54 protein-coding genes (2 of these 54 only partly in view) are annotated in these 57,671 nt (G+C 40.7%); 15 read left to right on the top strand and 39 right to left on the bottom strand.

Annotated elements, in window-relative coordinates; genetic code table 11:
- The 15 genes from ACH3Z1_RS06360 to ACH3Z1_RS06290 form a co-directional block, all read right to left on the bottom strand.
- Positions 1 to 1,012, bottom strand: the 5' portion of a protein-coding gene (locus ACH3Z1_RS06360) for a M20 family metallo-hydrolase (RefSeq protein ID WP_490821030.1). The gene continues 74 nt to the left of window position 1, outside the view; only the first 1,012 of its 1,086 coding nucleotides appear in the window; the start codon lies at positions 1,010 to 1,012; its stop codon lies beyond the left edge, outside the window.
- Entirely contained in the window at positions 1,013 to 1,795 is a 783-nt protein-coding gene (gene argB, locus ACH3Z1_RS06355; RefSeq protein ID WP_490821029.1) for an acetylglutamate kinase, read from the bottom strand. It lies immediately after the preceding gene.
- A 3-nt stretch (positions 1,796 to 1,798) separates the two neighbouring features.
- A complete protein-coding gene (locus ACH3Z1_RS06350; RefSeq protein WP_490821028.1) occupies positions 1,799 to 2,761 on the bottom strand; it encodes an N-acetylornithine carbamoyltransferase in 963 nt (320 codons plus the stop codon).
- A gap of 55 nt (positions 2,762 to 2,816) precedes the next feature.
- Positions 2,817 to 3,956 carry an aspartate aminotransferase family protein gene (locus ACH3Z1_RS06345; RefSeq protein ID WP_490821027.1) on the bottom strand — a complete coding sequence of 380 codons (1,140 nt, stop codon included), beginning with the start codon at positions 3,954 to 3,956 and terminating at the stop codon, positions 2,817 to 2,819.
- 30 nt (positions 3,957 to 3,986) lie between these two features.
- Positions 3,987 to 4,988, bottom strand: coding sequence for an N-acetyl-gamma-glutamyl-phosphate reductase (gene argC, locus ACH3Z1_RS06340; protein ID WP_490821026.1), 1,002 nt, complete (start codon positions 4,986 to 4,988; stop codon positions 3,987 to 3,989).
- Positions 4,985 to 6,208 carry an argininosuccinate synthase gene (argG, locus tag ACH3Z1_RS06335; protein WP_490821025.1) on the bottom strand — a complete coding sequence of 408 codons (1,224 nt, stop codon included), beginning with the start codon at positions 6,206 to 6,208 and terminating at the stop codon, positions 4,985 to 4,987. The genes argC and argG overlap by 4 nt, the downstream gene beginning before the upstream one ends.
- 38 nt (positions 6,209 to 6,246) lie before the next feature.
- On the bottom strand, positions 6,247 to 6,951 hold the full coding sequence (locus tag ACH3Z1_RS06330; protein ID WP_490821024.1) for a GNAT family N-acetyltransferase: 705 nt from the start codon (positions 6,949 to 6,951) through the stop codon (positions 6,247 to 6,249).
- Between the two features lie 826 nt (positions 6,952 to 7,777).
- Positions 7,778 to 10,474, bottom strand: coding sequence for a TonB-dependent receptor (locus ACH3Z1_RS06325; RefSeq protein ID WP_490821023.1), 2,697 nt, complete (start codon positions 10,472 to 10,474; stop codon positions 7,778 to 7,780).
- A 34-nt stretch (positions 10,475 to 10,508) separates the two neighbouring features.
- Positions 10,509 to 11,381 (bottom strand): GLPGLI family protein, encoded by an 873-nt coding sequence (locus ACH3Z1_RS06320; protein ID WP_490821022.1) that lies wholly within the window; start codon positions 11,379 to 11,381, stop codon positions 10,509 to 10,511.
- A 121-nt stretch (positions 11,382 to 11,502) separates the two neighbouring features.
- Positions 11,503 to 11,901 (bottom strand): hypothetical protein, encoded by a 399-nt coding sequence (locus tag ACH3Z1_RS06315; RefSeq protein ID WP_490821021.1) that lies wholly within the window; start codon positions 11,899 to 11,901, stop codon positions 11,503 to 11,505.
- 492 nt (positions 11,902 to 12,393) lie between these two features.
- Complete coding sequence (locus ACH3Z1_RS06310) at positions 12,394 to 13,029, bottom strand: response regulator (protein WP_490821019.1); 636 nt, start codon at positions 13,027 to 13,029, stop codon at positions 12,394 to 12,396.
- 234 nt (positions 13,030 to 13,263) lie between these two features.
- Positions 13,264 to 16,101, bottom strand: coding sequence for an outer membrane beta-barrel protein (locus ACH3Z1_RS06305; protein ID WP_490821018.1), 2,838 nt, complete (start codon positions 16,099 to 16,101; stop codon positions 13,264 to 13,266).
- Positions 16,102 to 16,289: 188 nt separating this feature from the next.
- Positions 16,290 to 20,051 (bottom strand): DEAD/DEAH box helicase, encoded by a 3,762-nt coding sequence (locus ACH3Z1_RS06300; RefSeq protein WP_490821017.1) that lies wholly within the window; start codon positions 20,049 to 20,051, stop codon positions 16,290 to 16,292.
- 305 nt (positions 20,052 to 20,356) lie between these two features.
- On the bottom strand, positions 20,357 to 21,079 hold the full coding sequence (locus ACH3Z1_RS06295; protein ID WP_490821016.1) for a 2-phosphosulfolactate phosphatase: 723 nt from the start codon (positions 21,077 to 21,079) through the stop codon (positions 20,357 to 20,359).
- 91 nt (positions 21,080 to 21,170) lie between these two features.
- Positions 21,171 to 21,500 carry a single-stranded DNA-binding protein gene (locus ACH3Z1_RS06290; protein ID WP_490821015.1) on the bottom strand — a complete coding sequence of 110 codons (330 nt, stop codon included), beginning with the start codon at positions 21,498 to 21,500 and terminating at the stop codon, positions 21,171 to 21,173.
- A 426-nt stretch (positions 21,501 to 21,926) separates the two neighbouring features.
- On the opposite strand from ACH3Z1_RS06290, the gene ACH3Z1_RS06285 reads away from it, so the two are divergent.
- Positions 21,927 to 22,184: a hypothetical protein gene (locus tag ACH3Z1_RS06285; protein WP_490821014.1), complete on the top strand. Its 258-nt coding sequence runs from the start codon at positions 21,927 to 21,929 to the stop codon at positions 22,182 to 22,184.
- On the opposite strand, the gene ACH3Z1_RS06280 is transcribed toward ACH3Z1_RS06285, so the two are convergent.
- The 7 genes from ACH3Z1_RS06280 to ACH3Z1_RS06250 all read right to left on the bottom strand — a co-directional run bounded on the left by ACH3Z1_RS06280 (position 22,153) and on the right by ACH3Z1_RS06250 (position 28,364).
- Positions 22,153 to 22,548, bottom strand: coding sequence for an RlpA-like double-psi beta-barrel domain-containing protein (locus tag ACH3Z1_RS06280; RefSeq protein ID WP_490821013.1), 396 nt, complete (start codon positions 22,546 to 22,548; stop codon positions 22,153 to 22,155). The genes ACH3Z1_RS06285 and ACH3Z1_RS06280 overlap by 32 nt on opposite strands.
- Positions 22,549 to 22,752: 204 nt before the next feature.
- A complete protein-coding gene (gene gcvT / locus ACH3Z1_RS06275) occupies positions 22,753 to 23,838 on the bottom strand; it encodes a glycine cleavage system aminomethyltransferase GcvT (protein WP_490821012.1) in 1,086 nt (361 codons plus the stop codon).
- A gap of 212 nt (positions 23,839 to 24,050) precedes the next feature.
- Positions 24,051 to 24,875, bottom strand: a complete 825-nt coding sequence (locus ACH3Z1_RS06270) for a hypothetical protein (protein ID WP_490821011.1) — start codon at positions 24,873 to 24,875, stop codon at positions 24,051 to 24,053.
- A 114-nt stretch (positions 24,876 to 24,989) separates the two neighbouring features.
- Positions 24,990 to 25,391 carry a hypothetical protein gene (locus ACH3Z1_RS06265; protein ID WP_490821010.1) on the bottom strand — a complete coding sequence of 134 codons (402 nt, stop codon included), beginning with the start codon at positions 25,389 to 25,391 and terminating at the stop codon, positions 24,990 to 24,992.
- Positions 25,392 to 25,478: 87 nt separating this feature from the next.
- Positions 25,479 to 27,704, bottom strand: a complete 2,226-nt coding sequence (locus ACH3Z1_RS06260) for a PspC domain-containing protein (protein ID WP_490821009.1) — start codon at positions 27,702 to 27,704, stop codon at positions 25,479 to 25,481.
- Between the two features lie 20 nt (positions 27,705 to 27,724).
- The gene (locus ACH3Z1_RS06255; protein ID WP_490821008.1) at positions 27,725 to 28,090 is read right to left on the bottom strand and encodes a PadR family transcriptional regulator; all 366 of its coding nucleotides are present in this window, start codon (positions 28,088 to 28,090) and stop codon (positions 27,725 to 27,727) included.
- 82 nt (positions 28,091 to 28,172) lie between these two features.
- Entirely contained in the window at positions 28,173 to 28,364 is a 192-nt protein-coding gene (locus ACH3Z1_RS06250; protein ID WP_490821007.1) for a hypothetical protein, read from the bottom strand.
- A gap of 359 nt (positions 28,365 to 28,723) precedes the next feature.
- Between ACH3Z1_RS06250 and ACH3Z1_RS06245 the strand changes: the two genes are divergently transcribed.
- From ACH3Z1_RS06245 to ACH3Z1_RS06235, 3 genes are all read left to right on the top strand, one after another.
- On the top strand, positions 28,724 to 29,059 hold the full coding sequence (locus ACH3Z1_RS06245; protein ID WP_490821006.1) for an ArsR/SmtB family transcription factor: 336 nt from the start codon (positions 28,724 to 28,726) through the stop codon (positions 29,057 to 29,059).
- A 79-nt stretch (positions 29,060 to 29,138) separates the two neighbouring features.
- Positions 29,139 to 29,987 (top strand): arsenite methyltransferase, encoded by an 849-nt coding sequence (locus ACH3Z1_RS06240; RefSeq protein ID WP_490821005.1) that lies wholly within the window; start codon positions 29,139 to 29,141, stop codon positions 29,985 to 29,987.
- Positions 29,988 to 29,997: 10 nt separating this feature from the next.
- Entirely contained in the window at positions 29,998 to 30,390 is a 393-nt protein-coding gene (locus ACH3Z1_RS06235) for an arsenate reductase ArsC (RefSeq protein WP_490821004.1), read from the top strand.
- A gap of 128 nt (positions 30,391 to 30,518) precedes the next feature.
- Here the strand turns inward: ACH3Z1_RS06235 and ACH3Z1_RS06230 are convergent, their stop codons facing one another.
- The 4 genes from ACH3Z1_RS06230 to ACH3Z1_RS06215 form a co-directional block, all read right to left on the bottom strand.
- On the bottom strand, positions 30,519 to 30,881 hold the full coding sequence (locus tag ACH3Z1_RS06230; protein ID WP_490821003.1) for a phage holin family protein: 363 nt from the start codon (positions 30,879 to 30,881) through the stop codon (positions 30,519 to 30,521).
- 119 nt (positions 30,882 to 31,000) lie between these two features.
- Entirely contained in the window at positions 31,001 to 32,302 is a 1,302-nt protein-coding gene (locus ACH3Z1_RS06225; protein WP_490821002.1) for a M16 family metallopeptidase, read from the bottom strand.
- A gap of 28 nt (positions 32,303 to 32,330) precedes the next feature.
- Positions 32,331 to 33,566, bottom strand: a complete 1,236-nt coding sequence (locus ACH3Z1_RS06220; protein ID WP_490821001.1) for a M16 family metallopeptidase — start codon at positions 33,564 to 33,566, stop codon at positions 32,331 to 32,333.
- Positions 33,567 to 33,671: 105 nt separating this feature from the next.
- Complete coding sequence (locus ACH3Z1_RS06215; RefSeq protein WP_490821000.1) at positions 33,672 to 34,877, bottom strand: aspartyl protease family protein; 1,206 nt, start codon at positions 34,875 to 34,877, stop codon at positions 33,672 to 33,674.
- 162 nt (positions 34,878 to 35,039) lie between these two features.
- On the opposite strand from ACH3Z1_RS06215, the gene mqnC reads away from it, so the two are divergent.
- The 6 genes from mqnC to ACH3Z1_RS06185 all read left to right on the top strand — a co-directional run bounded on the left by mqnC (position 35,040) and on the right by ACH3Z1_RS06185 (position 39,960).
- Positions 35,040 to 36,164 (top strand): cyclic dehypoxanthinyl futalosine synthase, encoded by a 1,125-nt coding sequence (gene mqnC / locus ACH3Z1_RS06210; protein WP_490820999.1) that lies wholly within the window; start codon positions 35,040 to 35,042, stop codon positions 36,162 to 36,164.
- A 152-nt stretch (positions 36,165 to 36,316) separates the two neighbouring features.
- A complete protein-coding gene (locus ACH3Z1_RS06205) occupies positions 36,317 to 36,532 on the top strand; it encodes a hypothetical protein (RefSeq protein ID WP_490820998.1) in 216 nt (71 codons plus the stop codon).
- A 113-nt stretch (positions 36,533 to 36,645) separates the two neighbouring features.
- Positions 36,646 to 37,137 (top strand): RNA polymerase sigma factor, encoded by a 492-nt coding sequence (locus tag ACH3Z1_RS06200; RefSeq protein WP_490820997.1) that lies wholly within the window; start codon positions 36,646 to 36,648, stop codon positions 37,135 to 37,137.
- A 17-nt stretch (positions 37,138 to 37,154) separates the two neighbouring features.
- Positions 37,155 to 38,267 carry an anti-sigma factor family protein gene (locus ACH3Z1_RS06195; RefSeq protein WP_490820996.1) on the top strand — a complete coding sequence of 371 codons (1,113 nt, stop codon included), beginning with the start codon at positions 37,155 to 37,157 and terminating at the stop codon, positions 38,265 to 38,267.
- 19 nt (positions 38,268 to 38,286) lie between these two features.
- Entirely contained in the window at positions 38,287 to 39,168 is an 882-nt protein-coding gene (locus ACH3Z1_RS06190) for an outer membrane beta-barrel protein (RefSeq protein ID WP_490820995.1), read from the top strand.
- Positions 39,169 to 39,417: 249 nt separating this feature from the next.
- Complete coding sequence (locus tag ACH3Z1_RS06185) at positions 39,418 to 39,960, top strand: L,D-transpeptidase family protein (RefSeq protein WP_490820994.1); 543 nt, start codon at positions 39,418 to 39,420, stop codon at positions 39,958 to 39,960.
- Positions 39,961 to 40,030: 70 nt separating this feature from the next.
- On the opposite strand, the gene ACH3Z1_RS06180 is transcribed toward ACH3Z1_RS06185, so the two are convergent.
- On the bottom strand, positions 40,031 to 40,975 hold the full coding sequence (locus ACH3Z1_RS06180) for an alpha/beta hydrolase (protein ID WP_490820993.1): 945 nt from the start codon (positions 40,973 to 40,975) through the stop codon (positions 40,031 to 40,033).
- 20 nt (positions 40,976 to 40,995) lie between these two features.
- The gene (serS, locus tag ACH3Z1_RS06175; protein WP_490820992.1) at positions 40,996 to 42,267 is read right to left on the bottom strand and encodes a serine--tRNA ligase; all 1,272 of its coding nucleotides are present in this window, start codon (positions 42,265 to 42,267) and stop codon (positions 40,996 to 40,998) included.
- Between the two features lie 73 nt (positions 42,268 to 42,340).
- Here serS and ACH3Z1_RS06170 point away from each other — a divergent pair, with 73 nt between their 5' ends.
- The 4 genes from ACH3Z1_RS06170 to ACH3Z1_RS06155 all read left to right on the top strand — a co-directional run bounded on the left by ACH3Z1_RS06170 (position 42,341) and on the right by ACH3Z1_RS06155 (position 44,589).
- Positions 42,341 to 42,697 carry a hypothetical protein gene (locus tag ACH3Z1_RS06170; protein ID WP_490820991.1) on the top strand — a complete coding sequence of 119 codons (357 nt, stop codon included), beginning with the start codon at positions 42,341 to 42,343 and terminating at the stop codon, positions 42,695 to 42,697.
- 97 nt (positions 42,698 to 42,794) lie between these two features.
- A complete protein-coding gene (gene gcvH, locus ACH3Z1_RS06165) occupies positions 42,795 to 43,172 on the top strand; it encodes a glycine cleavage system protein GcvH (protein ID WP_490820990.1) in 378 nt (125 codons plus the stop codon).
- Between the two features lie 73 nt (positions 43,173 to 43,245).
- Entirely contained in the window at positions 43,246 to 43,788 is a 543-nt protein-coding gene (locus ACH3Z1_RS06160) for an RNA polymerase sigma factor (protein ID WP_490820989.1), read from the top strand.
- A gap of 54 nt (positions 43,789 to 43,842) precedes the next feature.
- Positions 43,843 to 44,589, top strand: a complete 747-nt coding sequence (locus ACH3Z1_RS06155; protein ID WP_490820988.1) for an anti-sigma factor — start codon at positions 43,843 to 43,845, stop codon at positions 44,587 to 44,589.
- A 1-nt stretch (position 44,590) separates the two neighbouring features.
- On the opposite strand, the gene ACH3Z1_RS06150 is transcribed toward ACH3Z1_RS06155, so the two are convergent.
- The 7 genes from ACH3Z1_RS06150 to ACH3Z1_RS06120 form a co-directional block, all read right to left on the bottom strand.
- Entirely contained in the window at positions 44,591 to 45,391 is an 801-nt protein-coding gene (locus tag ACH3Z1_RS06150) for a glycoside hydrolase family 16 protein (RefSeq protein WP_490820987.1), read from the bottom strand.
- A gap of 173 nt (positions 45,392 to 45,564) precedes the next feature.
- Positions 45,565 to 46,941 (bottom strand): RagB/SusD family nutrient uptake outer membrane protein, encoded by a 1,377-nt coding sequence (locus ACH3Z1_RS06145; protein WP_490820986.1) that lies wholly within the window; start codon positions 46,939 to 46,941, stop codon positions 45,565 to 45,567.
- Between the two features lie 17 nt (positions 46,942 to 46,958).
- Positions 46,959 to 49,964: a SusC/RagA family TonB-linked outer membrane protein gene (locus tag ACH3Z1_RS06140; protein WP_490820985.1), complete on the bottom strand. Its 3,006-nt coding sequence runs from the start codon at positions 49,962 to 49,964 to the stop codon at positions 46,959 to 46,961.
- A 309-nt stretch (positions 49,965 to 50,273) separates the two neighbouring features.
- A complete protein-coding gene (locus ACH3Z1_RS06135) occupies positions 50,274 to 50,978 on the bottom strand; it encodes a LytR/AlgR family response regulator transcription factor (RefSeq protein WP_490820984.1) in 705 nt (234 codons plus the stop codon).
- Positions 50,965 to 52,026, bottom strand: a complete 1,062-nt coding sequence (locus ACH3Z1_RS06130; protein ID WP_490820983.1) for a sensor histidine kinase — start codon at positions 52,024 to 52,026, stop codon at positions 50,965 to 50,967. The genes ACH3Z1_RS06135 and ACH3Z1_RS06130 overlap by 14 nt, the downstream gene beginning before the upstream one ends.
- 109 nt (positions 52,027 to 52,135) lie before the next feature.
- Positions 52,136 to 52,540 carry a DoxX family protein gene (locus tag ACH3Z1_RS06125; protein ID WP_490820982.1) on the bottom strand — a complete coding sequence of 135 codons (405 nt, stop codon included), beginning with the start codon at positions 52,538 to 52,540 and terminating at the stop codon, positions 52,136 to 52,138.
- Positions 52,541 to 52,704: 164 nt separating this feature from the next.
- Positions 52,705 to 53,412 (bottom strand): hypothetical protein, encoded by a 708-nt coding sequence (locus ACH3Z1_RS06120; RefSeq protein WP_490820980.1) that lies wholly within the window; start codon positions 53,410 to 53,412, stop codon positions 52,705 to 52,707.
- Positions 53,413 to 53,636: 224 nt separating this feature from the next.
- Here ACH3Z1_RS06120 and ACH3Z1_RS06115 point away from each other — a divergent pair, with 224 nt between their 5' ends.
- Positions 53,637 to 54,035, top strand: a complete 399-nt coding sequence (locus tag ACH3Z1_RS06115) for a VanZ family protein (RefSeq protein ID WP_490820979.1) — start codon at positions 53,637 to 53,639, stop codon at positions 54,033 to 54,035.
- A 275-nt stretch (positions 54,036 to 54,310) separates the two neighbouring features.
- On the opposite strand, the gene ACH3Z1_RS06110 is transcribed toward ACH3Z1_RS06115, so the two are convergent.
- The 4 genes in view from ACH3Z1_RS06110 to ACH3Z1_RS06095 are tightly spaced (at most 40 nt apart) and all read right to left on the bottom strand, a layout consistent with a single transcriptional unit that may run on beyond the window.
- Complete coding sequence (locus ACH3Z1_RS06110; protein ID WP_490820978.1) at positions 54,311 to 55,009, bottom strand: sulfite exporter TauE/SafE family protein; 699 nt, start codon at positions 55,007 to 55,009, stop codon at positions 54,311 to 54,313.
- On the bottom strand, positions 55,006 to 55,446 hold the full coding sequence (locus ACH3Z1_RS06105; protein WP_490820977.1) for a FixH family protein: 441 nt from the start codon (positions 55,444 to 55,446) through the stop codon (positions 55,006 to 55,008). The genes ACH3Z1_RS06110 and ACH3Z1_RS06105 overlap by 4 nt, the downstream gene beginning before the upstream one ends.
- A gap of 40 nt (positions 55,447 to 55,486) precedes the next feature.
- Complete coding sequence (gene ccoG / locus ACH3Z1_RS06100) at positions 55,487 to 56,899, bottom strand: cytochrome c oxidase accessory protein CcoG (protein WP_490820975.1); 1,413 nt, start codon at positions 56,897 to 56,899, stop codon at positions 55,487 to 55,489.
- 4 nt (positions 56,900 to 56,903) lie between these two features.
- On the bottom strand, positions 56,904 to 57,671 hold the 3' portion of the coding sequence (locus tag ACH3Z1_RS06095) for a cbb3-type cytochrome c oxidase N-terminal domain-containing protein (protein WP_490820974.1). It continues 396 nt past the right edge of the window; the window shows 768 of its 1,164 coding nt (coding positions 397-1,164); the start codon falls outside the window, past its right edge; it ends in the stop codon at positions 56,904 to 56,906.

The raw sequence follows: 57,671 nt of genomic DNA, 5'->3' as shown, positions 1-57,671 counted from the left end.
GGTAAATAAATTCATCTGCACTGTGGCTTCTGGCCGAATCTCCGGGTCCCATTTTCAACGTAAGAAAGGGCATCAACGCCTTATCGGAAGTGGTAGGTGATCCATACCAGCTTCTGCCAAGCTTCTTTCCTGCCAATACCAGTGGATGATCTAATGGTATAGCACTCGATTTCATCCGAAGGCTTCTTGGCCGAACAGCAGACTGAAGGTTTGACTGAATGGCATTAATGATTTCTTCAAATCCATAACATTCATTCACCCGAACATCGATCACAAAATTACAGGATGCCGGAACCACATTATGCGCTTTGTTCTCTGTTTCAATAACAGTAACTGTCATCTTTACCGGACCCAGCAGGTCGGATACTTTGTCGAACTGGTAATTTTCAATCCACTGGATATCATTCAGGGCTTTGTATAAAGCATTATCACCTTCATTACGTGCGGCATGACCAGGCTTACCGGTTGCAACGGCATCAAGTACCAGGAGTCCGCGTTCGGCTACTGCCATCTGCATTTGTGTAGGTTCACCTACAATACCATACTCAATAGCGGGTAATTGAGGTAATAGTGCTTCTATTCCATTCTTTCCGGATACTTCTTCTTCTGCTGTTGCTGCATAAACAATATTGTAAGCCAGATTTTCCTGCGGATAATAATGCAGGAACACAGCCAGCAATGACACCAGTGAACCGCCTGCATCATTACTCCCCAAACCAAAAAGCTTTTCTTCTTTTTCTATTGCTGCAAACGGATCGAGTGTATATGCTTTATTGGGTTTTACTGTATCGTGATGTGAGTTTAATAATACAGTAGGTTTTGTTTCATCAAAATACTGATTAGTGACCCATACATTGTTCAGGTAACGGTTAGATTGAATTTTCCTTGCCCGTAAAAACTGTTCAATACAATCAGCCGTTGCCGATTCTTCCCTGCTGAATGAAGGAATAGTAATCAGTTTTTTGAGTAAACTGATGCTGTCGTTGTATAATATATCTGTTGAATATGCCATTTATTGTATCGTAGTACCGCTTGATGCATTTACAAGTAAAGCAAGTTCTTCTGCCTGTCCAATAATGACTTTACCTACACCGGCATCAATAGCAGCAAATGCATTATCGAGTTTAGGAATCATGCCAGCAAATATTTTTCCTTCTGCTTTCAATATCAAGTACTTGTCTTTGTTCATTAAAGCAATTACCGATGCCTCGTCATTCACATCCAGCAGCACACCCTTCTTCTCAAAGGAATAAATTAATATAGTCTGGTATAAACTGCTCAAGGCTTTTGCTATTTCCTGTGCAATGGTATCGGCGTTGGTATTGAGTAATTGCCCCTTTCCGTCGTGGGTAATGGGTGCCACTACCAATGCAGTATTTTGTTGTAACAGTTGATGTAACAATATGGCGTTTACAGTATCTACATCTCCTACATAACCGTAATCAATGGACGCATGTTGTCTTTTGTGTGCCAGAATGCAGTTGCCATCAGCACCTGTTAAACCAATAGCACTTGTGCCATTTGAATGAAGTTTGGCAACAATATTTTTATTGATATAACCGGCATATACCATGGTTACAATGCGTAATGTATCTGCATCGGTAACCCTTCGCCCATCAATCATCTGTTGTGGAATATTCAACTGATCCGCCATTTTGGTAGCCAGTTTACCTCCGCCATGTACCAATATCTTCTTTCCCTGCAACTGCGAGAACTGTTGCAGAAAAGCATCCAGCCGCTGCTCATCATCGATGATATTGCCACTGATTTTTATGATATAGAGGGTTTCCAACATCAATTATTTTGTAGTAAGAATTTCATGCAATACTGCCTGTGCTGCCCATACACGGTTACCCGCCTGCCTGGTTACGAGACTGTGTGTGCTATCCAGAATTTCATCGCTCAATTCTACATTTCTTCTCACCGGTAAACAATGCATCACTTTTGCCTGATTGGTTGTTTTCATTTTCTCTTCTGTCAACATCCAGGCAGGGTCGTTCTCATATACTTTACCATAATCCGTAAACGTACTCCAGTTTTTTACATATACAAAATCCGCCCCTGCCAGTGCAGCATCCTGATCCTGTGTAATGGTAGCTGCTTTTGTAAACTGTTCAGACAATTCATAATCCTGCGGGTGTGTAATCACAAAATCAGCTTCACCCCAGGCATTTACCCATTCTGCAAAACTATTGGCCACACATTGTGGTAAAGGTTTGATATGCGGCGCCCATGTTAAAACAATCTTTGGTTTTCTGTTCAATGGTTTTGCAGTGAGTTCTTCCGAAATAGTAACCAGGTCTGTTAATGACTGTAAGGGATGCAATGTGGCACTTTCAAGACTTACAACCGGAACACCTGCATATTTAATAAACTGGTGGATAAACATCTCACTGTAATCATCATCTCTGTTTTTCAATGAAGGGAAAGTACGGATACAAAGAATATCGAAATATTGTCCCAATACCGGTGCCGCATCTTTGATATGCTCTACCGTATTACCACTCATGATGGCCCCTTCTTCAAATTCAAGTGCCCAACCCTCTTTGTCTACATTGAATACAATGGCTTCCATACCCAGGTTGCGTGCTGCTACCTGTGTGCTCAGTCTTGTTCTCAAACTTGGATTGAGAAACAATAGGCCAATACGTTTTCCCGCACCCACCTGCTGATACTTCAGTGGTTCTGCTTTGCACGCTATTGCTTTTTTGATGAGTGCATTGATATCGACTACATCGGTTACGGAAATAAATTGCTTCATGGTTGATTTGTGGGTTGTCATGCCTTGCCCCGGATTTAAACCCGGGGCAAAGGTTTTATTTCAAAAAAATTATCGCCTGTTTCAGTGATTGCAGGAATTCATCGATCTGTTTTCTTTCCAATGCCAATGATGGCAAGAGTCTGATTACATTGGGCTTAGCTTCTCCGGTAAAAATTTTATACTCCTGCAACAATACTTTTTTCAGGTCCTTTATATTGTCAGGCACATCAAAACCAATCATTAAACCTCTTCCTCTTACGTTCTGCAGTTCAGGGATTGCTTTTAGCTGCTCAACGAGGTAAGCGCCATTTTCAGCTGTCAGCTTCATCAGTTTTTCATGCTCTATTACTTCCAATACAGCCAGTGCAGCGGCACAAGCCAGGTGATTGCCACCAAATGTGGTGCCCAGCATCCCGTGTTTGGGTTGAATATGTGGCGCAATTAAAATACCACCTATCGGGAATCCATTACCCATTCCTTTTGCCATGGAATAAATATCTGCGTCTACTCCGGCATGATCATGCGCAAAGAATTTACCTGTTCTGCCATAACCACACTGTACACTATCTGCTATATATAGAGCCCCATACTGATTACAAAGTGAACGAATGGTTTGCAGAAAGAGTTCTGATGCCACATTAATGCCACCTACTCCCTGTATACCTTCTGTTATTACAGCAGCGATACTATTGCCTTGCTCCACAAAACATTCATGTAAGGCATTTACATCGTTGAAGGGGAGAAAGATGATATTGTCTGTTTCATTTACAGGTGCTACAATTGATGGGTTATCGGTTGCTGCTACTGCCAATGAAGTACGGCCATGAAATGCTTTTTTAAACGCTACAATCTTTTTTCTGCCGGTATGAAAGGAAGCCAGTTTCAATGCATTTTCATTTGCTTCGGCACCACTGTTGCAAAGAAATAGCTGATAATCTGTTTTGCCACTTACTGCCGCCAGTTTATCGGCCAGTTCTTGCTGGATCTGTATGATTACCGAATTGGAGTAAAAAGCAATCTTATTCAACTGCTCCTCTATTCTTTTTACCCAATGCGGATGTGTATGTCCAATGCTGATAACCGCATGTCCACCATACATATCAAGATAGCGAGTTCCTTTGTCGTCCCATACATATGAACCACTTGCTTTTTCGATGCTGATATTGTTCAGTGGATATACATCAAATAGTTTCATAGATCGAAAGTTTATTCTACTACGCTTGATTTAAAAATAATTGGCCTTTAGTTGGAGGCCTGTTTTTTCGTCCATACCAAATAACAGATTCATATTCTGTACAGCTTGTCCGCTGGCACCTTTCAATAAATTATCGATGGCACTGTGCACAACCAGCTTGTTTCCCTGCTTCTCTAGATGTACCAGGCATTTATTGGTATTTACCACCTGTTTCAGATCGATCATCTGTTCACTATAGTGGGTGAATGCTGCATTTGCATAATATGCACGATAGATATTTTTCACTTCTTCCAATGGAAAACTGCAATCAATAACTGAGCTGGTATAAATACCTCTGGTAAAATCGCCCCTCCAGGGAACAAAATGTACACCCGGACCTTCCCCACTTTCAGAAAGCGGTGAATCGGTTTGTAACTGGTTTAATGAAGCCGTGATTTCTTTGATATGCTGATGGCTTAATGATTTATATGCCTGTATATTATTGGCACGCCAGCTAAAATGAGAGGTATTACTGAGCGATTGACCGGCTCCTGTTGACCCTGTGATGCCTGTTGTATAAACATCACTTAATACGCCTGCTTTGGCGAGTGGTAACAGAGCGAGTTGTATGGCCGTTGCAAAGCAACCTGGGTTGGCGATATTGTGAGCTTTAACAATTACTTCTTTATTCAACTCAGGTAAACCATATACAAAAGTTCTTTCACCATGAACAGCCGTTGCGGTTAAACGAAAATCCTGTGAGAGATCAATAATTTTTGTTGTGGATGGAATGGTATGTTGATCTAAAAAAATTCTTGCATCGCCATGCCCCACACAGAGAAATAATACATCAGCCTCGGTGAATGGTTTATCACTAAATAACAGATCGGTCTCTCCCAGAAGGTCTGCATGAACAGCATATACGGGTTTTCCTGCGTTACTGGTACTGTGTATGTTTACCAGTTCTGCCTGCGGATGATTCAATAAAAGTCTAATCAACTCTCCACCAGTATAACCTGCTGCACCAGTAATGGCTACTTTTATTTTTTTCATGGCTGATCGGCTTTAATGCTATGGTAAATAGCCGTCTGGTTACCAAATATTTTAGAGAAACCTCTTACATCTTCACCTGTCCATCCGCTGTTCATCTCACCATATTTTCCAAACTTGCTGCTCATGAGATCATTCGGCGACTCTATACCGATTACAGTGAAACGATATGGCATGAGTTGTACAAACACATCACCCGTTACCTGTTCTTGTGAATGCTGCAGGAAGGCTTCAATATCTCTCATCACCGGATCGAGTATCTGTCCTTCGTGTAACCAGTTACCATAGAATTGTGCCAACTGGTCTTTCCAGCTTAACTGCCATTTGGTGAGTACATGTTTTTCCAGTGCGTGGTGTGCTTTGAGAATGACCATCGGTGCTGCCGCTTCAAAACCTACACGGCCTTTGATACCGATAATGGTATCGCCCACATGTATATCTCTTCCAATTCCAAATGGACCAGCAATAGACTGCACATACTGAATGGCTTCGGAAGGATGTGCAAAATGCTGGTCATTGACACGCTTCAGTTCTCCTTTTTCAAAACCCAGTTTTATTTCTTCTGCCTGTGATTTGGTTACCTGTGTGGGCCATGCTTCTTCTGGTAACATGCCTTTTGAGTGCAATGTTTCTTTACCACCTACACTGGTTCCCCATAATCCTTTATTGATAGAGTAAGCCGCTTTTTCAAAGTTCATATCCACACCCTTCGATTTCAGGTAACTGATTTCTTCTTCGCGGCTTAGTTTCATGTCGCGGATAGGGGTGATGATTTCCACACCTGGTATCATGATATGAAATACCATATCGAAACGCACCTGGTCGTTACCTGCTCCTGTACTGCCATGTACCACTGCTTTTGCGCCCAGTTTTTTGGTATGTTCGGCTATATGCAATGCCTGGCTTAATCTTTCCGCACTTACGCTTAATGGATAAGTATTATTCTTCAGTACATTCCCATAAATGAGGAAACGAATGATGTTGTCGTAATAGGTTTTCACCGCATCAACAGTCGTATGCGATTTCACACCCAGTTTATACGCATGTGCTTCTATCTGCTCCAGTTCTGTTGCGGTAAAACCTCCGGTGTTTACAATGACACTGTGTACTTCATAGCCTCTTTCATCAGTCAGGTATTTTACACAATAAGAAGTGTCCAATCCGCCGCTAAAGCCCAATACTACTTTGGTGCCGGCAGGAAGTGATGTAGGTAAGTTGCTCATACGATTCTTTGCTTTGCTTATTACGATAACCCGAAAAATCAGAGATTAAACAGGTGATGAAAAAATGATTTTGGTTTGATGCTTGCTCCGCCGTTTTCTTTTTTACGAAACATCCGCAACAGCTTATGTTGCTTGAGTTTCATGAACCGCTCATATATTTTTGATTTCGTTTTGAAATCAGAGGATGTCTCCTCGGGCTCATAATGATCGGCAGGATCATATAACATAGCAGTACAGAAGCAGTTCTTTCTGTCTTTACTCATTAATACTTCATAGTTCACACAGCTTTTACAACCTGCCCAGAATTCTTCATCATCGGTGAGTTCACTATACGTTACCGGCTCATAACCCAGATCGCTGTTAATTTTCATAACAGCCAGTCCGGTAGTCAATCCGAAAATTTTTGAAGTAGGATATTTTACTCTCGACAGGTTAAAGATGGTTTGTTTGATAAGTTTGGCTACACCACTTTTTCTGAAAGGGGGCGATACAATCAATCCGCTATTGGCCACAAAAGAGTCATGACCCCATGCTTCAATATAGCAGAAGCCCACCCATGTTCCATCGGGCAATAAAGCGATGACGGCTTTGCCTTCTTCCATTTTTTTGGCCACATAGTCCGGACTGCGTTTGGCAATACCTGTACCACGTGCTTTGGCTGATGATTCCATTTCATCAGTGATGGTTTGTGCATATCGGGTGTCGCCACTATTGGCTACACGAACAATGATATTTTGTTCCAACTTGAAAAAATTAAATAAATGTAATGGGAACGACAGCTATCTGTCAGAAAAACAATTCCGGGGATTTTTCCACTGATAGGGGCAAGTGCCAGTTGCTCGTCCTATCAGCAACCACGTCGGGGTCGCGGGAGAAAGTTAAAAGCAGCTTCCATTGAAAACACCTGACGGGGTGTATTCAATAAGAGAGATAAATAATTGGTCAGTATCTGCTTCACTTTGATAGGTAATTATTCTTTGAGGATGTAAAAGTATAACAGTTTAAGATATCGGGGTCAAAAATTTCACGAAAGGAATATTAAATAAATTTTAAAAACTTACGGTTGTTAGTAAAAACTAACTTATTCTTTCTGATTTTGAGGGTAGATTAAATTTATTTTACCAGCTACTTATATCTGATAAGATTTGCTATAAAAACATCCACAGAAAGAAAATTTGATGCTCGCCCGCTCAAACCACCTGTTTTTTTAACAAACAAAGGAAGTTTTTAAACTTTACAGACAGCTCTACACTTATGTAAAAGGGTTCATTTTGCGCATGAAAATGTAAATGAGGGTCAGTATTATACCATGAATACTACCTATAGCGATCATATAACTTCGTTTTAGCTTTTCAGCTTTTTACTACAATTTATTTTGCTTCAAATGCCAAAGAACGCAATATTCTGCTTATCATGACTTATTACTACATAATTACCCATTATATCTTTAGTCAATGGCTGATCATAAATCCCACATAATGATTTTTATGTACTTGCTAACCGTTTGAAGCTTGTGAGAATCGCGAGACACTACATTCTATTAGGTTATTTTTCATTTCCAGATTGCTTTTAAAAACGAATCTGGGTACTAAACAGCAAAATCCGCGGTCTCAACGGATAAGTTGTTTGTTGAAGGTTATATCCGTTTACGGATGCAGTTGAAAAGATTTGCTGATTTGTTAAATTTTGACACTCGAAAACCAATTCTGCCCTGTATCGTGGTATGCTCCATCTTAGTTGCATATCACCAAAGAAGGCTTTATTGACCAGTTGACCGTTTTGTTTTAATCGATATTGCTCACAAGCTATCCGAAAGTGAAAATTGTTTCCCGGGAAAAAATTTAGTTCAGCTTGTTGCATCCATTGATTTGTGCCCTGTTTAGGAAGATCCGGCTGGGTCATATTGCTACTGTTGTTGTTGAGATAGGAAAAGTTCCATGCGATTGTAAAGGTCTTTGATATCTTAGACTGTATCTTTCCAGAGTAGTTTTCCTGAATATCCAATAACTTGGCCGGAATAGACTGCTGTACCTGATTATACCTGTTTTGGTGCACCTGTATTTTGCCAGATACCGTTGTGCGCAGACTGAACAAGTATTTAGATACGCCAGCAGTAAAGTAACGGTTATTGGTATGGTATATACCTTCTTTCATAATCTGTACCTGTAGGGTGTTAAAAAATAGGTACTGCGGTACAAAAGGTGTTGTGCCTGCTGAATACCCAACATTAACAAAAGCGCTTATCATCTTTGGTGTTTTAGCGCCCGTCCAACCAGCGTTCATGCTATGCATCCGGTTTGTTACAAGTGGTAGACTCCAACGGAGCAGATTAAGGTAATTTGTGAGGACAAACCCATCATAACTCTCTTGTATAGTAACAGGTATTTCGTTGTACTGGTAATTTATTTGTACTGTACTCTCTTTGCCGATGTAATACCTCCATCGCAACATAGGTGAGAAGATAAAACGATTTAATTGTTCCCTCTTCAGCGAGAACGTTTTCCCAATATAATAAAGGCTCAAGGGTAAGCTTAGTGAAACTTGGCTTCTGTCGCTTATATAATCGTATTCAGCTCGTACATAGATTTTAAGATGGTTCCAACCGATGCGATTGATAAATGAGTCATTAAGGGAATACTGGTTCATGTTCGGTTCAGTAATATTTATCTGGCTTTCCAATCGCTGCCACTGACCGATTACCCCAGACTTATAACGCTGTAGCAGGGGAGTTCCAACTTTTCTTACACTGAAACTCTGATGCTGGAAAAGGCCGGGAATATTTGTCTGCTGTTCAAGCTGTGTGTAAGGTTGGCCCTTATTGAAAAAACTATCATTAAGACCTGGATTGATCTGTAGCCTTTCTTGAAGGGATCGGTACTGTATGTAAGAATTTAGTTCCGTTATTGTAGCCGAGTTCCTCTTCTTTACCATGATCAATTCATTAGATATGTTTACCGGTTTAGCTTTGTATTGTTGTTGGAGTCCGGCACCATTGATCAAGATAGATTCTTGTATAGGCGATGATGTAAGTTCTGCCAATAATGTGTTTTTATAGTAGTGGTTTTTTTTGTTCTCTGTGATCGACATCTCCCCATGTAAGTATCTAAAACCAATTGACTGCATTTTTTGCTCGTTGTATGAAACTGAGCTAGTAGGGAGAATATACAAAGATTGGAGAGTTGCCAACCGACTTTGCTGATCATTCAAGTAGTTTATATTCAGCTTAACCTGCTGATCGCGCCGGTTACGAAAACTATTGTTAACCGATACAAGGGTAGATCTGTTGAACAACAATCTATGTTGACCAATGCCGGGTGTTACACTGCCTCCAATCGACAACATAGATTTAGGTTGATGATTTTCCAACATTTTAAGTATATCAGAAAGATTTTGCTGGCGTATTTCCATTGATAGGTCCACCCCAGCATTGTTTGTTTTAATGTAGTTGATTGCCTTGTACTGCTTTTTAAAGGTTAATAAATTTAGTAGACCTTTATAAGTTTGCAGCGTACCTGCTGCTGCACCGATATCACCCATCAATTTTATCCGGGCACTATCCTTTAAGTTTAAGTTGATGGCAACAGCGTCACTTACCATAGCAGACTCTAATACTTTCAAAGGATTATGGTTATTAATTATCTGTATCGACTGCACCATTTCAGGTCTCACCGATCGCGTAGCAATTCCGTACCTGTCGGTGACTAGGTCATCACCATCAATGTAGAAATTGGATACCGATTTACCGTTAAACGATATTTTACCCGAGGCATCAATATCGATACCAGGAATCCTTTTGATGACGTTCTCTATGGTGCGATCCTGCTGCTGAACCAGATCATCCGTTATATAACTCGTGGTATCCGGTTTCATATTCAGGAAAGTTTTCCTGCTCTTAACAGTAATATTGGGAAGGGTCGGCGACTGCCATTCTAAAATTATAGTCAACCCGGAACTTTTATCATCGATATTGACTGTTTTTGGATGAAAACCGATAGCTACTATAGAAAGCTGTAGTAAGCCAGTTGGTTTTTTGTCTAATTCGATGCGAAAGTCCCCGTTTTCAGTTGTAATATCATAGCCTATTATAATATTATTATCCTTCTTTAAAAGACTCAGGGTAGCGCCTGCAACAGGTTTACGCGTACTATCTATCAGCTTTCCCGAGACAATCAATTGCGTATAACCGCAAAACGAACAAATCAATAAAGCTATCAAAACTATACCCAAACGTAAACAAACGAGACTATCGCACCAATTTCGCATCATATCTTATTTTGATCGAGACAGGCAAATACTACTGCTAATCTTTTGTGAGCTCCAGTGCATTATTCATAGGAGATTTGGTTGATTTTTTCTTTTGGCTCCCCGGTCGACTGTCAATACCGTTTACGCTTACTGTAATACCGTTAGCTGCATTTCGGTTCGCTGTAAAGGCTGCAGGGTCATCGAGATAGGCATTTCGTAATTTTTCAAAATCCTTTGCACTAGTTTTAACATATTGCTGTGGTAGACTGATCGTAGTGTTAGGAGATTTATCTAATCGCTGTAGGCCGACGAAAGTAAATACAACCTCCTGAGTTTGATCAGCTGCCTGAAGTATGAGCCCCGGCAAGCCTCCCAATTTCCATGGTCCACCGCGAACCGGAATTGATGGAGCAAACCACACAACATAATTGCGACCGCGAAAAGATCCCCTTGCCTTCTGACAACGGATATCACCCAGCATTTTTACTTCGGCTTCAATAGTCCATTTAATTGGGTCAAGGTTGTCCTGAATCAGGTAATCTCTTCCCGCAAGCACTTCTTTTTTATAAATAGTATTTGTAAGTATGTTCCGGAAAACTTCCGTGGATGGAATTGTACTAGAAAACCCTGTGACATTTCCCCCACTATTTCCACTAACCAGTTTTTCCATTACCTGTCTCTTCAATTTTTCCATTTGCGCTTCATAAACTTCATACTGTGCATTTCTAAAGACGCTGTATTTTGTACCTGTATATAAAGACATTTCTTCAGTGTAATGCTTGCTGATATCAGTAGTATCAAATGCAAAAGAAAATTTGTAGGAAACTTTATAAGTGGCTAGTTCTGTAAATTTTTCCTGGCAAAAACTGTTAATTGTCCCTACTATGATAACCAACAACAAGAGCGTTACTTTACTTAGTTTATACATCGATTTGTTATTTATTAAAAAAGGGATTTGGCTACAATAAATGTACCCAAATCCCCCTACAATACATTGGTTTATACTAATGAATTCTTACGGCAATTACCGAAGGAACAGTAGCCCCATTTTACCAATACATGTGACCCATGGGGTTGCCAAAAGGATCCATGTCTTCAGGGGGGCAAGCGGCAGCCTCTGTCTCCATGGCAGCCCCCACAAGGGCCCAAAAAGTTTCCCATAAATTGGTAGCACCACAAACCGTGATTGAACCTGGCGTAGTTCTGCAACTTGGTGTAAATGAAAATGTTTCACAACCAGACAAAGGTTGAACTGTATTAGAGGATTTTTGTTCAGGAAATGCTGGACCCGTTTTGGCAGCAAATGAAATGGTTGTAATTAACATACAAACAATCAATAGTTGGAAGGTTTTTTTGAGCATATAAGTGGTTTTGGTGATGAAACTTAGCGTAAGTGCTTTGACTTGGAGATATAGCACATTTAAAAAATTAAATATAATAGCTACCATAGATTCTTTATTACAATAAAAAACTACCCGCGTTAGTAACTATTGAAATTCTTAAATGTGTTTATCTCTACTGAGTTTTTTGAGAACTGATTTTAACTCAAAGTAATTTCAAAATTTACCCAACCAATCAAACTTGGGGGAAAAACCCCATTGTTAATTATTTTGCTGGTTTTCGAAATGAAGTAAATAATAAAGTAAAATGTGCAGCTATACCTGCAAATACTATATAATTGATCAAGAGATCATTCAATGACCACGGTTATTGAGTTTTCTAAGTGATAGAATCTATTACAACCAAGAAATAAAATGTGTCAATTTGGAGTGGGTAAGATGGAGCAGTTTTAACCGGATGATGTAGGTCAGGCTACATCGGAATCAATTGGTCACTGGAATTTCATTTCGTGATTTAAAAATAAACTGCTTTTATTTGATCTTACGAAATTTAAATATGTCACTTTGCATGGTAATCATGAGTGAGAGAAAACCCCAATTTCACTGATTAACCTTACACAATCCCGTTTCAACCGCATACAATAGCAAGCCTGCTCTGCTATTCACGTTTAATTTTTTAAATAACTCATCCCTATATCTATCTGCTGTTTTAGGGCTAATGTTCATATAATCCGCTATTTCTTTATACGTAAGATCTGGCAAGGAACACAGTTTCAAAAATTCAATCTGCCGATGTGTAAGCGGAGAAAAATTTGATTGAAACTCATTTTTTTCTGTAATAGTCAGCGGCTGTAGTTTATTACCATTGGAAACTACAATTTTACCTTGTAGTACGTCATGGATAGCCTGAAAAATAGAATTCGACTTCATACTTTTTGTTAAAAAGCCGTAAGCACCCGATCTTATTACATCCTGTATCAGGTGCTCATGCTCAAATACAGACAACACAATGGTTTTAACAGAAGGGTATTCTACTTTTAGTTTTTCAACAACAGCTTTGCCATTCATTTTTGGCATCTGATAGTCGGTAATGACAATATCTGGTACAATTCCCTCTACAACCATTTTATTAAAAAAAACCTGACCGCTATCTGCTTCTACAGAAACAGAAAATTCGTGCTGGGCAGAAAGTAATGCACTTAATGAAGAACGAAACAAATCATGGTCATCAATCAACCCTATGGTAATCATACAATTAATATTTATATTAATTGTTGTACCGGAATAAGGGGGGGATATTTCGATAGCAACCTGGTTAGAAATACAGTATTCCCGGTTAGCTAAAACCTGCGTTAATATACATTAAATTATTAATATTGTTTGTTAAATAATTTTTGTTTACATAAAAGCATAAAAAAAGCCGTCTGTCTAAAACAAACGACTTTTTTTGATTTTATAGATTTTTTATTGCTACATACCTCCGCCTCTCATCCTCATCATCTGCTGCATGTTACCACCCGGCATCATCATATTTCCGCCGCGCTGTTGCTGCTGCTGGTTAGCACCAAAACGACGCAGGTTATAGGTAAAGCTCACCATGAAATAACGGGTCAATACCCTTGTTTGAACGTCCTGAATGGTATTACCGGTAATATTTCTTGTAATGCTCACGTTCTGGTTCAATAAGTCGAACATGTAAAACTTCAGTTCACCGGCTTTATTTTTCAGCATCTGTTTTGACAAGCTTGCATTCAACAAAGGAATGCTGGTATTATAACCACTGCTTCTTCCACCATTATAGATATAATCGAAATCAATAGAGAATACCCAGCCACTTTTTGAATAGGCTGTAGCTTCCGTAGACACCGTTTGTGTAAAGAAGTCGCCATTCTGTTGTGGCTGTAAAGTATAACGTGCCATACTGAATGACGAGTTGGATGAGAAGTTCATATCAAACCCTTCTTTCAGGTTGGTGGTCCATGAAACAGTTCCACCTAATGTAGTGTTTCTTGTATAGTTGCTGGCATTGTTGATCAATGTCTGCGACTGGTTACGTGATACATTCGCAATGAGGTTCAGGTTGCTCTTTGGTCTTTTCAACGGGAACCCATAGTTAAACACACCATTAATGCTGTAGGTACCACCCAGATTCACCGGCATGGTTAACTGCGCACCATTGGGTTGGAACGTAGTTGCATTCTGGATATCGTTCTGTATAAAGTTGGCATTGATGGTGGCAAAAATCAGTTTCTGTGTAAACACATCAAATGAATTATACAGGAAACGTACGCTGTGTGTAAACTGCTGTTTCAGGTTAGGGTTACCAGTTCTGATGTTCAGCGGATTACTGTTATCGGCTACAGGCTGTAACTGCTCTGCACTTGGCTGTGAAGTACGTCCATTGTAAAATATACGCAGGCTCTTTGTTTTCGTAAACTCATAGCGGAAATTAGCCGCAGGAAACAGGTTTACAAAATGTTGTTTGATCACTGTGTTTTTGGTCACATTGTTACTGGTAAGATCTCCTACCTGTACGCCTGATCCGATGCTGAAATTGTATTTCGCATTTTGCAGACGATAGTTCACCGTCATCCTGTTTGAACTGAATGTGTTTTCGAATGTGTTGGTCAGATTTACAACCGGTATATCATATTTTCCTGAACCTGAATTCATTTCCATTGTTTCGCGTCCTGAATTATTCAGGTTATAAGAATAGTTATAGTTGAATTCGAGCTGCTGGTTTTTGGCAATAGGCTCTGTATACGAAAGCGTAGTACTGATATTTCTTGTATCGCGATTGGTGGTGTACACCTGATCAATCGTATCAATATATGCAGGGCGACTATACTGGTTACGTGAATAGTTGGTGCCTGTTCCATCATTGGCACTTCCACCGGTATTGATATTGATGGAATAAGTACGCCCTCTTTTAGGGAAACGGTGACGGAATGTAGCGTCGATACTTCCATTAAAGCCATTGTTTTTACGGATTGATTCTGCATTCGAACTATTCAGTGCCGTAACTTTTCCTTTCGTAGAAGATGTTTGTTGTAATGACTGCGACCAGGTATCCTGGAAGCTGATATTAGGACGGATAATCAGTGAATTCGCCGAATCGAAATTGTGTTCAATATTAAAATTGATCCGATGATTTTTATTGTATGTTTTTGATGATTGTGTCTGGTCATTGAAAATAGATGAATCGGGTGCACCCGGAATCAGGTTCTGTACAAAACTTTTCTGATCACGGTACGTTTTCTGGTCGTTATAAAAATAACTTCCGGAGAACTGTGTTTTGGGGCTCCATGTGTCACGGTAGTTGATACCACCGGCCCATGTATTTACCAATCCACCGCCACTACCACTCCCAGTTAAACCCTGAATAGCAGCACCTCCTCTGTTTCCGCCACCACCGCCAAAGTTGCCACCACCCAGTGAACCCAACATGTCCTGCACAGAGAAATTCTGTTTGTTTACATTGTTGGCCTGACCGGTAAATGTAATCTGACGATCGCCATTAAAACGGCTGAGACTAAAACTGTTATCGTATAAACCTTCATCGGCATTGGCTCCAAAACCTAAAGTACCACGGCCAAAATATCCTTTACGTCTGTCTTTTCTGGTGGTGATGTTGATGGTACGCACACGGTTACCATCGTCGAAACCAGTGAATGCACTCTGATCGCTGGCCTGGTCGAATACCTGGATTTTGTCGATCACATCTGGAGGCAGGTTTCTGGTGGCCATACGTGGGTCATCACCGAAAAATCTTTTTCCATCCACCAATATTCTTTGTACCTGTTCGCCCTGTGCTGTGATATTACCATTCTTATCTACCTGAATACCTGGTACTTTTTTGAGCAGATCTTCTGCAACTGCATTGGGTTTTGTTTTAAATGCAGAAGCCGATACTTCCATTGTATCGTTTTTCATCCTAATCACCGACTGGGTTACGGTTACATTACCCAGATCATTGGCTGCTATTTTCAGGTAGATATTACCCAGGTCTACCGTACTATTTGTTTTTGAGAATACTATTTTTTGAGAAAAAGGTTCATAACCCTGAAACTTGATATCAACAATCATTTCCCCGAATGTGATGTTACTGATAAGGAAACTGCCATCTGCTTTGGTAAGACCGAAAACATCCAAAGTAGAGTCTTTGGCATCCAATATGGTTACAGAAGCGTCTTTTAATGATTGTTTACCGACTGAATCCACCAGTTTACCCTTTAGTGTAGCACTGGTTTGTGCCGTTGCCGTAAAGGCAATAAAAAGGAATACAATAGCGGTTAGAATTTTGGTCATGCTCAAGTTTATTATGAATTACGAATCTATTGCGTGTGTTTGACTGCCCACATCACAAAAAGATTAACGGAAAGCTATAATGATGATTGGAAAGCCTACTGTTAAAATCGGTGAAGCACAAGCCTGTATAGGTCGCTCGGCCAATACAACGATTTACCCGAACATATATGAGATTAAACAGATTAAAATTAGCTGAAAAGATATTCTACATCTTCCCTCGTGAGGTTCTTCACAAAGCCTTCATCGTCAGTAATCAGTTCACGGGCCAGACTTCTCTTTCTGTCCTGCAATTTCAAAATTTTATCTTCCACTGTATCTGTACAAATCATGCGGTAAGCAAAAATATTTTTTGTCTGACCAATACGATGTGTTCTGTCGATGGCCTGTTGTTCCACTGCCGGGTTCCACCAGGGATCTACGATGTATACATAATCTGCTGCAGTAAGATTCAAACCCACACCACCCGCTTTTAATGAAATCAGGAATACCCGACAGCTATCATCATTCTGGAAACGCTGAATGGCTCTTTCTCTTTCCATCACTGTACTACTGCCATCAAAGTATTCATATTCCACTCCCAGTTCTTTCATTTTCTCTTTAATCAACGCCAGCATGCCCAGAAACTGAGAGAAGATGAGGGCTTTATGGTTACTGATATTTTCTGTGATCTCTCTTCCGATCTCTTCCAGCTTGACAGATGCATTCGGAAATTTTTCTTCGTCTTTGATGATGGCAGGACTATCGCATATCTGTCTCAGCTTCATCAAACCCTGTAAGATGGTAAGTTGTGATTTTTGTATGCCCTGGTTATCTACAACTCCCAAAATTTTATCGCGGTAATCGTTTCTGAATGCATCATAAATACGACGCTGCTCATCTCCCATTTCGCAGAATAATACCATTTCCTGTTTTTCCGGAAGATCTTTGGCTACCTGTTCTTTTGTACGGCGAAGAATAAAGGGGAATAATAATTTTCGCAGGTGATCTTTTTGTTCTTTCTCTCCGAATTTATCAATCGGAATAGAGAATTCCTGTTTAAAAAATTCTATGCTACCCAGCATACCCGGGTTCAGGAAATTCATTTGTGCATAGATATCAAATGTATTGTTCTGCAATGGCGTACCACTTAAGCACAGTCTGTTCTTTGCTTTAATAAGACCTGCCGCTTTGGTTACTTTACTCGAAGGATTTTTAATGGCCTGACTTTCATCGAGTACCACATAATCAAAAGCCACTTCCACAAACTGTTTGATATCGCTTCTCAAAGTACCATAGGTGGTAATGATGATATCTGCACCAGTTGCTGCCAGACTTTCACGGGTTCTTTGTCCGCCATGATGCACATAAAAGCTTACTTCCGGCGTGAACTTTTTGATTTCATTCTGCCAGTTGAACATCAGTGTGGTCGGACAAACCACCAATGCTTTTAATGACCCGTTTTCCTGTTTGAGGTGATAGAGAAAACTCAGTGCCTGTATGGTTTTACCAAGACCCATGTCATCGGCCAGGATACCACCCCACTGCACTTCGCGCAAATAGTTGAGCCACTGGAATCCGCTTTCCTGGTATGGACGCAGAATAGATTTTAAATGCTCCGGTGCCGATATTTCTTTAATAGAATGATTTTCTTTGAGCCGGTCATATTTTTCTTCGAGTTGAAAGAAAAGCTCTTCCTCATCGCGTTGCATGTACAACTCTTCTACCACACTGAAATGGTATTTACTGAGTTTCATGGAACCCGACTTACCTTCACCTACCCTGAATAGCAATGAATATTTTTTGATCCACTCTTCGGGCAGAATACCCAATGTACCATCACCCAACTGAACAAACTGCTGTTTGTTACTCAAAGCTTTTTTTACTTCATCAACCGTTACTTTCTGTTCACCGAAATGAATTTCCACTTTGGCATCAAACCAGTCTGTATTACTGCTGATATATATTTTGGTGGATGGTTTTGCTGTATTGAAACGGAAATTTTTCAGCGCTTCAAAACCATATACCGGGATATTCATTTCTTTTACCGCATCCACAAATAAAAAGAACCAGTTGTTTCGTAGTACTTCTGTTCCTTTTAGTGCCAATACATCACCTTCTGCTGGTCTTATAAATTGTGAATGAAGTGATTCAATTTTCTGCACAAATTCTCTCTCGGCTTCCAGGTTTCGCTGGATCACCAATAATTTATCTTCAACGGGAATGATGATTTTTTCTTTATCAATAGAACGGACATCATATCCTTTATAGTTGAATACAGGCTGAAACAACAGGTATTCGCCTTTTTCTTTCAGTAATACTTTTACTTCCGGCTTTATGTCTTTTACTTCTTCTTTCTGTACGTTACCGAAATGTACATTGAACTCTTTAGACAATGGCAGAATGAACTGCTGCAACTGTGCAGACCAGTCTTCAGCAGCAATGATTATTTTGCCACTGGGCAGAAACTTCTCTAACACCAGTATATCTTCTGTTCGCTGCCAGGTAAAAAACTGGTTATGGTATTTAAAGAAAAGTGATGAATTACTTTCGTTTTCTGCAATATTAAGATCGGCCAATGGCAGTTTTACGCGACAGTTAATTTCATACTGTCCTTTCTGGTAACTCACTTCAAACTCCGGGCTGATAAATGTTGTAACGAGTTCTACAGGCTGAAGATTGGCGGTTGTAAAGGGCTTACGCTCAGGCAAACTGAATACAAACCTGCTTTCTGAGAGATCCGTAAATAATTTTTTGATCTTGGGGTGCAGGTATTCATTCATCAGGTGCCTGGTTTCTTCAGGCAGTTCATCGTTGTGCTGCTGAATAATATTTTCCCAGATACCGCTGAAAGGAGAATTACGATCGAGGTAACGGCTCACTTCTGATGGCATGAGCTTTCTTAACTGCTGAAGTGTGCCTTTATCGTCTTCATCAAAGACCTCTGTATTGATAAATCTTGATAAATCGAGTTTGGTTACTTTTCCTATATAGGTTGTACGCTGCTCGTCTGCTTCACCCTGTACCGCTTCTAACTGAACATAAGGATATTGTTGTTCATTAAAAGTTACCACAACACCCAGTTTCAGTATTTCTTTTTCACGTTCTTCCGGCTCTTCTACCAGTGTTGTTGTTTTTACCTCTTCCTCTTTAGGTTTAAGGTCTGCGGCAGGATTCAGGGAAACTCTTTTAATACTTGTATCAAGTACGCGCAAAAAGGGCTTACCATCCGTATAGGTAAATTCAAATTTTCCTTTCAGGTCATCACTTAAAGAATATCCATATAAAGCAAGTAGTTTGTTTTTTTCTTTATCCCAATTACGAATACTATCGAAATACAGAGGACCATAATTATGCAGTAACTGTAACAATACAATATCCTTATGTATGCATAATGGATGATCGGTATCTGAAGAACAGGTACAACTGGTATCAAAATTTCTTTCTTCGTTTTTTTGCAGAAGTACTTTGTATATGTCTCCCTGGTATTCCAGTTCTGCCAATACCCGTTCATCTTTTGCTTCAAGGATATTGGATCGGCTGCTTCTTAAGAAATCTTCTGCTTTTTCAACATTTTCTTGCGAGGATAACATTTTGATCAGCTTCAGATCGAGTTGTTTCATTTTTACAACTGTATGTTTCTGATCGTAGCTGGTTTCTTTTTCACCTAACTGGTTGCGATCGAGCAAATCCTGTAAATGAAAGAGCGCACCAGCTTTGTGGCGGCAGATTTCTGAAAGATTATAGGGACAGGAACAACGGAGCGATAATGTTTTCGGGTCTTTAAACTGGTTGATATGAACTTTGTAAAAAGTGGAATAACCGTCATCTTTTACGCGGAAGACAACATTGGCCATTAATTCATCATACTCTACCAGCTCGACATTGCCCAGTGCATGAATTTTTTTTCCCCGGCGAATCACTTCTTCAGTGCCGCTGTTATAAATATGTTTAACCAGATAAGGAAGCGCCATACATCAATCAGTTGTTAGTAGTAAACAAACGAGCAGGCGATTGGCCAAACTACACTCTGTTTACCCTTGAAAACAATTTTTGCCACTTCGAAAAGGGCAATTTGCAAAAGTAAAGGAAAGCAACTGAGTTTAAGAAGAGAAATGGGAAGAATGTGGATGAAATGTTTGTTAAGATAGGGCTGATGGAGTCAATGGACGATGGACAATAGACCCTCGTCGATAGTTCATCGTAAAACAGCTTTATGTTGACAGGAATAGATTTTTGGTCATTTACTACGGTCTATCGACGATGGATCATGGACTACTTACCCACAAACCAGATCCCCATTCCTGTATATCGGCAGCACATTGGCTACATCGGGAGTTACACAATATTCAAGATCAGATTCAAGGCCGTAAGATGCAAGCCTGTGCCAATGGGTGGTTCTGCGGATAAACTGGTGCATATCATTTTGATGCAGTCCGTACATATCGGCCGCCATCAGACTACTGTCGCAATGAATGGTAAAATGTTCCTGTACCCGATGAATGACTGCACCTGCAAACATGGCATCTTCGAGATTGAAGCGGTCTTTCCAGGCTGAGCAGCCCAGAATTACGTTTTTATTTTGTTTTATCAGGTAGTTGCAAACGGCAGATATATTGGGAAATGACCCTGTTACTACTTCTGCCGCACCTTTATTAATGGCCATATGCAGAAGTTTGGTACCATTGGTAGTGGTGAGTACCAGTGTTTTACCTTCAATAAAGGAACGCGGGTATTCCGCAGGGGAATTACCGTGTGCCAGCCCTGGAATAATTTTACCGTCTCTTTCACCGGCAGTAATACCCCCTGTCTGCAACCCAATTTCGATACACTTATCAACTGCATCAACAGGAATTACTCTTTGGGCACCATTATACAATGCTGTTGCAATGGTGGATGTTGCCCTGAAAACATCGATGATGACAACTACGCTGTCTGACACATCATATATATCGAGCAGCCTCGGAGAAAGAATGGTATACAAAGTAGGTTTTGCACTCATGGATTGCAAATATACGGTCAATCTTAAACCTTGTAACAGTAAAACAGGGCCAGCCTAGACAAGCCGGCCGTTATGAAAGAAAGGCTACTATTTATTTCTTTGGGGTAATAATCAGTATTTCGTTTACATGTATTTCGGTGACATTTCTTTTGACACCTGTTTTATCGGTGTACGTTCGGTTTACCAGTTTTCCATCCACAGCCACCTGTATGCCTTTGGCCAGGTATTTCTCTGCAAAATCTGCCATTTTACCCCAGGCAATTAATGTGTGCCACTGGGTTTCACTTACTTTGAGGCCATTTGCATCTTTATAGTCTTCATTGGTCGCAAGACTAATATTGGCCTTTTTTTTACCCGCGTCAAATACTTTTATTTCGGGTGATTGTCCAAGGTGACCTATCAACTGGACTTTGTTTTTCATCATAGTCATATTGCATGATTTAGGTATGATTAATCTGCTACGAATATCTGATCAGCTCTTCCCTTTAGCCGGAACTTATCCGTTTACTTCCGATTAAAATCGTTTATCTCATAGTGCGTCTCAAGCGATACATGTGGTGCAGATTTTGTAAAGGATCAGGTAGAAATACGAGTAAATGACTGTTACAATTACTTCATTTTTCAAAAAGCATATAGCATATACATACGATGACCCATGATTCCGGTTATTTTCATGAGGAAGAAATTTTTGACCATGCCGAATGAACAAAGAAAATGTCTCACCTGCGAACGCATTGTAAAGGGACGCGTCGATAAAAAATTTTGTGATGATTACTGCAGGAGCGCCTTTAATAATAAAAAATACTTGTCGGACAGAGGGCTGATTCGCCGGGTTAATTACTTATTGATGAAGAACAGGCGGATACTTGAATATTTTTTAAAAGGCACTCATCCTTCTGCCACCATTATGCGTAAAGCCTTATCCGCAAAGGGTTTTCAGTTCGATTTTTTTACACACACTTATCATACCGTTGATGGTAAAACATATTTCTGCTGTTACGATCATGCTTACAGCGAATTGTTTAATGAAGAATTACTGATTACACGCGTGGCAGGCAAAACAGAAATCCAGCTTATTCCTTATACCGAATACGAACGGGGATGAGGGTATTACGGCTTGTATCCAATTTTTTCATCGCGGCTTTACTCAACCCTATAACATGCCCAACCCCAATCGGACCACGGTCTATAATTTTTACGGTAACAGTGGCTCCTGTTACCGTATTGGTTACCACCACTTTTGTTCCGAATTTCAGTTTCTTATGCGCACCAGTAAATCTGGAACTATCGTATCGATCGCCATTGGCTGTGGGAAAACCCTGTAGTTGATCTGGCAACATAATAGCCTGTCCTACTTCAGTACCAATAGATCCAATATCGTGTATACCTGGTGCAGTATGTTGCTGCGGTTTGCATGCAAATACAAACAGCATGAGTAACACAAGACCATATCGGGTTGCAGTTAACATTGGGTTCTAAAAATACGGTTTAGTCTGCAATGTAGCTCTGGGCGTCTCTCCTTCTCCCCTTCTCTCTGTTAATAGCTTCTCATAAATTCTAACATTAACTTTTACAAGATTTTTTTGCAGGGAGAAGGGAAGAAAGGGAGATTATTTACTATCAAAAAGCCGTCGCGCCTAAGGCACGACGGCTTTTTGATCGATAGCAGATGATTATGCAAAAGGAAACTTCGACACTTTTGCTTTTACCAGTGTATTTCTGATATCAATATAAATATCTGTATCTACTGCTGTGAATGCTGTGTTTACATAACCGAGCCCTACTGCTTTATTGAGCGACGGCACCTGTGTGCCCGATGTTACTTTACCGATGGTATTTCCTGCCGCATCTTTTATCAGGTAATCATGCCTGGGAATACCGCGATCAATCATTTCAAAACCTACCAGTTTACGTGTTACGCCTTCTGTTTTTTGTTTCTCGATGATGGCCCTCGCCGTAAAGTCTTTGGTGAATTTGGTGATCCAGCCTAATCCGCCTTCTAGTGGTGATGTGGTATCATCAATATCATTTCCATATAAGCAATAACCCATTTCCAAACGCAGGGTATCTCTCGCACCTAAACCAATTGGCTTTAATCCTTGAGGTCCGCCAATTTCAAAGATGGCATTCCATATTTTATCTGCAGCTCCATTGCTGTCTTCAAAATAAATTTCTACTCCGCCTGCTCCTGTATAACCAGTGGCACTTACCAGCACATTCTCCACACCTGCAAATGTTCCTTTGGTAAAAGTGTAATATTTGAGGTTCATGATATCCATATCGGTAAGTGGCTGCAGCATCTTGGTGGCATTTGGACCCTGTATGGCCAGCAGACAGGTTTTATCGCTGATATTGTGCATCTCCACATTTTCAGTATTGAAACGGCTGATCCAGTTCCAGTCCTTTTCAATATTCGATGCATTTACCACAAGCATGTACACTTTATTCTCCTCAATACAATACACAATCAGGTCGTCTACAATACCACCCAGCTCATTGGGTAAACAACTGTACTGGGCCTTCCCATTCGTAAGTTTAGATGCATCGTTGGAAGTAACACGCTGAATCAGGTCAAGCGCCTTTTCGCCTTTCAGGATAAATTCTCCCATATGACTTACATCGAATACACCGGCATTTTTTCGAACGGCAGCATGCTCATCGTTGATACCTGAATAACTGATGGGCATATTGTAACCGGCAAACTCGGCCATTTTTGCACCTAATGCAATATGTTTCTCTGTGAAGGGCGTATTTTTCATATGCGTATTTTATCGTGGCGCAAAAATAAGCGAAAGGATGATGGGAGGATAAAATGTTTTAAAATCAATTCTTTGCTGCCAGATAGTCAACAACCCCGCGTAGCCTCCCTTTCTCCGCTTCTTTTTGTATCAAAAGTTCAGCAAAAAGTTAATGTATCATTTGCTAGAAGCTATTTACAAAGAGAAGGGGAGAAAGGGAGGTTGCACGGAGCTTATTTGAAGGAGGGGGCAATACAATACGCATGGCTGGAGCCGCAAACAACAAATACCCTTTCACCTTTTTTGCTGAGTTCTTTTACTGCTGCCACCAACTGCCGGTTACGGATATCGTTTGATGTGGCCATTAATGTTGCCAGATAACCCGGTAATTCATACTCGTCGGAAGTTATTCTCCAATCCGGACCTGCGGGAAAATATTTTTTCCAGATACGGTCTACATCAGCTACAGTTTTAATACTGTCTTCCAAACCCACATGAGCTGCGCGTTTGAGGTATTCTTTGATGAAATCATCGGGTGATGATGGTTTCCCAAAACGAAGATTACCAAAATAAGGATTGAGTATTTGCTGTAAAGCAATTTGTTCGCGTGTAAAATAATGTTGTAAAGAGTCGGCTAATGCTTTTTTGGAAAGATCCCAGTTCATGATTTTCACACCATCCCTGTGTGCCAGTGCTTTTAACATACCACCTTCGCCTAGTTCTTTTACAGGATCCATAAAAGGAGGCAGCAGAAAGCCCAGCCTGCCCTCCACCAATGCTATGGTAGGTTTAAATTCGGTCCAGCGATTGTCCATTTGCACCATCTGTGGATCCTTATTGTGTTTGGTATGGGTGGCTCCAAAAATCAACGCGTTTTTTGTTTCTATAATGTAGGGGCGTTCGTGTTCACCTGTGTATTGTAAAAATGGCACGATACTGTCTGTTAGCTGATAGGCTGTTTGCGGGATATAATATTTCGGCGATTTCCATGCCATCAGGTAGATGATAGACAGAATCAGTACGATCACAAAAACAGAACGAAGGAATAATTTTTTCATACAGATGATTTGTGGTGACATGTTTGCAGGGCATAGGTTTATCCCTCCACCATCCCACCGGGTTAAGAACCGGTTGCAAGTGGGTGCATCATCCGAAAGCTGTCAATAAATTATCTAATGGAGCTGTGCCTGACTGGTGTGTATGGTGGCCTTGATTTTATCGGTAAGATCTCTGATCCTGTCGTAAGCGGTTTCACTGTTTTCATCTTTGTTGAATCTGATCCGAAGGCGGCCCGAACGAAGTCTTACATATACCCTTGAATCATCTTCGAGAGAAATGGTACCATTCAGGTCTTTTGTTTCAAGACTATTATCGGCATCTAGCATCTGGTCAATTACCCTTGCTACTTCTCTTGTTTTTGCGCGACTGAATTTTGCATCCACCCTGTATCGATGATCACTTTCTTTTACAGTAATGGAAATATTTCCTTCTCTGATTCGCTCAGAATGATAACGAACACATCCTGTTAATAACATAATGCAGATAGCAATAGCAACAGTGTATTTCATTTTCATAAGGTAGTTTTAGTTTTTTGAAAAGAGAAGGGAAGAACCCCCTCGTGAGAACAGGACGGGGTTCTTTTTTCCCAACTTCAACCATCTTTAATAAACCATTTGCATCATCAGTAACCTGGAAGCCTCAAAAGGTATCCGGTTTTCTGTGCGTTCCTCTGTTACTGGTTTTATTTCCGCATCATTCATGGCGGTTGCTTTTTTGTAACGGTAACGGGTAGTATCAACAGGTTTATCTAATTCTTTTTTCAGTTCTTCTGCCTCACGCTGCTTACGCTCATATTCTTTCTGTAATTCTTCCTTACTTTTTTTATACTGTTCTACTGCATCATTATCCGACCCTGTTTCTGACTCTGACTCACTCTTTCTTCTCTTCTCCTCTTCTATATCTTCTTTTGTTTTTATTCTCTCCAGTCCACCGGGTGTCATGATGTATTCCACATTAGAATTCCAGTCTTCATTATTACTGTTCCATTCTTCATCCCACTCCCAGTCGTAACCATTACCTACATGGAACCAGTTGAGTCTGCGGGATACGGTTCTGTCGATGAGGATTCTTTTTCCAACCGGCACCTGGATGGTTAACTGTACCCCCTGGTTACGGAATTTTGTTCCTTTTTTCAGTGAGAACCCCCGATCCAACCATACAGTACTGTCTGACTGATTGATATTGTAGGATATTTCATGAATATTTCTTACTGCTGCTCCTTCATCTCTTCCACTGCTGAATTTATGTGAGTAGATGTGGTAAGCAGAATCTGGACTTTTTACAATACGCAGACGTACATTATTCAGGAAAAGGCTGTCGTCGTTCATGCTCACAATTCCATCCATCTTGAACCAGCGACCATATACTTTCACTTTGCTATCGGGTACTTTTACAATCAGTTTTCCGGTAGAAGGCTGTACAATGCTGTACTCGTGTTTCTCTCTTGCTGTTGCATCGAAATTGCGGACAATAGAATAGGTAAGTATACCACCGCAAACCAGTCCTATAAACCACAAACCAGCAAAAGTGAATCCGAGATAACGGTTACCCGATTTTACACCCATGATGCGGCGGATAAGCCAGGTGATGAATGCTACCACAGGTACGCCGAGGAACAATAAAAGTGTAGCCCATGCGAGGAAGTTCTGGCTGAATCCTTCCAGGAAGAAATTTTTCAGCGGAAATACGCCCACACCTGCCACCATAAAGGCAAGCAGTGTTACCAATAAGGCGAAAGCAAGAATACCAGCAATGAACAGGAAGAATGCTTTGAACAGGATGGCAATGATGCCGCCAAGTCTTCTTCCACCTCTTTTGATGGCTGAACCTGATTCTGCACTAAACTGCTGGCCTTTTTGTCCTACAGTCTGACCAAATTCCTGTCCGAATTGTTGTGCTTTATCTTTGAATTCACCACCCCATTTTTCTGCGCGGCTTTTAAAGCCTTCGAGATCTTCCTGGATGGTATTTTTAATGGTATTCAGGTCTACTTTTTCACCGCGCATTTCCAATTTTTCAGAAGCGCTTTTGGCTTCAGGAATAACGGCCCACAATACTGCATACACCACAAATAAAGTACCACCAAATGAGCCGAAGATGATGCCGGGGAACGGATCAACGTCCATCCAAAATGCACCTCTGAATATGGAGGTGATAATACCCAGCACAAGTGGGAAAGCAAAGATCAGACGGGGTACCCATACTGCGATATCGAAATAAGATGCGATACCACTGGCTACACCGGCAATGACTCTTTCATCCGGATTACGGTATAATCTTTTGGTGGATGAAATTCCTTCCAGTGGTCTGGAAGGTAGAATGATCCACAATAAAATATACAGGAGGATACCTGAACCACCCATAAAAGTGATCAAAGCAAATACCAGACGAACAATGGTTGGATCGATACGGAGATAGTTGGCTAAACCACCGCACACACCGCCCAGTATTTTTTCATTGTCATCGCGGTACAACCTGCCACGGGCTGTTGTTTCAGCAGTAGTGGCGTTGTTGAATTTTTGTTCTTTTTCTTCTCCACCCAATTGTGAATGCACATTCGATTCCTCACCTTCGAAATCTTCGGGGCGTCCCATGCTGTTGATGATTTCGTTTACCGTATCATCAGTAATGCAGGTAGCGCCTTTTTTGAGACTGTCGCCAAACAGTTCGGCTATACGTCCTTCGATATCATTGATGATCTCGTCACGTCCCTCCTCGTTGGCAAAGAACTTTCTCAAACTTTCTACATACTGCTTCAGCATGTCGTAGGCAGACTCCTCGATGGGTATTACCCTGCCCTGAAAGTTTATATTGATTACCTTTTTCATTTTCTGTTCAGTTTTGTTGGTTAAGGTTGGGTTGGGTTTTCTTCGTGTACCGATCCGACTGGTGGTTGTGTGAGTGCCTGTACGGCATCGGCCAGTTCCTGCCAGGTTCTTTCGAGTTCATTGTAGAACTCTAAACCTTTGTCGGTCATCACGAAATATTTACGGGGCGGTCCACTGTTACTTTCCACCCAACGGTAGGTCAGTAAACCTGCGTTTTTCAAGCGTGTCAAAAGCGGGTATAAAGTACCTTCCAGGATGTGCAGATTAGCAGCTTTCATTCGGTCCACGATATCACTGGGGTAAACCTCACCCTGCCTGATGATGGATAAAATGCAAAACTCCAATACACCCTTTCGCATCTGACTTTGTGTGTTCTGAATGTCCATAGCCGGAGTTTTTGATTGTTCCCTTACGTTTCGGGGGGTAAGCAGAACAATGGTTTATAATGATTGTTTCTGTACGGTTTGATTAAGCAACAAGGTATCTTCTTACGATTCTTGTTTTGCGGTTGCGTTGCATGTTCCAGTAATCAACGGCACCAAATGCGTTTTTGTTGTTGATGTGGATACCTGTCGCAATAGTTTCTTTTACTTCCTTTACGAGGTTGTTCAGGTGATCCTGGCCCAGTTGCTGAAAGAAGTTTGTGTTTTGCGTTTTCATGACTCTTTATTTAATAGTGTTTTTAATTTTTTCTTTTCTGAAGGGTTCGGGTTATTTCCCTTTCCTTTCATAACACAAAGATGGGGAGTTTTTTGGTACTATGCAACACATAGTACCAAGTTTTTTTAGGTAATGGGCAGAACTTAATAACTGGTAAAACTTAATTATTTGATAATCAAAGAGTTAATAAAAATCGAGTTTTGTGAAATGGGATGAATGGTGCTATTTCGTGAGAAACGGCGATTCTTTACATGGGCCTCTAAATAATCAGATTTTGGTCAAAAAAAATATTTATCGTTTTTATACGATAAAAGAAAAAAAGTCATTTACTTTGTCTTATCGTATAAAAACGATAAAAGATGGCAACACCAAAAACAGAAGCGTTTTCAAAAAAAGAACAGGACCTCGCAGCATTTGCAAAAGCACTGGCACATCCTGCCCGTATTGCAATATTGAAAGTACTCGCACAAAACAATGAATGTATATGTGGTGAGATTGTTGAAGTATTGCCTCTGGCCCAGTCTACCGTATCGCAACACCTGAAAGAATTAAAAGAAGCAGGTTTAATTGATGGCAATGTAGATGGACCAAGGAGCTGCTACTGCATTAACTGGAAAGCATTTGAAAAATTCAATGCAGAATTTTCTTCCCTTTTCCACAAACTCAAAGATCAACAGGCGAAATCATGCTGTTAGTGATCATCACTGTATGCGGGCCATGGATCGCAGACAATAGTGACCACGAACAGTTTTTATCATCATAAAAACAAAAAGAATGCAAACAGAAACAGCCTTAAAGGCATTGGTTAAAGAAAAGTATGGCGAAATCGCCGATCAGTCACGCGCCGATAATGCAGCTTCCTGCTGTGGTGCCGGCGGCTGCAGTACAGATGTATATAATATTATGGCCGACGATTATACCCGTCTGGCAGGATACAATCCCGATGCAGATCTTGGTTTGGGTTGCGGGTTACCAACAGAATTTGCAAAGATCAATAAAGGCGACACTGTTATTGACCTGGGCAGCGGTGCAGGTAATGATTGTTTTATTGCCAGAGCGCTTACAGGGGAAGGCGGAAAAGTAATTGGTATTGATTTTACTGAACGAATGGTAGAGAAAGCAAGAGCCAATGCAGAGAAACTTGGTTTTAACAATGTTGAGTTTCGTTTTGGCGATATCGAACAAATGCCGGTTTCAGAAAATGTGGCCGATGTAGTGGTAAGCAACTGTGTATTAAACCTCGTGCCCAACAAATTCAATGTACTAAAAGAAGTATATCGTGTATTAAAGCCCGGTGGTCATTTCAGTATCTCCGATATTGTGCTGGAAGGTGAACTTCCCTCTAAACTTCGTGAAGCCGCCGAAATGTATGCTGGTTGCGTATCGGGTGCTATACAAAAAAATGTTTACCTGGAACTGATTCAGTCTACCGGGTTTAAAAATATAACCGTACAAAAAGAAAAAAGCATTCTGTTGCCGGATGATATTCTCCGTAATTATTTTTCTGCGGAAGAAATACAATCATTCCGCAACAGTGATGCCGGTATTTACAGTATAACAGTGTATGCAGAAAAACCTGTAACAGAAGAAAAAGCCTGTTGCGCACCAGGCTGCTGCAATTAAATCGATACCTATGAAAAAGAAACTCCTTTTTGTTTGTGTAGAAAACAGTAACCGCAGCCAGATGAGCCAGGCTTTTGCCATCATACATGGAGGTGAAAACGTAGAAGCTTTCAGTGCCGGTAGTAAACCCAGTGGTATCGTAAATCCGAAAGCCATTGCTGCCATGAAAGAATTGGGCTATGATCTTAGTTCCCACGACAGTAAGTCCTTACAGGAAGTAGAAGCCGATGCCCCTTTTGATGCAGTGGTAACCATGGGTTGTGGTGATGCCTGTCCGTGGATGCCCGCCAAACAATTCATCGACTGGCAGATACCCGATCCCAAACATATGGAACCGGAGGAGTTTAATAAAATCAGGGATCTGATCAGCGAAAAAGTAAAAGGACTGATTTCATCATTATAATTTCCAATCTCTGCGCAAGCTCCCGTTCTCCCCTTCTCCCTGTTAAAGAAGTTTAGTAAATAATAGCTTACAATTTGCAAGACTGCATTAACAAAGAGAAGAGGAGAACGAGAGTTTACGCAGGGTATTTATTTTTCCTGTTGTTCCCCACCTTTTCCAAGAATAGCTTCAATGATGGATGTAACAAATGATACCAGCAAACTGAAGAACAAAGCAGCCACCCATCCATCCACCGTAAACCCTGGCACAATAGATGCCGCCCATTTTACAATGATGATATTGATGACAAAAAGAAAAAGTCCTAAGGTAAAAATGGTAATGGGAATTGTCAGCAGTATGAGTATGGGTTTGATAAAACTATTCAGCAATCCCAATACCAATGCCACTATCAAAGCTGTCAGCGGGTCTTTTACATCAATACCCCTGAGAATATATGCGGCCAGTAAAATGGCAAGCGTACTTGCTACTGTTTTTGTAAAGAAACGTCCCATATAATTAGATACGTTTCAAATTAGCATTTATTTTCTGATTATCAGCGGTAATCAAAATTTTAACAGCTCATATTCTCTGCTCCTGATTGAAATCCGAAGCAGAAAATACAGCGTCAATATTATACAACTACCAACTCGTAGAAATGATCAGGCTGAAGATGTGTCTGCGCAAGGACCTGCAGTTCTTCACTGGTTACATGTCGAATGGTTTCTATGCTATTGTAGAAATATTGTTCGTCAAGTCCATTCAATATATATGTTTTCCAGCGGCTGATGATCTGGAAGGGACCATCAAGATCGCCAAGTAATGAGCCAATCATATAGTTACGAACCAGATCCAGTTCTTCTTTTTCCACAGGTTCATTTCTCAACCGTTCCATTTCGTTATGCACTTCTGTAATGGTTGCTTCACAAACATCTCTTCCCGCTTCTGTACTGATCATCCAGGCACTGTGGTGAATATGATTTTGCAGGTAGCTATGTATGCCATAAGTATAACCTTTGTCTTCACGGATATTACTCATGAGCCTTGATCCGAAAAAGCCACCGAAAATATTATTCAACACCTGCACTTTCGGAAAATCGGGATGATGGCGATTGAAAAAAGGTTGCGCCATTCTGATGGCACCCTGCACCCCTTCTGCATCGTTAATGATTCTGTATTTTTTTTCAGTGGCTGGTGCAAGTGGATATTCGATGGTCGGTATTGTGCTGCTATTGAGTGGAAGTTTACCAAAGACTTTGTTCAGTTGCTGATCTAAATCACTAGGTAATTTTCCTGCAGCAAATACCATACAGGAGCCGTTTTTATAAAACTGCTCATAAAATGCCACCAACTCCTCTCTTTGTAAAGCATCGTAGTCGATGGTTGAGGTATATTTTCCGTAAGGATGATGAAAACCAAATACATATTCATCAATCAAACGATTCGCTACGAAATCGCATTTCTTGAGGTTTACCTGCAATCTTTGTTTCTGGTTCTGTTTACAGATAGCCAATTCTTCCTCGGGAAAAATACTCTCGGTTAATATTTCCGCTACGACCGGCAATAACTCATGAAGGTGTTTGCTTAAACAGTGTAAAGTAATCGTTGCAGTTTCATTGTAACAACTGCGGTTGAGGTAAGCACCATAAAATTCAAAATACTCATTAATGGAATAGGCATTTCTGCTGGCTGTTCCATTTTTCAGTAAAAAATTGGTGGTACCTGCTACAATATTTTTAGACTCATACCAGTTACCTGCATAAAATACCCACTCTATCATTACTACATCCTGAGCGCCGGCATGAATGGCATAAACAGGTGTCTGGTTATCTAGTGTATATCGGTCGCAGGGTTTCAATGACAGATTAAAAGAGACTGCATCGATTATTGGAGGAGCTGTGGTTCTGTTGATCATAAATAATATCTCACTGTTCAATAGCTGTGGTTTTTACCGCAGCCATATATTAATTGGCATGATAGAATAATGTATTGCTGTTTTCTTCCCGGAATATTTTTTTACAATATGCCTGGATATCTTCTACCGTAATCTCCTGGTATTTCTGCAGCTCAGTGTTCATCATGTCGGCATCGCCCAGTAATTCATACAATGCAAGACTGTTGGCCCTGCTCATGATACTCATGTCTTCAAATGCAATTACACTTTCTGTTTTATTCTTTACTTTCTGCAATTCCTGGTCGTTGATAATTGTTGACTGTAGTTTACTGATTTCAGCATCTACTGCTGCGGCTGCATCTTCCATTTTTACCCCTTTTACCAGTTTTCCTTCAACAGTCAGCAATCCTGCATCGATACTTCCGAAATGATAACAATCGAGGTTGGAGAACAATTGTTTTTCTTTTACCAATGACTGGTATAATCTTGATGAACCGCCTCCCCCAAGAATTTCAGTAATCATATCTGCCGCATAATATCCTTTTTCAAGTCTGGAATCCATATGCCATGTTTTTACATAGGCATCAAGTGGTACTGCGGCATGTACTTCTAGTTTACGGGCTTTGGTTTGTATTGGTTCCTGTGGTAAATGGCGTTTGTATGGATCGCCCATGGGTATGTCGGCAAACCATTTATTGGCAAGCTGTTTTACCTGTTCGGTAGTAACATGACCTGTTACGGCGAGAATAGCATTCACGGGCCGGTAATGTTTGAAAAAGAATTGTTTTACATCATCAATATGCGCATTCTCTACATGGCTCAGTTCCTTACCAATGGTCATCCAGCGATAAGGGTGCGAAGTATAAGCGAGTTCACGCATTTTATGCCATACATCGCCATAAGGTTTATTCAGGTAATGTTCCTTGAATTCTTCACACACTACTTTTCGCTGTACGTCGAGACTTTTTTTACTGAATGCCAGGCTCAACATGCGATCGCTCTCAAGCCAGAATGCCGTTTCAATATTTTCGGCTGGCACCTGACAATAATAGTTGGTAAGGTCGTTGGTTGTGTACGCATTATTCTCTCCGCCCGCACGCTGCAGGGGTTCATCATAATCGGGTATGTTGATGCTGCCGCCAAACATGAGGTGTTCGAACAGGTGAGCAAACCCTGTTTTGTCGGGGTTTTCATCACGTGCGCCCACATCGTACAACACATTCACCACGGCCATGGGTGTTGAATGATCTTCATGTACCAAAACCCTGAGGCCATTATCGAGCACAAATCTGTCAAATACTATCATAGAAAGAATTGAAGCAGCGAAATTAAGTGAAAAGCAGGTAGTGTATCGTTTTGTACCTATTGTCAGCCAGGCCAATCATATACATTTCCCAAAAACGCAAGTTTCTTAACGGTTACGTCTGATGTCTTTTATGACCATAGTTAAGACCAGTGGTTTCTGTTCCCTGAAAATAATTACACGAACCCTACCAATAGAGTTCTGGAAAAGTGTTTTGTATGTCTGGATATTTTTGGTGTAATTATTTTCTACCGAAAAGATGATATCTCCCGGCTGAAAACCGGCTTTGTCGCCAGGAGAACCTTTGATAATATCAATAACCCTTATCTCCCCATCAATCAGGTATATACCCAAACCTGTATAGGAATAATCGAAGCTTTCCGGAAAATGATTATTGGGTTTTATATAAATACAACGATCGGGGTAGTTCAGAATAACATTGAACCGCCGCATTACATCATTACCAATTAATCCGCCAAGCAGAGGATAGGATGTTACATTGTATTCATCATCGAAAATATGTACCGGTACATTTCTGAATTTATAGGGGCCCAGCTTTACTTCTTTGGCTACCGTAATATCCATCATCTTCTTACCGCCCAGGCCTTCTGCCTGTGTCGGATAAAATTTCCGTTTGCGTTTAAAGAACATGCTGTCTGATACAAATTCTTTTGATAAAAGAAAAGTCAGACCGGCACCAGTATCGAAAATAAATCTCGCATTGATGGTTCTTTCATCTTCTATTGTTGCGCTTTGCAAAGGCAGGGTAGAAAAATCGGGATGTAACAGATGCCCGCCCTTGGGATACCTGAACCGACCGGGCGTGTACACTTCCATCACCTGCTTATCATAATCGAGGTTCACAATATACCTTCTTAAAAAACTAAACCCTATAATCCCATCAATCTTTATTCCGTATACACTTGTAAGCAACTCATAATCGTTGATATGAAAATCAAGTTTATCTACTTCAAGCCCGGGTAATTTAAGTGTATGGTTGTAAGCAAATTCTACCAGTTTAATACCGGCAATACCCCTAATCGTTTTATCGCTTAGTTGTTTTTTAAGTCCGAGGTATTGAACAGTGAGTGAATCGAGTGAAATTCCACCGCTGCCGGTATCAAAAACGAAGTTGAGCGTATCTGGGTGATCATCTACCTGTGCTTTTATAATAACAATACCTCCACTTAACTGTGAAAAGGGAAAACGGGTGAGCAGTTTTGCTTCGGGCATGATGAATTCTTCCTGGGCATGAGCAGGAGGAAGGGCATAAAACAGCCCAGTCAGGAGGATGGCAATCGTTAAACGTTTCATGCAGATTGAAAATTAGCCCATTTGTCCATTACCTCCGTTTTTTACTATTTCCGGTCAGGAATGATCATTGGCCCCTAACATGACAACGGAACCGCTGTTTTTGATGCAGCAATAATCAACCTTATCATCCTACCTTTGTTGTTTATAAGAAATTTCCTCTACATGCAGTTAGCAGATTTGTACCAACGGGCACTGAGTTTTGAGTTTTTGAGTATAGAAGAAGGTATGTTCCTCTTTGAACAGGCTCCTCTCTCTGAACTGATGCATGTGGCCGATGAGCTGAGAAAAAAACAGGTTCCACATGGTAAAGTTACCTGGCAGATCGACCGTAATGTAAATACCACCAACGTTTGTATTGCCAATTGTAAGTTCTGCAATTTTTACCGGATACCTGGTCATGCAGAAGCCTATATAACCGATATGCCCACTTACCGTACAAAAATTGAAGAGACTTTGAAATACGGAGGCGATCAGTTGTTATTACAAGGTGGTCATCACCCCGAATTAGGGCTCGATTTTTATACCAATACCTTCAGACAGATTAAGCAGGAATACCCACACCTGAAACTGCATGCACTCGGACCTCCAGAAGTGGCACATATCTGTAAACTGGAGAAAATGAGTCACCATGATGTGCTGAAAGCCTTACAGGAAGCTGGTTTGGACTCTTTACCCGGTGCTGGTGCCGAGATCCTGGTTGACAGGGTTCGCAGACTTATTTCGAAAGGTAAATGTGGTGCCGATGAATGGCTTGATATCATGCATGAGGCCCATAAATTGAATATTACCACCAGTGCCACCATGATGTTTGGCCATGTGGAAACCCTGGAAGAGCGTTTTATCCATTTAACCCTTATCAGGGAAGTACAGAGCCGCAAGCCAGAAGAAGCTAAAGGGTTCCTCGCTTTTATTCCCTGGACCTTTCAGGATGTGGATACCCTGCTTACCCGTATCAGGGGGGTACATAACCTTACCACCACCGATGAATATATCAGGATGATTGCCATCAGCCGTATCATGCTCCCCAATGTGAAAAATATACAGGCAAGCTGGCTTACCGTGGGTAAACAGACGGCCCAGATTTGTCTGCATGCCGGCGCCAACGATTTTGGCTCTATTATGATTGAGGAAAATGTGGTGAGTGCAGCCGGTGCCCCCCACCGTTTTACCTATAAAACCATGCAGGATGCCATCCGTGAAGCCGGTTTCGAACCCCAGTTACGCGGCCAGCAGTATAACTGGAGGGATATTCCGGAAAGTATACAGGAGCAGGTGATTGATTATTAAGAGGGTGAATGGTCAATGGTGAATCGTGAATTTTTAGGTACCCCTATTCACGATTCACCATTGATCATTCCCGTTTTTAACTTCATTTAACGTTAAATCCTTTTCTGTTTAAGATTCTTGTATATATCTTTAGTATTCCTTAAACCCGGCTTATGAAAAAAAGATACCTTTTTCTTCCAGTGGCAGCCACTGTTGTATTATTTGCAGTCGGGTATATTACAGAGAACTACAGCAATAAAAAGATCTGTGAGACTTCTAAAAACTGTCCATTAAAGCAGAAAAAACAGTTGACCAAGCCCCAGGGTAGCAGTCCGGACGAAATACATTATGGCGGATTAAACCGTTTAATTGTCTCAACTTTCCGATAATCATTGATCCTGCGCCATAAACGCAGGATTTTTTTTCTTTGTACTGTAACAAAAGGCCCTGCCAGCCGTATAACCTCTATACAAGGCAATCATTTGAATTATCGCTGCTGTTTATGACCGAGCAAGAGTACAATAACTGTGTGAACCAATACGCCGACAACGTATACCGCTTCATTGTGAAGAATCTTCGCCATGAAGAAGATGCCCGCGATATTGTTCAGACTGCTTTTGAAAAGCTCTGGCGTAACCGGGAAGCTGTTGAAAACAGCAAATCGAAATCTTATCTTTTTACGGTGGCCTATAACCAGATGATTGACCATATCAGGAAAGTGAAAAGAATTCAGTTGAAAGATGAGTTCCAGGAAGATGGCAGATCGGAACAGATCGGCAACCATAAAAGCAATGTGAAAAAGATACTGATGGAAGCACTGAACAGGTTGAATGAAACACAGCGCAGCCTGGTAATGCTGAAAGATTACGAAGGATATAGTTACGAAGAAATAGGACAGATCATGGGACTGAACGAGAGCCAGGTGAAAGTGTATCTTCATCGAGCCCGACTTACCCTGCGGAATTATTTAGTAAGCCCTGAAAATGTTTTATAATCATTCATTAGAATAAAATGATCAACATCAACAGACATAATTACGAGGAGTTTTTCCTGCTCTATACAGACAGGGAGCTTTCTCCTGCCGATAGAATGGCTGTTGAACAGTTTGTTCAGGAGAATCCAGATCTGTCAGATGATTTTTTAGCCCTCCAGCAAACCACATTGCCCAATGATGAGCATATGCTCGTCGACAAATCAATGTTATACCGTAGTGCAGGGAAGGGTATTGGCTTACACAATCATACCGAGCAGTTTTTATTGTATATGGATGATGAACTCTCTGTTACTGAACGTGAAGCTGTTGAAACATTTGTATTACAGCATCCTGCCTTACAGGAAGAATTTGTACAGTTCAAACAAACAAAATTGCCTGCCGACGAGGTTCCCTTCCCTGATAAAAACAGTTTATACAGAACCGAGTCTGAGAAAAGACCTGTGGTATATATGCGCTGGGTGAGAATGGTGGCGGCCGCCGCTATCATTGGTTTTGGATTTTTTCTCTGGAATATTACCGGCGATACCAGTTCAAATACAACCGACAATAAACAGCTCGCTGCTGTTACCGATAAAAAAACTGTGACCCCCGATAATACCAACAACCCTTCTTTCGTTGAAGTACCGGGTGCGACAGCTAAAGAGCACAACATTCGGACGAATGAGGCAAATGTGATAGATGAGCAAGCTGCTGTTTCAGCTTTACAACAATCAGTCGCTGTAAATATTCCAACAATGAACACCCGTGAAGAATTAAAAACAGCGCCTGAACTGATCATTGAAAGACAGCAAACCATCAGCTCAGAAGAGCCGGTAAAATCTACACTAGGTACAAAAACATATGCTGGTATTACAGCCAATGCAGCCATCAATGAAAATGACCTGATTAAAACCGCTGTGAGTCCTGATCCCGAAGAGGCAACCGGAAAAACAGCATTGGCCCAGCAGGTAGTATATAAAGAATTAGATACCGAAGCCGACAGTAACAATAAAAGTTTATTGATTGGTTCAGTTGAAATTAATAAAGATAAACTTCGTGGTTTCTTCCGGAAAGCCACCAGTATTTTCAGGAGTAAAAAAACGGAAGAAGCCGAAACTTCAGGCGTAAGCCCTACCCGATCGTTAAAATAAAAGAGTAAAGCAACATTGTATGAAACGTTTAGCCATTGTAACAGCAGCATTCCTGCTTTCAGGATCGCTGTTTGCCCAGACAGACAGTACCAACAACAATTCGGATACTGTGAAAGTGGGAAATTTTATTATCATCAAGAAAAACAAAGACGGTAACAACAGTTCAGATAACAAGAGTATCTGGAAGGACTGGGACCGCAATTTTGATATCAAGATTGAACGCAGGAACAGAACGAACAGAAACGTGAGTACTAACTGGTGGATCATGGACCTTGGCTTTACCAATTTCCGCGACCAGACCAATTATACCAATGCACAGGCTGGTAGTTATTTCAGAACTTTTCGTCCGGCCGACGGTGCAGTAAACCAAAACAGTTTTAAACTGAACACAGGTAAATCAACCAACGTGAATATCTGGTTCTTTATGCAGAAGGTGAACGTAATAAAACATGTGGTGAACCTGAAATATGGTCTCGGTCTGGAGATGTATAATTTCCGTTACGATTCTCGTATCAGTTATCGCAAGGATGCTACTAATCCTTATGTATACAATGATTCGATCAGCTTCTCGAAAAATAAACTGTATGCAGGTTATCTTACTGTTCCTTTTATGATCAACATTAACACTACACCCAATAACAGAAGAGGTTTCAGCATCAGTGCGGGTATGAGTGCAGGTTATCTCATCAGCAGCAGGAACAAACAGAAAAGCAGTGAACGCGGCAAACAAAAATCGCCCGGCGATTTCAACCTCGAACCTTTCCGTGTAGCAGCTATTGGTGAAGTAGGTTTAGGTCCGGTTCGTTTATACGGAAGTTACAGTATCAATAAATTACACAAAGACATTACAAGGCTTGAGCAGTTTCCTTATGCAGTAGGTATCAGGTTTAGCAGGTGGTAGCAGGAGAGTTATGAGCTGCAAGCAACAAGCTACAAGCCGCAAGAGGCACGAGGTTCAAGCTTTTTTTCTTGAATCTTGTGCCTTGTTTTTTTACTTGTATCCTGCCTTTCCCTTGTCGCTTGCAGCCTCCTCCTTACTCCTGTCTTAACATAACGTTTGTTAACCAAAACTTTTGTCAATTAACCAGAGCACAACACCAGCTCATGCAGCGGAATTTTAGTTTCGGGTTCAAACCAAAAACCTATTTGTATGAAACCCCTCCTCTATGCTCCCTGCCTGCTGGCCATTCTTATTGGCGGCACTTCTTTCAGAAGCACCCATCACCTCAACACTGAACATGCTACCAAGAACACTTACTACATTCTCGTTGTAAAAACGAAGTATGAAATGAAAGTATACGATTCTACCGGCGAATGCCTGGCAACCTATCCGGTAGTATTTGGCAATAAAGACATGGGCGATAAAATGATGCAGGGCGACCGACGTACGCCTGAAGGAACTTTTAAAATATGCTTTAAAAGAAAACATGAAAAATGGAGCCGTTTTCTGCTGATCGATTACCCCAATGCAGAAAGTGTAGCCAAATTTAACCAGCGAAAAGCTGCCGGACTCATCCCTGCCGATGCACAGATTGGTGGAAGTATCGGTATCCATGGGACCTGGCCCAACGAAGATTATGCTGTAGATGGATTACAAAACTGGACAGAAGGATGCATCAGTACCAAGAACAGGTATGTGGAAGAAATTTTTGATGTACTGCCCGTTGGCACGAAGATTACGATCAGGAAATGAAATCAACATTCAAAAGGCAAAATTCAAAAATGACCTGCTTTTGAATTTTGCCTTTTTTTAGAAAATCAGTTTACTTATTTAGAAAAAAACTCATTACGGATCCCCATTTGCCCGTTTCTTTCTTAAAAAGGCTCTCATGTCCGCTTTGCAAATATTTGATCATCACTTTCTCGTGACTTGAAATATTGCTGAATAAAGTGTTGGTTTCGTCTTCGGTAACACGTTTATCGCCTGCTCCCCACTGGAGCAAAACAGGACAGTTTACTTTTTTGGCATAGAGATCAGGCCGATGGCTAAAAGCCCAGGAGCCGATTTCTAACCCTCCCCAGAAAGTGAGTAAGGTGCTCAGGGGTTCGGCAGGCAGTCCCATGGTTTTCATACGACCCTGAACGGCACTATGTAATGACCCAAATGGCATTTCGAGAATGAGTTTATTGGGTTTGATACCAAATTCATCAATGGCTTTGAGTGCGGTGGCTGCCCCCATAGATATGCCCCAGATAATGATATTCGTTTCTCCTTTTGCTTTCACATAATCATATACTGCTTTTACATCTCTTGATTCATAAATGCCGATAGATGTGGTATTGCCTTCGCTGTTACCATGCGCCCTGAAATCGGTGAGCATTACATGGTAACCCATTTCATATAATTTACGTGCTTCAGCAATAATGCCGCTTTTACTGCTACCATGACCATGAAACATGAGTATGGTTCCTTTGGCCGAATCGTGTTTTGCATACCAGCTTTCGAGTTGAAGACTGTCGGCGGTTTTCAGCAAAACGGTATCATGCGGCAGTCCTAATGAGTCAACCACTTTGGTTTTGGGATAACGGATACCAAAGAAAATAGCTTTGAATTTTTCACCTCCGCTCATTTGTTCCGGTTTCTTTACCGGTGCAGCATTGCTGTAAAAATGGGTGAATTTATACGCATGGAATGCAGCAATAATATTTACCAGCAGGAATAGTACCAGCAGGGTGTACCCAATTCTTTTAAGCCATTTAGTTAACATAACCAATCTGTTTAATAGGTTCAGTTAATGACTGCTGATCCGAAATATGGCTGTATGGCAGCAGGCAACTGTATGCCTTCGGCAGTCTGGTGATTTTCCAGTAAACAAGCCAATATTCTTGGCAAGGCCAATGAGCTCCCATTAAGTGAATGAGCTAATTGCATTTTGCCATTGCCATCTTTGTAACGGCATTTCAAACGGTTGGTCTGGTAATTTTCAAAATTACTTACACTGCTTACTTCCAGCCAGCGTTCCTGTGCGGCACTGAATACTTCGAAATCATAAGTGATGGCACTGGCAAAACCCATGTCGCCGCCACATAATCTTAAAATTCGATAAGGTAATTCGAGTGTATTCAGGAGCTTCTCTACATGCAATACCATTTCTTCCAGTGTAGCATGACTTTTCTCCGGCTCTACGATCTGGATGATTTCTACTTTCTCAAACTGATGTAGTCGGTTGAGTCCGCGCACATCCTTTCCATAACTACCTGCTTCTCTTCTGAAACAGGGAGAATAAGCGGTCATTTTCACCGGAAAATCTTCTTCCTTTAAAATAACATCGCGGTATACATTGGTAACAGGTACTTCAGCCGTAGGAATCATGTAAAAATCATCTTCCGGCATATAATACATCTGGCCTTCTTTATCCGGTAACTGGCCAGTTCCCATGGCAGATGCGGCATTCACCATAAATGGTGGCAGGTATTCAGTATACCCTGCAGCCGTATTGAAATCAAGAAAATACTGTATCAGCGCCCTTTGCAGTTTAGCACCTTTACCAATATATACGGGAAATCCGCTACCGGTAATTTTATTACCCAGTTCAAAATCGATCAGGTTGTATTTTTTAGTGAGGTCCCAGTGAGGCTGGGCAGTTTCATGTAAAGCAGGTTTATTACCCCCTTCTCTCACCACTACATTTTCTTCCGGGGTACGTCCCACAGGTACTTCTGCTGTAGGCAGGTTGGGCAATTGCAATAAGGTATCGAGCAGGGCTTGCTCCACCACCGCCATTTGTTCTTTAATAGGTTCAAGGCTGGTTTTAAGTCCGGACACTTCTGCTTTCATGGTTTCGGCTGCTTCTTTATTTCCCTGTGCCATGAGTTTTCCGATTTCTTTGGATGCCGCATTCAGTTTGCCCTGTGTTGTATCAAAATCGAGTTGCAGTTTTTTACGTTCGTCATCCAGGCTGATAATCGTATCTACCAGCTCTGGCTGTTTAAAATGTTTTACCGCCAGTCTTTTCTTTACTTCTTCCGGATTCGCTCTCAGAACACTCACTTGTAACATAAGAAATCTATTTGCGGCAAAGATAACGGCTAAAGGCTGATGAAGAAAGGCTTTGAGGGTTTACCTTTGCCATATGCAATATGTAAGTGATGATCTGCAACAACGCTGGTGGGCTCTGGAAGCGCAACTGGTAGAACGTTTTGGAAAAAAACCCGATCTGGAAGCCGTTCTTTTTCTGATTGGTTTACAGGAAACCGGGTTTATCCGTGAAAAAGTATCCAAAGAACAGAAGCAGGACCTGATGCATGTAGCCGTATGTACCGTACTGTCGCAAAGTGGTTATTATATACTCGAAGGGAAAGACGGTGAAGGGTGGCCCCATTTTAAGCAGGTAAAAGAATTACCGCCCATGCCATTACCTGAACAGGAGAATTTTATCAAGGATCATGTTTTGCTCTATTTCCAGCAAACAGAACAGGCACAGGAATAAATTTTTCATGTTCCGGAATTAATCAATATTTGCAGCAGAAATAGTCCAGGGTCTTTAGACGATGGACCATGGGCTAAAAAATCAAAAAAACACCTATATGAACTTCCCAGCCGAATTACGCTACACCAAAGACCATGAATGGATTAAATTAGAAGGTAATACTGCTACAATCGGTATCACCGATTTTGCTCAACATGAGCTGGGTGATATTGTTTATGTAGATATCAGTACCACCGGTAAAACCCTGGCGGCAGAAGAAGTATTTGGTACAGTAGAAGCGGTTAAAACCGTTAGCGACCTGTTTTTACCTGTTGCCGGCACCATTCTGGAAGTAAACAGCCTGCTTGAAAAACAGCCTGAACTCGTTAATACCGACCCCTATGGTGATGGCTGGATGGTTAAAATGACCGTTACCAATGTGGCCGATGTAGAAGCCCTTATGAGTAGTGAGGCCTATGCGGCCTTGGTTGGATAGTTTTTTAAAACCATCCGAACAATTTCTCCGTACATTGGTTACCTAACCTTGTACAAAAACATTCAACCTGCTTTTGGAAGTAGCTAAAAAATACAGTGAGTCCGAACTGGTACACCTCCTGCAACAGCGGGCAGCATCTGTATTCAGCTACCTGTACGATAACTATTCAGGTGCTTTATTATCCATTATCTGCAATATTGTTAAGGATGAAGAACTGGCCAATGATGTATTACAAGAGGTATTTGTAAAAATCTGGCGCCAGGTTGAAAGCTATGATAGTAGCAAAGGCAGGCTATTTACCTGGATGCTTAATATTGCCCGTAATGCATCGATTGATACCATACGAAGCAAAAGTTTCCAGAATAGCCAGAAAAACCAGGAATTATCAGAAAACGTATATAGTGCAGCGGGTGCTTCACAACTGAATATCGACCAGATAGGCTTACGCAAACTGGTTCATCAGTTAAAAGAGGAATACCGTGTACTGATTGACCTGTCTTATTTTCAGGGTTTTACCCAGGATGAAATTTCCAAAATGCTGGATATACCTTTGGGAACTGTGAAAACAAGATTAAGAACAGCATTAATTCAATTAAGAGGCATTATTCAACCATAAATGAATATACAGGCTTACATAGAAAGTGGGATCATCGAAAGCTATGTCTTAGGCATGGCTGATGACCTAGAGCGGGCCGAGCTGGAACGATTAAGCCAACAGTATCCCGAAATAAGGGCTGCCGTTGAGGCTTTTGAGTTATCGCTCGAGCAGCATGCTATGGCCAATGCCGTGGCTCCTGCACCACATGTAAAGTCTGCCTTACTCGCCACACTTGAAAATGAATTCAAACCTGTTGCAGAAGCCAAAATAGTAACCATGCCTGTTGTAAAAACCGGATGGTTGCGTTATGTAGCTGCAGCTTCTGTTATCTTACTGGTAGTGAGTGCTGCCACCAATGTTTATTTCTACCAGCAATTCCGCGAAGCATCCAGTCAGTATCAGGCTCTGCTCATTGAAAAAAGAAGTTTACTCGCCCAGAATGATGCCCTTCAGGCAAAAGGACTTGACCTGTTCAATGCTATTCAGATTATGAGTGACCCTGCTTTTACCAAAGTTTCTATGCCTGGTATAAAAGCGGAAGAAAATAAGCTGGCCACCGTTTTCTGGGATAAGAAAAAGAATGAAGTATACCTGCTTGCAAATCGCTTACCTCAAACAACTACCGATACACAATACCAGTTATGGGCCATTGTGGATGGTAAACCTGTTGATGCCGGAATGATTGATGGTTGTAATGCTTTGTGCAAAATGAAAAACATCAGCAATGCTTCCGCCTTTGCCATCACACTGGAAAAACGTGGTGGAAGTCCAACACCTAACCTCCAGCAGTTACAGGTAATTGGAAATGTAGCAGGCTAAACTATATTTCCTTTTTTCTTTCATAACATCTTACATAATCAATACAAAAAGAAGCTGTGGTTTTGTTTTTTGGCTCCTCCTTTTGTTGATCCGGAATTTCATAAACGCCTAACATAAGCTGCATAGGATATGCCGGCGACTGAAGAATGGTTCTTACTTTTTCTCCATCAATATAAAAATCAACCCTGTCTTTTTTCCAATCAGCTCCGTATACATGAAAATCTGTTACATCGATGGCATGTGGATCTTCATAAAATGCTTCCTTGAGTGCGGGGTCGTTGAACCTATGAATACCATATCCGATTAGTGCTTCCTGCTCCTTCGCCTGCCATCCCTTGATTTCCACTATACATAACTCTGCTGACCGTTGCGGCTCATCTTCATAACCAATCATCCATAAGGCTACTACATTCGATGGTGACCGTATGGCTTTGGCACGTATTTCAATATAGCCATACTGCATTAAATAGGTATGCTGCGGATCCTGCGCCTCACGAACAATGGGTGCGGGATGAAAAAAACGGTGTTGCCCAATCTTGCTGCCCTCTGGACCTGAAAACACCCCGGTCTGAATGGAAGAACATTTTACCTTTCCATTAAACTCAAGGCACCATGGTTCCTGGTCTTCTGTGATGTCAAGATATAAACAGTCGCTATTAAAATGATAATTGGGCTTCGACTGTTTTCTGGAACTCCACTGCGGTAAATAAAAGGGAAACCATTTATTAGTATCCAATGAACCTGTATTGAATTCATCGGCAAAAACCAATTGATAGGAATGATCGGAAAGGGGTTTGTTCATCGAGGGAGATTTTAGCTGGCTGAGGCTTGTTGGATGGCCGCAATACAGCAGTAAAATAACCAGAAAAAAAACATAAAAAACCAAAACTCGCATCTCTGTTATATTTAAAAAACCAGGGGCACTAATAAAAGTACCCCTGGCGAACAACAAAAATGAACAATCTATACTACTAACTAATACCCCGGATTCTGTACCATATTCGGATTGGCATCCATTTCAGCCTGTGGAATAGGCAATAAACGTCTGTTGAACGGATATGGAATAGTTCTGGCCGCAGCGGGATAATCGGTACTTCTGTTAATGGTACGTTTCAGCCTGTTAAGGTCATGAAAACGATGCCCTTCAAATGCCAGTTCTTTTCTACGCTCCGTAAGTATGTCTTCCAATAATGCAGTACCTGTTGAAGTAAAACCTGCAAATGATGCATCGCGACGGGTAGCTACGGCATTCAAGTAGTTTCTTGCATCTGCTTCATTGGTACCTAAGCTGGCTTCTGCTGCTATCAGGTATACATCACTTAAACGCAATACTTTGGTATCGTCTCTGTCGGTAACAATATTGGTGTATTTATTTACAAATACGGCCGGACCAGAACGCGCTCCTGGTGTTAACAGCAATCTTCTTACATCATTGGCACTATATAAGCTGTACAGGTCTGATGCACAAATCATATCGCCATAGCCATTTTGAGAATAGATATAACCCAATGCATCGAAACCAAGATTTGCTACACCATCAGAAGATACTTCAAATAAAGTTTCCAGTTTGTTACTTAATGGTGCTGGGTTTTGCCAGTAAGAAACATAATTGTTTGATCCTACCAATGCAAAGCCGCCATTATTGATTACATCAAGTGCTGCAGTACGGGCATTGGCCATATCTCCTTTCGCCAGGTGTACTTTTGCTTCCAGGGCCTTTGCCGCATATTTACTAAACTGTGATGAATTCGTGGTTTGTGTCATCAGGTTATACGCTTTTGATAAATCATCTAAAATCAAAGCATATACTTCCGCAATCGTGTTTCTCTTCGGTTTTACACCGATGTCGAACTTAGTTATGATCGGTACGCCAACATCGGAAGGATTATCTGTAAAAGGTTTTGCGAAAAAACGAACCAGTTCAAAATACATCAAAGCTCTTATAGCATGTGCTTCCCCGCGGTACTGTCGTGCAGTAGCTGTACCATCGATGCTTGAACTAAGTATATTATTTACCCTTAGAATTGTATGATAACCCGCTGTCCACATTCCAAGTGCATTCCCATCTACCACCGGTGTTCCGTATTGATTATAAAATGTGTATCGGTTCGAATTACTCACTGACTGGTAAATAACATCTGCCATCAGGTCGCCTAAAACAGGAATTGTTCTGCCGTATAAATCAACATTACGTAAACTGGCATAAGCACCCCTTAAAGCAACCTGTATATCAGCTTCCGATTGTAAAGCATTTTCTACCGGAAGAGCATTGTATGGTTTTTTCTCCAGAAAATCTTTTGAACAAGACATCAGGAAGAAGAAACAACCTATAAAATAATATTTCATTTTCATGATTAAATAATTTTTGATTAGAAACCAATATTGATACCGGCTGTTATTGTTTTAGGGATAAAAACATTCAGGTTGGTCTGACTGGACACACCCTGCTCCGGATCCCATGGAAGTTTTTTATCACGCACCAGTGTAAACAGGTTTGTGCCACGTACATAAAATACAGCAGAACTGAGTTTAAGTTTTTTAATTAACTCCTCTGATAGCTGATAGCTAAGGGTTAAATCTCTGATCCTGCCATAATCGCCTTTATATAAATACAGGTTAGATGGGTTTTGTGCCAGCTTGTTTCCGCCATACACATATCGTGGCAGAGTTGCGTTGTTATCGCCTGGTGCTTTCCAACGCTCAGTAAATTGGCGCAATACCTTATTAAAAGTGGGGCCATTTCCGCTACCCATATAAAAAGCTGCCCATGCATCCTGCGTAAGATTACCTCCGCTAAAATAAAGTTGCGCCTCAAGTGAGAACCCTTTGTATTTGAGGGTATTTGTAATGCTCCCAAAATAACGTGGAGAAGCAGAGCCTAATATTGTTCTTTGTGCTTCATTAAAATTATTAGTAGTTTCTTTTCCTGTGAAAGTTTTATACCACAGTGGATCACCATTGGCTGGATCTATACCTGCCCATCTTGGTGCATAAAACGACTGAAAGTCTTGTCCTATACGGCGAACAAAAATTCCTGTTATAATATCCTGGTTATTCACGAGTGACAATATCTTATTTCTGTTATTGGCATAATTGATATTCACTGACCATTGGAAATTTTTGGCGGTAACAGGTATTGCATTCAGGCTCAACTCAAAACCTTTGTTTTCCATACTGCCGATATTGTCTCGAATAGTTGAAAACCCACTGGTTCTTGATACGGGTGCATCCAACAGCAGACTTGATGTTTTACGTACATAATAATCGGCTGTTAATGTAATTACATTATTCATCAGAGATACATCCAATCCCACATTGAATGGCTTATTGATTTCCCAGGTAAGAAATGTGTTACCTATATTATTTGGCCCGCTACCCGGTTGCTGGTTATAGTTAGACCCGTAGGAATAGGTGGGCTGCCAGTCGTAATTACCGATGCCTGCGTTACCATTAACACCATATGAAGCCCTCAGTTTTAATTGACTGATAAGCTTTATATCCTTCATAAAAGATTCCTGATCTAAGTTCCATGTACCACCAACTGACCAGAAATTACCATAGCGGTTTTGATTACCAAAACGACTTGACCCATCTCTTCTCAAACTCCCGGTAAGTACATATTTATTTTTATAGTTGATGGAAGCAGAAGAAAAAGCAGAAAGAAATGAAAAGTCAGAACCAGTGGCTGTTGCTTGTGTAGGTGTTGCAGCCACTACAGGATAAGTGAGTTGTGTAGTAGCCGGAAAACCGGTTGCACCGATATTGCTGCTTAAAGTCCTTGAATCCTGCGCCTCATAACCTACCTGAACAACAGTCGTAAAATCCTTTGATTTACCAAAGGAGAATTTATAATCGAGCAAATTGGTCCAGGTATAATTAAACAATCGTGTATAAAATACAAAAGCTCTGCCTCCTACTGATTGTCCGTCGCCATGAAAAGGGTTATTATATTGCTCCTCTTCGAGCACATTATAGTCAATACCATACCTGCTGGTAAACTTCAGATTATCTAGTATTTTATATTCAGCAGTCAGGCCTCCTCTCGCACTCAGCTGTTTCAGGAAACGTTTATCCATTTCTGCTGTTGCAACTGTATTATGCAGATTTCCTGGTCCGAAATCGGGAGCCGATATATTCAATGATCCGTTGGGGTTTCTTGCTGCCCTTGACGGTAGTAAGAAGTAAGAACTTAGTATAGGATTTCCAAAAGAGCCTCCGGCCAATGGAGCATTTTGTTGAACAAAGCCGGTATTTATTGTTGTACTGATCGTAAGCCGGTCAGTAGCTTTGGATGTAATGCCCATATTCCCATTCCATCGCTGAAAATCACTTTGCAGTGTTACACCTTCCTGTCTGAAATATCCGCCCGATAAATTGTAAGTAGTTCGCTCATTACCCCCCGATGCACTGAGGTTATATTGACGCTGAGTACCTTTTTTAGTTACCGCATCGAGCCAGTTATAATTGACATTATTACCAAAACCCAGCGATGTAAGTGTAGAAGTAACCGCTGCAGGTGAAGCGCCGGCATTTACCAGCCCTTCCCGTGTAAGTTCAAAATATTCACTTGCATTCAGGGGGCGATAATCCTCATTAAAATAAGCATTGTCACTATACCCTACTTCTGTATCAAAACGAAATTTGGTTTTGCCGGATTTACCCTTTTTTGTGGTTACCAGAATTACTCCGTTAGCAGCTCTCGATCCGTACAGAGAAGATGCCGACGCGTCTTTTAATACCGTAATACTTTCAATGTCATTTGGATTAAGTGTACTCAACAGGTTGGCTGTAGTTGTTAATCTTGAAGCATCTCCCGTATTAACAATGATCCCATCCAGTATCCATAATGGTTCTGAACTAGCGTTGATTGAGCCGATTCCGCGTATCCTGATTTGCTGGCTGGCTCCCGGTGTTCCAGAACTGGCTACAGATTGTAATCCGGCAACAGCACCCTGCAAAGCACGGTCTACTGAGGTAAATGGTTTATTCTCCAGGTCATTTGCCTTTACTATACTCATTGAACCGGTTACTTCCGGTTTTCGGGTAGTACCATAAGCCACTACAACCACGTCGGACAGATTATCTACAGATGATACCAGTTTTACCAGCATCGGAGAAGTGCCCACAGACAGTTCCTGTGTTTTGTAATTCAGCAAATAAAAAACAAGCGTTGTTGCATTAGACGGAACAGTGAGTGAAAACTCACCCGTGCCAGAACTAATTGTTCCCTGTTTTGTTCCTTTTACCTGTACACTTACATTACTTAATGGTGTTCCACTCTCATCCTGTACCTTACCAGTAACAGTTTTTGTTTGTGCGTACACCCACACAACCGATACAAGCATGTACATTAAAAGCAAGGTTTTCTTTTTCATAAACGTGTTAAATTGATTGATAAACTGTTTTACAGATTGTATAAACAGTATCGAAAATTAATTGTACAAGCTTACCAGAAAGAAGAACTGTCGATGGAATACCAGCGTTAGAATACAAACAACAGGGTTTAATGAAAATGCGGGATATAAAAAATATCCCGCATCACTTCAACACAAATGGACATTGAGAAATGTACACAAACCTGAATCCAAACTAACCCGTAGTCATCATTATTACATCTATCACTCTACCAATAACAGGTGATGGTATACAAAAGACACTGTATCGGTATTAAAAATATCGATGCATTATGCTTGATTGAGCTGAAAAAGCACTTGCTCTTTATAATTTCTGCCAATAGGTATCTGGATTGCTGCCAGATCTACCTCCGTTGAATTGTATGCTTTGATTCTTTTTTTCGACACAATAAAGGATCGGTGAATACGTATGAACACAGCTTTATCCAATTGTTTCTCTAATTCGCTGAGTTGAATCTTTGTGAGATAAGAGTCCTGTTGTGTAACAATATTTACATACTCACGCTTACTTTCAAAGTAAATGATTTCATCGAACTGTATTTTTTGCCGCTTCCTGCTAACATTTACAAACAAGTGGTCCCGGGGTTGTTGTACCTGATCGCCCGAAGCAGTCAGGTAATTGCGTTCTGTAATTTTATTGACCGCCATGAGAAAGCGGCTGAATGAAACGGGTTTCAGTAAATAATCTACAATATCTAACTCGTATCCTTCAATGGCATACTCCCTGTGCGCAGTAATGAAAATTACCGATGGTTTTTTGACCAATGACCGCAAAAAATCAATACCACTCAAACGTGGAAGATTTATATCGAGAAACAGAATATCAATGGTTTCAGCTTTTAATAGCTGCAATCCATCAATGGCATTAGTGCAAACGGCCGTAAGCTCCAGATGAGGTAACTGCTGAATATATTCATTAATGATTTCGGCAGCAAGTGGTTCATCTTCAATGATGAGGCATTTATATTTCTGCATAATGATTTAAATTGATAGAAAGATTTGCCGTAAATCTGTTTTGTGTTTTTTCTGTAACCAGCTGATGATGGGGATACAACAATTCGAGCTGACGTTTAAGGGTTTTCAGACCGATACCTTCATTTTTTCCTGTCACCTGAACGTCGCAGCTATTCCTGATAATAAAATCGAGCAGCCCATTCGATAGTTTTATATAAATATAAATGGACGAATCATTTAAAGCCTGTGCTGAGCCGTGCTTGAATGCATTTTCGATCAGCGGTAGCAATAATAATGGTGATACCAACTGCTCCTGATTGTCAATCTCAGTATCAAACTGAAAATCCAGTCTCGTGCCATACCGCAACCTTTCCAGCGTAATATAATCATTGATAAAAGCCATTTCCTGTTTTACAGTAATTCTTCCTTTACCCGATTCATACAACATAAAACTAAGTAATTCAGACAGTTTGAGTATGGCATCGGAAGTGAATTCAGATTTCTTTCGTGAAAGCGAATAGATATTATTCAGTGTATTAAACAGAAAATGTGGATGCAGTCTGTTTCTTAACAGAGATAGTTCAGTCGTAAGCTTATCTCTTACCAATTCCTTTTCTCTTTGCAGGTTATATATTCTGAAACTCAGGAATTCAACAGCAATACTAACACCGATCGGGAAAGTGAGAAAAAGCATGCTGGTAAACAATAGCCTGATATCAAAAATATTGGCAATTACAGGTGGCCCGGATTCGTAAATAATGGGTTGGGTTACAAAAACGGATAGCAGCCTTTTTACAAAAACCGTCAGGGTGAAAAAAACAACCAGCTCAATTATCTTTTCACCCTTTAGTCTGTTTGAGTCAATCACTTTTTCGAGCCAGAAAAAAATCAGGTAATAAAAAAAAAGTATTTGTACGCTGATAAAAACAGCACTCGCCATTGCCGTTTTTTTATAAACAGCCAATAATGGCATTTCTGGAGAACCCCGGCGCAACCATTCAGCTTCTACAAATACTACTACAAGATAATATACGATCCATAGTAATACATAAAAGCCATTCTTGCGCATCAAAAAGTATTTATTGTAAAAATACGTTTTTGTATATGCCCTGAAAAGAATCTGGTAATTGTCTACAAACAACGGTTTAAGGTCTATGAGTGCAGCATTTTGATGAATATCAGGATATTTTTTTCGCAAATACATCTTCGCTAAACCATACTAAAACAAGTGAAACGATAATGAGTATACTGTATTCTGATCCGTTTCTTCCATATCCAACCACAAACCACCCTTCTTTTGCATGAACCATGATAAGACCAATGATAATTTCAACGAGGAAAACAGGAATAATCCATTTACTGAATATTCTCAGTGCCAAAAGGCATCCCCCAATAATTTCAAAAAAAGTAAGGGCATACGCTATAACTGTACCAGCAGGAATACCTTCACTGTTTAAATAAGCACCGAAATGGGGTACTCCGCCAATGACCAGTCTAACCACCCCGTGAATAATCAGCAATAAAGACAATACTACACGGAATGAATGGAGTACAATAAGAAAACGACTGTTGAACTGTTGCATATGGTTGGAATTTATAAACACCAAAATAATTTTTAGCGTTGAATCATATTGCATTTATCTATTAAAAACGACAAAACAGCTACAGACAACTCTATAGCTATGCAACGTTATTGATTAGTGTATAACAGACTGGCTTATCGTTCAGGAAAAATCGATCGGTATTTTTATGTCAGATCGAAATGTGAAAACCAGCTGGCAAAAGCATGAAAGAAAGGAATGTTCCAGTTATTCAATATTGCCAGGTGTACCATGATATAGAAAACAAAAACGGGTGGCAAAATCCATCTACCCTCTTTGGTTTTTCTTTCACTTACCATAATGAGAATAAAAATGCTGTAAATAACGCCCATCACCATATACATTGCATAGGGCCATGGTAATAAATAGTTTGAAAAAATGCGTACCAGCACGGGTTCCAGGAAAACCAGACCAGTTAACAGCATACCCCTTGCATGTAACAAGACCCTTTTTTTATAATACAATGCGATTGAAAAACCATATATGGCAATGATGATATCTTTAAATGGAATAAGCAATTGAACAGGGTCCGGAGCTGTTGTAGTGAGGTATCGGTCATGCGCTAACAGCACAATAGATACAATCAATAAGGGGAAAAACAAATAAGAAAGTTTGCCCAGTTTCCTGTGTAGTGCCAGCTTTTTTTGCCGAAAAAGAATGGGCTGTACAATGAGCAACACCAGCCAGCAGACAGCAGCAACTACATGGAAATGAAAGTAGAAATGAAAGGAATTATGATTCGTCAGCAATCCGGAAAAATAAGTTTTCCAGAAAGCGAGAAAAGCTAAAAGTAGGAGGGTAACAAACAGGTAGCCAAAATACAATTGCTGTATTTTCTGTATGAAATTTTTCATGTTGGCTGGTCAGTATCTTGTTTGATGTACATTTAGTACAAAGAGTAATACAACCAAGATAATAGCAATACCGCAGTAATGAGCGCATGGTCTACCAAAAGACTCATAAGGCGTATAAAATCATACGAACTGGGTACATACTACCGGAATTTTAACCAATTAAAAACAGGCAATGGGTAGTTCATCAATACATTTGTGCTCATCTTACCTATAAAACAAACATATTGAAACTGATACGATTCATTCCGGCATTTATTTTTCTTGCCATCAGCATCTACTTATTGTGTTTGCCCGGCAATGCCGCATTTCCTGCCGGCTGGTTGTTCAGAAAAATACCCCAGTTTGATAAACTGGTGCATATAGGCATGTTTGGCTTGCTCTGTTTTTTATTTCATTTCCCCGCGTGGAAAAGCAATCTGGAGAATAAAGGGCGTCAACGTTGGTTCTGGTTCATCAGCATCGGATGTATTCTGTATGGAACAGCCATGGAGTTTGTTCAACGTGAGCTGGTAGCGGGGCGTTCATTTGAAGAAGCCGATATATTAGCGGATGCTGTAGGAGCCCTCGGAGCATTGGCGTTATCACAAACATTGTTTTTGCGAAAAATTGCTACTACCGCCTAAATTATTGATGATCAGCAGTTATAAAAAAAATTGTCCCCCGTGGAAACGGGGGACGCAACCAAAACTAACTGCTTATGAGAAAATTGACTACTTGCTTATATTTATATTAACGCAAATTCAGTGCCAAAAGATTATTCGGATTTGTTAATCCTTTCTAAACAAATGCTGTTTTCTTTTTAACAGATACCTGTTTTTCTTTCACTGTTGCCTGTTGCAAAGTTCTATAGTAAAGACAGAAATAAATGTCAATGGTTTAACAATGATTTGTTAAAGGATTAGTGACAGGATACCGTATCTGCACTACGTTCGGAGATAAATGGACTCAGGTAAGGAATATTAAGATTTAATCCCCTGATTATCAGTAAAATGGCTGTAAGTCCTACAACATATGGCACCAGCTTGCGCATGGCTTGTCTGTTTTGCCAACTTAAACGGCTACCCCAGAAAGCGAATGAAAACAAGGCGGGCAAGGTTCCCAAACCGAAAAAAAGCATAAAAAATACTGCGTGTAGAATGGTACCCGTGGCCATAGCCCCACTAATAGCTATATACACCATGCCACAGGGCAGCAAACCATTGGCTGCCCCCATTAAATACATGCCGGAAAAACCATGACGCTGCATGGACCATGAAATAAGCCCGATGACTTTTTGGTTAAGCCATTTCCATCCCTCCATTTTTTTTAAAAATAACCTGCTCACCAGAAAGAACAGCATCACTATTCCTATACTTATTGAAAATATCTGTTGCCAGCCGGCCACGCCAATACGCCAGCCAATTAAGCCAGCCAAAACACCCAATATCATATAAGTAACTATCCGGCCAAACTGATACAATAAAATGCCCAGTAATTTTTTATGCTGTGGTAAATGTTGAACAGGAACACTCATTACCAGCGGGCCACACATGCCAATACAATGCAGGCTGCTGGCCAGTCCTAACAATAAGGCCGATATAAAAATTGCAACACTCATTGAACAGCAGGTTCTATTTCTTTTTCGAGGTAATATTTTTTATCAGCCGCTTCCCAACTTAATTTCATCAGATATTTATCTGCAACAAGTTTGTCTCTTGCGATGATCTGTTTGCCTTCTGCGTCAATATTAAGTGGTAAACGCAGGTCCTTAGCTGCTGCTGTTTTACAATAAAACCATATTTCTCCTTTTACAGTAAGTCCATTCATTTCTTTTGGCATTTGCAACACCAGGTTTTCATTTGTTGCCGTAACAGTAATCATACCAATGTTGGCTACGTTTGCCCTGCCATCAATTTTATCCTGGTAACGAAGTTCATCCTGGTAATATTCTTTACTCACTAATTCGAAACGTGTATTTACCGCTTTGTAAACCAGTGTTGCCATCAGACCTGCAAATCCAATGAATACGAGTATCAATTTGTTTCCCCAATTCATACAATTATTTTAATGATCTAAAATTCCATTTACGTTTCCTTTATAAGGCTGGTCCCAGAAAACTTGTTTTTGCAGTTACCAATTCTTTGCCGTTATTATAAAGTGACAATTTCAGCAAGGTTTTTCTTTCTTTGATGGCCGATTTAGGTAATATGATAAAAAAAGTACCTGCCGCCTGTCCTTCTTTCTTGATATCGATTACCGGTTTCCCCGCCATTTGAATTTTTCCCTGTTCATCCTGTAGTACAATTTTTATAGAAAGATCTTTTGTGGTTTTGTTGATCAGTTTAATATTATACAGGTTCGATAAACTGTCTGCCCCCTTTTCTTGGTACAACATTCCAGCCGTTCTAATCACTGTTGCATCAATATCTTTTCTGGTCATCAAAATCACAGTGAGGATGGCAAGTAATAAGAAACATAAACCCGTGTACAATTTCATCCGCACCGTATAACGCAAGGGTTCTCCGTTCGCTATGCTATTCTCTGAAGCATACCTGATTAAGCCTTTGGATTTTCCAATACTATCCATTACATGGTCACAGGCATCTATACAAGCCGTACAACCCACACATTCCATCTGTACGCCGTTCCGGATATCAATACCGGTTGGACAAACTTTCACACACAGATGGCAATCGATACAATCACCTAAAGGCGCTATTGCCTGTTTTTTGAAATTACCCCTTGGCTCACCTCTTTTATAATCGTATGCTACGATCATAGAATTTTTATCGAGCAATACGCTTTGCAAACGTCCGTATGGACAAACTACGGTACAGGCCTGTTCCCTAAAGAATGCATACACGCCATAAAACACCGCACTGAATACAAGTATGGAGGCAAAACCCACCACATGTTCTGTAACAGGTTCTGTAATGATTTTTTCGAGTTCTTTTATACCAATAATGTATGCAAGAAAAAAATTGGCAATGATAAAAGACAGCAGAAAAAAGAGCACATGTTTTAATGCCACTTTAGCTATCTTCTTAGCTGTCCATGGAGCAGCTTTCAATTGTTTCTGTGCAGGTGCATCTCCCAATACCCAATACTCTACTTTCCTGAACATCATTTCCATGAAATTGGTCTGCGGACAAGCCCATCCGCAAAACAACCTTCCGAAGGCAGCAGTAAAAAGAATAATAAAGAAGACAAATGTGACCATGGTAAGACCAAAAATGAAAAAATCCTGTGGCCAGAATATCTTACCAAATAAAATGAACTTGGCTTCCGGTATATTAAAGAGAAAAAGTGGTCTCCCATCAATCTCAATAAAAGGTAAGCCAAAGAAAATGATAAAATAAAACACGCTTAATACTGTACGTATGTTATAAAAACGTCCTTTGGGTTTATATGCATAAATCCATTTCCGTTTACCAGACTCATCCACTGTTGCAATCCTGTCGCGGAAAGCATCGGTTTCAATTACATTGCTATGTTTTATTTCACTCATCGTATTAATTCAATCCTGCTTTGGTTGTGGGAGTGGCTGGTTTAGCAGAATCAACAATAACCTGTTCCTGATAAATTTCACCCTGAGGTTCTTTTGCCGTAGCTGGTTTTTTCCCTTTGATTGATTTGATATAACTGGCCAGTTGTGCTATTTGTACCGGTGAATAATCGTCTTTCCAGCTCTTCATTCCCTTTTCCGGCCAACCGTATTTGATTGATTTGAAAACATCGGCCATGCTTCCTCCATGTAACCAGTATTCGTCTACCAGGTTAGGACCTACCGTTCCGCCACCATCTGCAGCATGACAGGCGGCGCAGGCGGTTACAAATATTTTCTTACCCGCATCGAGTGCAGAAGCATCACTGAGATAGGTTACTGTATTTTCATTCACATTATTGGCAGCCTTTTTCAGGTAATCTTCTTTTTCTGCTTCCGCCTTTTTCATGACTGCCGCTAATTCCTCAAGACTTGAAGGAGCCGTATGTGTTACATGGTAACGCCAGAGATAAATACCGGAAAAAATAATACAGATATAAAACCCATATAACCACCATGGCGGTAAACGGTTATCCAGTTCACGGATACCATCATAATCGTGTCCGAGGTCAATATTCGCTTCTTCCTGAACGGGTTTGAAATTATTGGCTTTAGTCCACCATTTTGCCAACAGCGATTCTTTTACTTCTTCGGTTTCGGCTGCTACTGTTTCCGTTTCTTTCGCCAACAAACTTTTTAAGTGATACAACAGCCATAATAAAACAAGCAGTTCAAC

Source organism: Sediminibacterium sp. FW305-C-49, from assembly GCF_058231085.1.
This window is presented reverse-complemented; position numbering and strand designations above follow the sequence as displayed.

What these genes read in the sequence shown, in the direction of transcription:
- argB (WP_490821029.1), bottom strand. Translation starts at nt 1,795, where the DNA reads ATGTTGGAAACCCTCTATATCATAAAAATCAGTGGCAATATCATCGAT.
- ACH3Z1_RS06350 (WP_490821028.1), bottom strand. Translation starts at nt 2,761, where the DNA reads ATGAAGCAATTTATTTCCGTAACCGATGTAGTCGATATCAATGCACTC.
- ACH3Z1_RS06345 (WP_490821027.1), bottom strand. Translation starts at nt 3,956, where the DNA reads ATGAAACTATTTGATGTATATCCACTGAACAATATCAGCATCGAAAAA.
- argC (WP_490821026.1), bottom strand. Translation starts at nt 4,988, where the DNA reads ATGAAAAAAATAAAAGTAGCCATTACTGGTGCAGCAGGTTATACTGGT.
- argG (WP_490821025.1), bottom strand. Translation starts at nt 6,208, where the DNA reads ATGAGCAACTTACCTACATCACTTCCTGCCGGCACCAAAGTAGTATTG.
- ACH3Z1_RS06325 (WP_490821023.1), bottom strand. Translation starts at nt 10,474, where the DNA reads ATGATGCGAAATTGGTGCGATAGTCTCGTTTGTTTACGTTTGGGTATA.
- ACH3Z1_RS06320 (WP_490821022.1), bottom strand. Translation starts at nt 11,381, where the DNA reads ATGTATAAACTAAGTAAAGTAACGCTCTTGTTGTTGGTTATCATAGTA.
- ACH3Z1_RS06315 (WP_490821021.1), bottom strand. Translation starts at nt 11,901, where the DNA reads ATGGTAGCTATTATATTTAATTTTTTAAATGTGCTATATCTCCAAGTC.
- ACH3Z1_RS06305 (WP_490821018.1), bottom strand. Translation starts at nt 16,101, where the DNA reads ATGACCAAAATTCTAACCGCTATTGTATTCCTTTTTATTGCCTTTACG.
- ACH3Z1_RS06300 (WP_490821017.1), bottom strand. Translation starts at nt 20,051, where the DNA reads ATGGCGCTTCCTTATCTGGTTAAACATATTTATAACAGCGGCACTGAA.
- ACH3Z1_RS06295 (WP_490821016.1), bottom strand. Translation starts at nt 21,079, where the DNA reads ATGAGTGCAAAACCTACTTTGTATACCATTCTTTCTCCGAGGCTGCTC.
- ACH3Z1_RS06290 (WP_490821015.1), bottom strand. Translation starts at nt 21,500, where the DNA reads ATGAAAAACAAAGTCCAGTTGATAGGTCACCTTGGACAATCACCCGAA.
- ACH3Z1_RS06285 (WP_490821014.1), top strand. Translation starts at nt 21,927, where the DNA reads ATGAAGAACAGGCGGATACTTGAATATTTTTTAAAAGGCACTCATCCT.
- ACH3Z1_RS06280 (WP_490821013.1), bottom strand. Translation starts at nt 22,548, where the DNA reads ATGTTAACTGCAACCCGATATGGTCTTGTGTTACTCATGCTGTTTGTA.
- gcvT (WP_490821012.1), bottom strand. Translation starts at nt 23,838, where the DNA reads ATGAAAAATACGCCCTTCACAGAGAAACATATTGCATTAGGTGCAAAA.
- ACH3Z1_RS06270 (WP_490821011.1), bottom strand. Translation starts at nt 24,875, where the DNA reads ATGAAAAAATTATTCCTTCGTTCTGTTTTTGTGATCGTACTGATTCTG.
- ACH3Z1_RS06265 (WP_490821010.1), bottom strand. Translation starts at nt 25,391, where the DNA reads ATGAAAATGAAATACACTGTTGCTATTGCTATCTGCATTATGTTATTA.
- ACH3Z1_RS06260 (WP_490821009.1), bottom strand. Translation starts at nt 27,704, where the DNA reads ATGAAAAAGGTAATCAATATAAACTTTCAGGGCAGGGTAATACCCATC.
- ACH3Z1_RS06255 (WP_490821008.1), bottom strand. Translation starts at nt 28,090, where the DNA reads ATGGACATTCAGAACACACAAAGTCAGATGCGAAAGGGTGTATTGGAG.
- ACH3Z1_RS06250 (WP_490821007.1), bottom strand. Translation starts at nt 28,364, where the DNA reads ATGAAAACGCAAAACACAAACTTCTTTCAGCAACTGGGCCAGGATCAC.
- ACH3Z1_RS06245 (WP_490821006.1), top strand. Translation starts at nt 28,724, where the DNA reads ATGGCAACACCAAAAACAGAAGCGTTTTCAAAAAAAGAACAGGACCTC.
- ACH3Z1_RS06240 (WP_490821005.1), top strand. Translation starts at nt 29,139, where the DNA reads ATGCAAACAGAAACAGCCTTAAAGGCATTGGTTAAAGAAAAGTATGGC.
- ACH3Z1_RS06235 (WP_490821004.1), top strand. Translation starts at nt 29,998, where the DNA reads ATGAAAAAGAAACTCCTTTTTGTTTGTGTAGAAAACAGTAACCGCAGC.
- ACH3Z1_RS06230 (WP_490821003.1), bottom strand. Translation starts at nt 30,881, where the DNA reads ATGGGACGTTTCTTTACAAAAACAGTAGCAAGTACGCTTGCCATTTTA.
- ACH3Z1_RS06220 (WP_490821001.1), bottom strand. Translation starts at nt 33,566, where the DNA reads ATGATAGTATTTGACAGATTTGTGCTCGATAATGGCCTCAGGGTTTTG.
- ACH3Z1_RS06215 (WP_490821000.1), bottom strand. Translation starts at nt 34,877, where the DNA reads ATGAAACGTTTAACGATTGCCATCCTCCTGACTGGGCTGTTTTATGCC.
- mqnC (WP_490820999.1), top strand. Translation starts at nt 35,040, where the DNA reads ATGCAGTTAGCAGATTTGTACCAACGGGCACTGAGTTTTGAGTTTTTG.
- ACH3Z1_RS06205 (WP_490820998.1), top strand. Translation starts at nt 36,317, where the DNA reads ATGAAAAAAAGATACCTTTTTCTTCCAGTGGCAGCCACTGTTGTATTA.
- ACH3Z1_RS06200 (WP_490820997.1), top strand. Translation starts at nt 36,646, where the DNA reads ATGACCGAGCAAGAGTACAATAACTGTGTGAACCAATACGCCGACAAC.
- ACH3Z1_RS06195 (WP_490820996.1), top strand. Translation starts at nt 37,155, where the DNA reads ATGATCAACATCAACAGACATAATTACGAGGAGTTTTTCCTGCTCTAT.
- ACH3Z1_RS06190 (WP_490820995.1), top strand. Translation starts at nt 38,287, where the DNA reads ATGAAACGTTTAGCCATTGTAACAGCAGCATTCCTGCTTTCAGGATCG.
- ACH3Z1_RS06185 (WP_490820994.1), top strand. Translation starts at nt 39,418, where the DNA reads ATGAAACCCCTCCTCTATGCTCCCTGCCTGCTGGCCATTCTTATTGGC.
- ACH3Z1_RS06180 (WP_490820993.1), bottom strand. Translation starts at nt 40,975, where the DNA reads ATGTTAACTAAATGGCTTAAAAGAATTGGGTACACCCTGCTGGTACTA.
- serS (WP_490820992.1), bottom strand. Translation starts at nt 42,267, where the DNA reads ATGTTACAAGTGAGTGTTCTGAGAGCGAATCCGGAAGAAGTAAAGAAA.
- ACH3Z1_RS06170 (WP_490820991.1), top strand. Translation starts at nt 42,341, where the DNA reads ATGCAATATGTAAGTGATGATCTGCAACAACGCTGGTGGGCTCTGGAA.
- gcvH (WP_490820990.1), top strand. Translation starts at nt 42,795, where the DNA reads ATGAACTTCCCAGCCGAATTACGCTACACCAAAGACCATGAATGGATT.
- ACH3Z1_RS06155 (WP_490820988.1), top strand. Translation starts at nt 43,843, where the DNA reads ATGGCTGATGACCTAGAGCGGGCCGAGCTGGAACGATTAAGCCAACAG.
- ACH3Z1_RS06150 (WP_490820987.1), bottom strand. Translation starts at nt 45,391, where the DNA reads ATGAACAAACCCCTTTCCGATCATTCCTATCAATTGGTTTTTGCCGAT.
- ACH3Z1_RS06145 (WP_490820986.1), bottom strand. Translation starts at nt 46,941, where the DNA reads ATGAAAATGAAATATTATTTTATAGGTTGTTTCTTCTTCCTGATGTCT.
- ACH3Z1_RS06140 (WP_490820985.1), bottom strand. Translation starts at nt 49,964, where the DNA reads ATGAAAAAGAAAACCTTGCTTTTAATGTACATGCTTGTATCGGTTGTG.
- ACH3Z1_RS06135 (WP_490820984.1), bottom strand. Translation starts at nt 50,978, where the DNA reads ATGCAGAAATATAAATGCCTCATCATTGAAGATGAACCACTTGCTGCC.
- ACH3Z1_RS06130 (WP_490820983.1), bottom strand. Translation starts at nt 52,026, where the DNA reads ATGCGCAAGAATGGCTTTTATGTATTACTATGGATCGTATATTATCTT.
- ACH3Z1_RS06125 (WP_490820982.1), bottom strand. Translation starts at nt 52,540, where the DNA reads ATGCAACAGTTCAACAGTCGTTTTCTTATTGTACTCCATTCATTCCGT.
- ACH3Z1_RS06120 (WP_490820980.1), bottom strand. Translation starts at nt 53,412, where the DNA reads ATGAAAAATTTCATACAGAAAATACAGCAATTGTATTTTGGCTACCTG.
- ACH3Z1_RS06110 (WP_490820978.1), bottom strand. Translation starts at nt 55,009, where the DNA reads ATGAGTGTTGCAATTTTTATATCGGCCTTATTGTTAGGACTGGCCAGC.
- ACH3Z1_RS06105 (WP_490820977.1), bottom strand. Translation starts at nt 55,446, where the DNA reads ATGAATTGGGGAAACAAATTGATACTCGTATTCATTGGATTTGCAGGT.
- ccoG (WP_490820975.1), bottom strand. Translation starts at nt 56,899, where the DNA reads ATGAGTGAAATAAAACATAGCAATGTAATTGAAACCGATGCTTTCCGC.